This window comes from Tropicibacter sp. S64 (genome assembly GCF_049803835.1).
Lineage (GTDB): Bacteria > Pseudomonadota > Alphaproteobacteria > Rhodobacterales > Rhodobacteraceae > Pacificoceanicola.
The window spans coordinates 579,997-625,868 of the sequence record NZ_JBNAGK010000001.1; the positions used below are offsets into that span (position 1 = coordinate 579,997).

Consider the following 45,872-nt stretch of genomic DNA (forward strand, 5'->3'; position numbering starts at 1 on the left):
TTTTTGTTCTCTTGGGGGGGGTGTTTGGGTGGGCGGGGGCGGGGCCCCCCCCCCCCGGCGCGGTCCTGCGGACCGCGCATCGGGGCTCTGCCCCGGCCCGGCGGGCCTCCCCGGAGTATTTTGCAAAGAGAAGAAACGGGGACCGGCTGCGCGTCAGTCGGCCTTGCGCTCCGCTTCCTTTTTCTTCTTGAGCGCCGCGAGCTTGGCCTTGAGCATGCCCTTGCGCCGGTTCTGGTAGGCGGTCAGGATGGGCAGCGAGATGTAGTACATGACCAGCCCCGCGAGGATGCCGGGCAGGATGCCGCCGATCATGTAGGGGTAGAAGACCTGATCGTAGAAGATCGACAGGTCGACCCAGGACACCGGCTTTCCCTGGAACACGGCCCAGAGGTTGTTCCACAAATCCTGCCCGGCCTTCACGAACTTCTCGACCAGCCCGCTGTGCTGTTCCGGGTTGACATGTTTACCCTCGACCCCGAGCAGCCAATAGCCGGTCTTCAGAGACGCCACGCCGATCGGAACGTAGGTCAGGGGGTTGCCGAAGAAGGTGGACAGCAGGGCCGCGAGGATGTTGCCGCGCAGGATCAGGGCCAGCATGCCCGCGACGACGAAATGCAGGCCGTAGAATGGCGTGAACGTGGTGAACACGCCGGCAAAGATACCCCGGGCGATGCGATGTGGCGGGTCGGGGAGCCGGGTCACCCGGTGGCGGACATACTGCGCCGCGCGCCCCCAGCCGCCGCGCGGCCAGAGCAGTTCCTTGAGGATCTGCAGCACCGGGCGTCTATCGCGTCGCTTGAAGACCAATCCCTTGCCTTTCCAATCACTCCGCCGCGGATGGCATCGCCGGGGCTGCTGCGAGGCTCGGATCGCGCCGCCGGTCGAGCGAGGCCACGTTGCTCTCTGCCTCGAGGGCGGACATGACCGAATGCAGGTGCTCGGCATCGCGCAGATCCACGTCTATCAGCAGCCGATAAAAATCCGGTTTCCGATCAATGAATCGCAAGTCCGAGATATTGGCCCTTTGCTCGCCGATCAATGTGCAAATCCGCCCAAGCACGCCCGCGTCGTTCGTGATGGTGAGTTCGAGTGACACCGCGTAGACCGCCGGATGCGCCCCGTCCGCCCAATGCAGGTCCATCCAGCGGTCCGGCTGGTCCTCGAAATTGACCAGCGCGCCGCAGTCGATGGTATGGACGGACACACCCTTGCCGCGGTGCGTGAGGCCGACGATCCGCTCGCCGGGCAAGGGCTGGCAGCATTTCGCCCGTTCGAAGGCCTGCCCGTGCTCCAGCCCGATCACCGCGCGTTTGAATTCGATGAGCGCGCCGTCCTGGATGGCAAGGTTCGGGTAGACGGATTCGACCACTTCCCGCGCCGTCAGTTCGGCGCTGCCGACCCGCGCCAGCAGCGTCTCCGCATCCTCCAGCCGAAGCGTCTTTGCCGCGGTCTCCAGCACCTTGTCGGTGACCTTCTTCCCGGCATTCTCGAAGGCAGCGCGGACAAGCTCGTGCCCGAGCTTGGCATAACGCTCCTTGTTCGCCTCGCGCAGCGCCCGGCGGATGGCGGTCTTTGCCTTGCCGGTCTGCGCGATCTCCAGCCAGGTCGCCTGCGGCGCCTGCCCCTCCGCGGTGATGATGTCCACCGACTGGCCGTTCTTCAGCCGCGTCCAGAGCGGCACGCGCAGCCCGTCCACCTTCGCCCCCACGCAGGCGGAGCCGATCCTTGTATGGATGGCATAGGCGAAATCGAGCGGCGTCGCCCCCTTCGGCAGCTTCACCACGTCGCCCTTGGGCGTGAAGCAGAATACCTTGTCGGAGTACATCTCCAGCTTCACCGCCTCGAGGAAGGCGTCGTGATCTTCCTCGGCGTCGAATTGCTCGGTCAGCCCGGCAATCCACTTCGCCGGATCGACGGCAAAGGGGTTCTGGGCCCTGACCCCGTCGCGGTAGGACCAATGTGCCGCCACGCCGGTTTCCGCCACTTCGTGCATCTGGCGGGTGCGGATCTGCACCTCCACCCGCTTGCCGTCGCGGCCGGACACCGTGGTGTGAATCGAGCGGTATCCGTTGGATTTCGGCTGGCTGATGTAATCCTTGAATCGCCCCGGAACCGCCCGCCAGCGCTGATGTATCGCGCCAAGGGTCGTGTAGGCGTCCATCTCCGTGCGGGTGATGACCCGGAAGCCGTAGATGTCCGACAGGCGGGAGAAGCCGATCTTCTTCTCCTGCATCTTGCGCCAGATCGAATAGGGCTTCTTGGCGCGGCCAAAGACCTCCGCCTCGATTCCGGCGCGTTCCAGCTCATAGCGCATGTCCGAGGTGATCCGGTGGATCACGTCGCCGGTCTCCTTTTGCAGCGTCACGAACCGCCGGATGATCGACGCGCGGCCTTCCGGGTTCAGCACGCGGAAGGCGAGATCTTCCAGTTCCTCGCGCATCGACTGCATGCCCATCCTTCCCGCCAGCGGGGCAAAGATGTCCATGGTCTCGCGGGCCTTCTGCACCTGCTTCTCCGGGCGCATGGCCTTGATCGTGCGCATGTTGTGCAGGCGGTCGGCGAGCTTCACCAGGATGACCCGCAGATCCTTCGACATCGCCATGAACAGCTTGCGGAAGTTCTCCGCCTGCTTGCTCTCGCTCGACGACAGCTGAAGGTTGGTGAGCTTCGTCACGCCATCGACGAGGTCGGCGATCTCGCGTCCGAACTTCTCCGCCACGTCGGAATAGGAGGCGCGGGTGTCCTCGATCGTGTCGTGCAGCAGGGCGGTGATGATCGTCGCATCGTCCAGCTGCTGCTCGGTCAGGATGGCGGCAACGGCGACGGGATGCGTGAAATAGGGCTCGCCCGATTTGCGGGTCTGGCCCTTGTGCATCTCGCGGCCATACTCGTAGGCCGCGAGGATCAGCTTTTCGTTGGTCTTCGGGTTGTAATTGCGGACGAGGGCAATGAGGTCTTCGGCAGCGATCATCCGCGATCAACCTTTATGGCGTGTCAGCCCTGACCCTGCGCCTCCATGAGCGCGCGCAGGAGCTTCTCTTCGGACAGGTCGTCTTCCTGCGGCTTGTCCTGTTCGGCGCCCATGAGCAGCGCCATGGCGTCGTCCTCGGGCTCGTCGACCTCGATCTGGGTCTGGTTCGACTCGATCAGGCGCTCGCGCAGCTCGTCGGCGGACTGGGTCTCCTCGGCGATCTCGCGCAGGGAGACGACCGGGTTCTTGTCGTTGTCGCGGTCGACGGTGATCGCGGCCCCGGCGGAGATCTCGCGGGCGCGGTGCGCGGCGAGCATAACCAGCTCGAACCGGTTCGGAACCTTGTCGACGCAATCTTCAACTGTAACGCGGGCCATTGGGCGCTCCTATTTCCTGCGGGTGCCGTCAGAAGCCGACGACATACCGTGGAACATATCTATTGACAAGCCGAAAGACATCACAAAGCCACGACATCCCGCGTCAGATCGTCCGGCAGGGCGTCCCGCATCTGGCGCACGGTCCGGCCCAGCACCGGATGGCGCCAGTCCGCCGCGACATCCGCGAGCGGCACGAGGACGAAGGCGCGTTCGTGCAGGCGCGGGTGCGGAACGATCAGCCGGTCCGGCGTGGCCTGCATCTGGGTCTCCAGCGGCAGCGCCTGCCAATGGGCAAAGGTCTCGCGATCCGGCAGGACGGCCTCGCCGAAGGTCAAAAGGTCGAGGTCCAGCGTCCGGCTGCCCCACCGCGCCTTGCGCTCGCGGTCGAAGGCGGCCTCGATCCGGTGCAGGCAGTCGAGCACCGCGCGGGCGTCCTCCTCCGCGCTCAGAACCGCGCAGGCATTCACGTAATCCGGACCGGCCCCGGCCGGAAAACAGGGGGTGGCAAAGAACCGGCTGACGCGGCGCAGGGCCATCCCTTCGGTCGCCAGCGCGTGCAGCGCAGCGGCGAGAGTCTGGGCCGGTCCGCCCGCCGTCGAGCCAAGGTTCGAGCCGAGCGCAATCGCGAATTTCTTACCCATCATGGTGGTCACACTATCCTTATGGGGGTACGAAACCCCTTGAACGTACCCCCGATTACTTTACCTTATTCACAGGGTCTGCCCTCAATTTCACACTCACGATTTCAGGCAGGCCACTTTGTAAGGAAGGACATTTCATGTTTTACAAAGACGAACGGCTGGCGCTGTTCATTGATGGTTCGAACCTTTACGCGGCGGCAAAGGCGCTCGGGTTCGACATCGACTACAAGCTCCTGAGGCAAGAGTTCGCACGGCGCGGCAAGATGGTAAGGGCCTTCTACTACACGGCTTTGTTGGAGAATGACGAGTATTCTCCGATCCGGCCGCTGGTGGATTGGCTGCACTATAACGGCTTCACCATGGTGACGAAACCGGCCAAGGAATACACCGACAGCCAGGGTCGCCGGAAGGTGAAAGGCAACATGGACATCGAACTGACGGTCGATGCCATGGAGCTTGCGCCCCGGGTTGACCACATCGTCCTGTTCTCTGGCGACGGCGATTTCCGGCCGCTGGTCGAATCGCTTCAGCGGCAAGGCGTTCGCGTCTCGGTTGTATCGACCATACGCAGCCAGCCGCCGATGATCGCCGACGAACTGCGCCGCCAGGCCGACAATTTCATCGAACTGGACGAGTTGCGCGACGTCATCGGCCGTCCCCCGCGCGAACAGCCGGTGGAACGCAACTTCGAGGTTGCCTCGGGCAAGTGATGCAAATTCCGGCCCTTTTGGGGAGGGCCGGAGCATGACACTCCTGCCTTTGGACCAGCTCGCCGCGCTCGGCGGGCTGTTTCTGGCGGCCTTCGGCGCCGCCACGATCCTGCCCTTCCAATCTGAGCTGGTTTTTGCCGCCCTGCAATTGCAGGGCGACATCCTGCTCGGCTGGATCATCGCCTTTGCCAGTGTCGGCAACACGCTCGGGGCGGTGGTCAACTACGTGCTCGGACGCGGCATCGAGCGCTACCGGGACCGCCGGTGGTTCCCGGCCTCCGCCACCCAACTCGACCGCGCGCAGGGCTGGTATGCCCGTTACGGCGTCTGGACGCTGCTGCTCAGCTGGGCCCCGCTCGGCGACGCATTCACCGTCATTGCCGGGATCATGCGCACGCCGCTTTGGCTTTTCGTGCTGCTCGTCTCGCTCGCCAAGACCGGGCGCTACATCGCCCTAGCCTGGGCCATCGGCCTTGGCACGGGCTGACGCCTCATTCCTTCAAGACGGCGGCGCGGGCGTTGATCTCGTTGTGGATCTCGATCACCCGTGGCGGCCAAGTCGACTTGATATAGGCCAGCACGTCGAGGATCTCCGCCTCGTTCAGAACCTCGGCAAATCCCATCATCTCGGACTTGTAGGTCCCCCCGACAATCGCCTCAGTCCCCCGCGTGACGATGTCGATCAGCAGCGGGTCGGCGTGGTGCCAGGTGTGCCCGGTCTCGTCATGCGGCGGCGCGGACAGATAGCCGTCCGCCTTCTGCACCTGCCAATCCGGCTGGCCCGCAAGGTCGGCTCCATGGCAGGCGGCGCAATGATCCGCATAGAGCGCCGCCCCGCTTTGCACCCGAGCGGCATCCTCGTAGGGAACGAGGTTTTCCGCCGAAGTGGCAACGGGAATGAGGCAGGCAACAAGGCCGAGGGTGATGTTCCGCACGCGTGAATCCTTTCCATCCGGTTCGTTGGCACACTGTACCGGCCTTCCCCCGCTGGAAGGCAAGTCACGCGGCGGTGAGGCGAGACTGGACGTGCGAAGCCGTTGGCATTACCTGCGGTGGGGCAAGGAGACGTGCCATGACCCAGACGACCCTCAAGCCCCTGACCCTCTACCTCGCCGCCCCGCGCGGGTTCTGCGCCGGGGTCGACCGCGCCATCAAGATCGTCGAGATGGCCCTGCAGAAATGGGGCGCGCCGGTCTACGTCCGCCATGAGATCGTGCACAACAGGTACGTGGTGGACGACCTGCGGGCCAAGGGCGCGGTCTTTGTCGAGGAACTGACCGAGTGTCCGGATGACCGTCCGGTCATCTTCTCTGCGCACGGCGTTCCGAAATCGGTTCCCGCCGCCGCCGCCGCGCGCGAGATGATCTATGTCGATGCCACCTGTCCGCTGGTCTCCAAGGTCCATATCGAGGCTTCCCGGCATTCGGAGAACGGCCTTCAGATGATCATGATCGGCCACGCCGGGCATCCGGAGACCATCGGAACCATGGGACAGCTGCCCGAGGGCGAGGTTCTGCTGGTGGAGACGGTGGACGACGTGGCGCAGGTGCAGGTCCGCGACCCGGAGCGGCTCGCCTTCGTCACCCAGACCACGCTCTCCGTGGACGATACGGCGGACATCGTCGCGGCGTTGCAGGCCCGCTTCCCGGCCATCGTCGGACCGCACAAGGAAGACATCTGCTACGCGACCACCAACCGGCAGGAAGCGGTCAAGGCCATCGCGCCGGATTGCGATGCGCTGCTGGTGGTCGGAGCACCGAATTCCTCCAATTCGAAGCGGCTGGTCGAGGTCGCCCGCAAGGCCGGGTGCGGCTATGCGCAGCTGGTGCAAAGGGCGTCGGAGATCGACTGGCGGGCGCTGGACGGGATTTCCAGCATCGGCATCACCGCCGGAGCCTCCGCTCCGGAAGTGCTGATCGACGAGGTGGTGGACGCCTTCCGCGCCCGCTTCGACACGACGGTGAGGCTGGTCGAGACCGCACAGGAGAGCGTCGAGTTCAAGGTGCCGCGGGTGCTGCGCGAGCCAACCTGACGGGGCACGCTGCCGTTAATAAATTATTAAGTTATTTCATAATCTTACCCATGGGTAAGGTCGAGTCTTGCCTGGAGTGGCATGGCGCTGTCACAAAACGTGACACAGCTGCGATTGGCGCGGCGTCCGGATCGGGTAAGGTGCGGGGGCAACCATCTGGAAAATGCCGCCATGCTCTCTGCCCAGTTCCTCCTGACCGCCTTCGTCGTCGTCCTCGCTCCCGGCACCGGGGTGCTTTACACGCTGGCCATCGGTCTTGGCCGGGGCCGGCGGGCGGCGATCTGGGCGGCGCTGGGGTGCACGGTCGGTATCGTGCCCCACCTCGCCGCCGCGACGTTTGGCCTTGCCGCGCTGCTGCACACCTCCGCCACGCTCTTCACGGTGGTCAAGATCATTGGCGTCGCTTACCTGCTCTGGCTCGCTTGGCAGGCGCTGCGCAGCGGCGGGGCCTTGTCGGTTCATGCCAACGCCAGCCCGGAGCCGGGCCTGCGTATCGCCACCCGGGGCGCCCTGATCAACATCCTGAATCCGAAGCTCTCGATCTTTTTCCTTGCATTGCTGCCGCCGTTTCTCTCGGGCAACCCTGCTACGGCAACGGCGGAAATGACCCTGCTCGGCGCGGTATTCATGGCGCTGACCTTCGCCGTCTTTGTTGCCTATGGTGCCTTCGCGGCGCGGGCGCGGGACTGGCTGCTCGGCAGTGAGCGGATCATGCGCTGGCTCAATCGCAGCTTTGCCGGGCTGTTCACGTTGCTGGCCGGGCGGCTGGCGCTGGAGCGGCTCTGATCGCGGGTGGCCAGCCCGGGCCGCATGCCCTAACTGTTGGGCGGACGAGGCACGATAACCGACTGACCATGACCAAAGACCAGACCATTCCCCGCGCCGCCCTCCTGCTGGGTCTTGCCGGTGTGATCCCCTTCGCCTGGGGTGCCCTGACGGTGCTGTCTGCCCCACTTGCGGAGGTCTCGGCCCGAACCCTCGGCGGTCGCTTCACCGGCCCGTACATCCAGCTGTTCTACGGCGCGATCATCCTTGCCTTCATGTCCGGCGTGCTCTGGGGCTTTGCCAGCAAGACTACAGGCGGGCAGGCGGCGACAGGCTACGCGCTGTCGACGCTTCCGGCGCTCTGGGCGTTCTTCTTCACCGGCGGCGGGCCGGTCTCGGCGGCGGTGTACCTGATCGGAGGATACGCGGGTCTGCTGATGCTCGACTGGCAGTTCTGGCGCTGGGGCCTCGCGCCGCCGTGGTGGATGCGGCTGAGGCTGCTGCTGAGCGGGCTGGTGATCCTGTGCCTTCTGGTGACGGTGCTGACATGACGGACCGGATCACGCTCGACGTCTACGACCTGCGCGCGGCGGAATACGCCGAGGTGACCGCGTCCGAAGGACCGGACGCGACCCTGCAACGCTTCATCGACGCCCTGCCGCCGGGCGCGCGGGTGCTGGACCTCGGCTGCGGGCCGGGGACATCGGCGGCGTATATGGCGCAGTCGGGGCTCAGGCCGGAGGCGTGGGATGCCTCGTCCGGGATGGTGGCGCTGGCAGAGAAACATCCGGGCGTGACGGCGCGGCTCTCCAGTTTCGACGACTTGACGGAGATCGACGCCGCATCGTTCGACGGCGTCTGGGCCAACTTCTCGCTCCTGCATGCCCCGCGCAAGGCGCTGCCCCGGCATCTGCGCGAGATCGCCCGCATCCTGCGGCCCGGCGGGCTGTTCCACATCGCTGTCAAGGAAGGGACAGGCGAGCGTCGGGACCGGATCGGACGGCTCTACAGCTATTATACCGAAGGTGATCTGACCCGGCTTCTGAAGGACGCCGGCCTGTCGCCGGGAGCGTATGAACGCGGACGGGACAGGGGGCTTGACGGCAGCCTGTCGGACTGGATATCCGTCACCGCCCATGCCTGACCTTTTTGCCTATACCGACGGAGCCTGCTCCGGAAATCCCGGCCCCGGTGGCTGGGGGGTGCTGCTGCGTGCAATGGACGGCGATGTGGTCGTGAAGGAGCGCACGCTGAACGGGGGCGACAAGGTCACGACAAACAACCAGATGGAACTGATGGCGGCGATCTCGGCTCTGGAGTCCTTGTCGCGTCCGTCCCGGATCACGGTGGTCACGGATTCGCAATATGTGAAGAACGGTGTGACCGGCTGGATATTCGGCTGGAAGAAGAACGGCTGGAAGACGGCGGCAAAGAAGCCGGTGAAAAACGTCGAGTTGTGGCAAAGGCTGGACGCGGCACAGGCGCGGCACGATGTGACCTGGGAATGGGTCAAGGGGCACGCCGGGCATCCGGAGAACGAGCGGGCGGACGAATTGGCGCGCGAAGGCATGGCGCCGTTCAAATAGCCGTTGATTGCAGTGTTTTCCGGGGTGGAAAAATTTCCGGGGCGAAATTTTTCTTTCGGTGCTCTGCCCCGGACCCCGAGGTATTTATGGACCAAAGAAGACTACAGGGGCGCATGGCATGCCGTCGCGCTGATGGCCTGAGTGTGATTTTTCGGTTCAGATTGCGGGACGCAGGCGGTTACAAGCGGACATGACCCTTCTCACCTTCCTCGATTACACATCCGTGCTGGTCTTTGCCCTGACCGGGGCGTTGGTGGCCAGCCGGGCGCAGCTCGACATCGTCGGGTTTGCCTTCTTTGCCAGCCTGACCGGGCTGGGAGGCGGGACGCTGCGCGACCTGCTGCTGGACCGGACGCCGATCTGGATTGGCGAGCCGGTCTATCTCGCGCTGACCTGTGTGGCGGCGCTTGTGGTTTTTGTTGCCGCGCCGCATCTGGAGAGCCGGTATCGGGTGCTGCTCTGGCTCGATGCGGCGGCGCTGGCGGTGGCGGTTCCGGCGGGTGCGGGGATCGCGGCGGCGTTGGGCCTGCCGTTGCCGATCGTGCTGGTCATGGGGATCACCACCGGCTGCGGCGGCGGGTTGATGCGCGATGTGGTGGCGAACGAGGTGCCGCTGGTGCTCAAGCAGGGCGAGCTTTACGTCACCTGTGCGCTGGCTGGGTCCGGGGCGCTGGCGGCGGCGGTCTCGCTCGGTCTAGGGGCGGACATCGCGGCGCTGTGTGCCGCGATCACCACCTTTGCGCTCAGGGCGGGCTCGATTGCCTTTGGCTGGAAATTGCCGGTCTACAAACCGCGCCCGCCCCGCAATTTCTGACCTTTACTGGAGGTCGCCAAAGGCTTTTTGCAGGCGTTCTCCGGCCTCGATCACCCGTGCCCGCGTGGTGCCGAAGTTGAAGCGCAGGAAGCTCTCGCCGCCGGTGCCGAAGGTCGGGCCGTGGTTGGCGGCGATCTTCGCGTCCTTTTCCACGCGGCGGGTGAACTCGGCGCGATCCATCCCGGTGCCGGAGAAGTCCACCCAGGCGAGGTAGGTCGCCTCCATCGGCATGGATTTCAGGCCAGGAATGGCGTTGACGGCGGCGTCGAAAGCCCGGCGGTTCTCGTCGAGATAAGTCGTCAGATCATCGACCCATTGCGCACCCTCCGGTGAATAGGCGGCGGTGATCATGTGCAGGCCGAAGGAGTTGGGCGAGATGCCGAGCGCCCCCATACGCGCCGCGAACTGCACCCGCAGGTCGGGGTTCGGGATGATGACGTTGCCGGTGTGAGAGCCGGCGATGTTGAAGGTCTTCGTCGCGGCGGTGAGCATGACCAGTCGCTCCTCCACATCGCCGCCGATCAGCGGCATGGTGGTGTGCTTGTGGCCGGGCATCACGAGGTCCTCGTGGATTTCGTCCGAGACGAGGATCAGGTCGTGCCGCTTGGCGAAAGCCGCGACGCCTTTGAGTTCGGCGCGGGTCCAGACGCGACCGCCGGGGTTGTGCGGCGAACAGAGGATGAGCATGCGTTCGGAGCCGGTCATCTGCGCGTCGTAGGCGTCGAAGTCCATTTCGTACCGGCCGTCCCGCTGCACCAGCGGGCATTCGACCACGCTGCGTTCTGCGGCTTTGATGACGCGGGCGAAGGCGTGGTAGACGGGAGTGAAGAGGACGACACCGTCGCCGGGATTGGTGAAGGCGTCGACGCAGAGGCCCACGGCGTTGACGAGGCCGTGGGTGGTGAAGACGCTCTTGGGGTCCACCGTCCAGCCGTGGCGCGCCTGCATCCACCACTGGATCGCGTTCAGGTAGGCGCTGTCGTTGCCGAAGTAGCCGTAGACGCCGTGATCGGCCATCTTCTGCACGGCTTTCTGCACGCACTCGGGCGGGCGGAAGTCCATGTCAGCGACCCACATGGCGAGGCCGCCGTCCGACGGGACGCCATAGATCGGCTCCATCATGTCCCACTTGGAACAATGGCTGCCAAAACGGTCGATCTCTTCGTCGAAACGGCTCATGGATGGTCCTTTCTGCTTTTGCCCTATTGGTTGCCGGAAGTTTGCGGCTCTTCAAGGGTGAAAAGCACGGCTGGAGCGGTATCGCCGTTGTTGCGATTTCCCGCGCTTGGCCCTAAATCAGCGCCATGAAGCGAAACATTCTCATTCACCCCGATCCGAGGCTGAAGAAGCTCTGTGAGCCCGTGGCCGATCTGTCGGACGAGTTGCGGGCGCTGGCCGATGACATGCTGGAGACCATGTACGACGCGCCGGGCATCGGGCTGGCGGCACCGCAGGTTGGCGTGATGCAGCGGTTGATCGTGCTCGATTGCGTGAAGGGCGAGAGCGAGGCCCCGCGTCCGCTCGTGATGTTCAACCCGAGGCTGCTTGCCTCGTCGGACGAGACGAACACCTACGAGGAGGGCTGCCTGTCGATCCCGGATCAGTATGCGGAGGTGACGCGGCCGAAGGTGGTGGATGTCGAGTGGATCGACCGGGACGGCAAGGTGAAGACCGAGACGTTTGACGGGCTCTGGGCGACCTGCGTGCAGCATGAGATCGACCATTTGGATGGCAAGCTGTTCATCGACTACCTGAAGCCTTTGAAGCGGCAGATGATCACCCGCAAGATGGTCAAGCTGAAGAAAGAGCTGGCGCGGGAGAAGGTGTGAGCGTTCTGCCGGTCCTCAAATGGCCCGATCCGAGGCTGGCGCAGGTCTGTGCGCCGGTCGGGGATGTCACGGATTTGCGGGATGTCGTGGCAGATATGTTCGAGACCATGTACGCCGCGCCGGGCCGGGGGCTGGCGGGGCCGCAGGTCGGGGTCATGGCGCGGGTCTTCGTGATGGATGCCGGGTGGAAGGAGGGCGCGAAGACGCCCTTGGCCTGCATCAACCCGGAGATTTTGGTTCGGTCCGAGGAGATGGCGGACGGGCCGGAGGGCTGTCTGTCGGTGCCGGGGGTGACGGCGGAGGTCGCGCGGCATCGGGCGATCACGCTGGCTTACACGGATCTGGATGGCGTCCGGCATGAGGCCCGGATGACCGGGGCGGCTGCGATCATCGCGCAGCATGAGTACGATCATCTGGACGGGGTGATGCATTTCGACCGTCTTGGAGCGGCGGAACGGGCGGCGGTTCTGGCGGAGTATGAGGCGCTGGCATGACGGTGCGTGTGTGCATTCCCTATCCGGACAAGCGGCTCAAGACCGTCGCGGAGCCGGTTTCGGAGATCACCGATGAAGTCCGGGCAGTGTGGCAGGACATGGTGGATACCATGGAGGCCATGCCCGGTGTCGGCATGGGCGCACCGCAGATCGGGGTGATGCTGCGGCTGGCGGTGGTGGATGCCTCCGAGACGCGGGGGCAGGTGGTGCGGATGGCCAATCCGGAGGTCCTGCATGCGAGCGTCAAGCTGCGGGAGCACGAGGAGGCCTCGCCCAACCTGCCGGGCGTCTCGGCGGTGATTTCCCGGCCCCGGGCGGTGACCGTACGGTTCATGGATGAGCACGGGGAGACGGTGGAGCGCGATTTCGCCGGCCTCTGGGCGACGACTGTGCAACACCAGATCGACCATCTGAACGGCAAGCTCTACATCGACCATCTGAGCCGGACCAAGCGGGACATGCTGGTGAAGAAGGCGCGGAAGCTGCGCGGGGGTGCGGGGTAAAACCCCGCCCTACGGGATGGTGTGATCCTGTTCGGCGGAGGTCTGCGCGACAGATCGTAGGGCGGGGCTGTGCCCCGCTTTTTGGGGTATTTGGGCCAAGAAGAAGCAGGGAGCGGTGTCATGCGGCTGGTGTTCATGGGGAGTCCGGAGTTTTCGGTGCCGGTTCTCGAAGCCCTGCATCAAGAGGGACACGAAATCGTCTGCGTCTATTGCCAGCCGCCGCGGCCCGCCGGGCGGGGCAAGAAGGACCGGCCGACGCCGGTGCAGGCGCGGGCGGAGGCCCTGGGCCTGCCGGTGCGGCATCCGGTGTCGTTGAAGGGCGCGGAGGCGCAGGCGGAGTTCGCCGCTCTGGACGCGGATGTGGCCGTTGTCGTGGCCTACGGTCTTATCCTGCCGCAGGCCGTTCTGGACGCGCCCAAACATGGCTGTCTGAACATCCATGCCAGCCTGTTGCCGCGCTGGCGTGGGGCGGCGCCGATTCACCGGGCGATCATGGCCGGAGATGCCGAAACCGGCGTATGCATCATGCAGATGGAAGCGGGGCTGGATACCGGGCCGGTGCTGCTGCGCGAGGTTTTGGAGATCGAAAACGAGGAGACCACGGGCGAATTGCATGACCGGCTGAGTACGCTGGGCGCGCGGTTGATCGGCGAGGCGCTGGCGCGGCTCGGGGCGCTGGTGCCCGAGGTGCAGCCCGAGGACGGCGTGACCTATGCGGCAAAGATCGACAAGGCCGAGGCGGCGGTGGACTGGGCGCAACCGGCGGAGATGGTGAGCCGGCAGATCCGTGGCCTGTCGCCCTTTCCCGGGGCCTGGACGCTGCACGGCGAGGAGCGGATCAAGTTGCTCGGTGCGAGGGTCAGCGCGGCCACGGGTGTGCCCGGGACAGCGCTTGACGACACATTCACCATTGCCTGCGGCACCGGTGCGGTGCAGGTTACCCGCGCACAGCGTGCCGGGAAGGGGGTGCAGGAGGCCGAGGTTTTCCTGCGCGGGCATCCCATCCCCAACGGCACGATCCTCGGAGGCTGACGACAGATGTTCCCCGTTCTCATCGGCACCGTGGTGATCGCCGGGATCGTCGGATACGCGTCGGAGCGGTCCGGTTTCACCCACAACGGCATTCTGCAAAGCATCATCATCTGCATTGGCGGGGCCTTCCTCGCCTATTTCATCCGGCTGATGTTCGGCATCGGCTTCGGCTCTCCGGGGCTGAACGCGATTGCCTCGTCCATTGGCGCATTGATCATCGTGCCGTTCCACTGGCGCAAGTGAGGAGACAGGTCCCATGGGCATCATCTGGCTGATCATCGTCGGCGCGGCGGCGGGGTTTCTCGCCACGCGGTTCATGAACCTGCGGCTGGGTACGCTGGAGACCATCGGCATCGGTATCGGCGGTGCGCTGATCGGCGGGCTGGTGTTGCGGTTCCTGCTGGCCCTGACCGGTATGCTGGCGGGGCTGGTCGGCGCGGTGCTGGGTGCCATGCTGCTGCTCTGGGCGTTCAAGACCTTCTTCGGCAAGTGAATCCTGTGCCTTTGTGCGGACCTGCGCAGCCTCTGCGCGGGTCTTCGTCTTTGTCCGGTGCCCGCATCAGGCTAGGTCCTGTTGCAAAGGCAAAAGGAGGACACCATGGGACATCTGCAGGATGGCGCGTGGAAGACGCAATCGCTGGAGGCGCTCTCGAAGGGCGGCGCGTTCGAGCGCAAGGAATCCAGTTTCCGCAACTGGATCACCGCAGACGGCAGCGCCGGGCCGAGCGGAGACGGCGGGTTCCAGGCGGAGGCCGGGCGCTATCATCTCTATGTCAGCTATGCCTGTCCCTGGGCGCACCGCACGTTGATCTTCCGCGCGCTAAAGGGGTTGGAGGAGATCATCCCTGTCAGTGTCGTGCATCCCGACATGTTGGACGACGGCTGGACCTTCGAGGCGGATGAGGATGGCGCAACGGGCGATCGGCTTTACGGTCTGCGGTTCCTGCGGGACATCTACACGAAGGCCGATCCCAAGGTGACCAGCCGCGTGACGGTTCCGGTGCTCTGGGACAAGGACCGCGAGACCATCGTGTCCAACGAGAGCGCCGAGATCATCCGCATGTTCAATTCCGCTTTCGACGGGATCACCGGCAATACCGCCGATTTCTGGCCGAACGACCTGCGGGCGGCCATCGAGCCGGTCAATGCACGGATTTATGACACCGTGAACAACGGCGTCTACAAGAGCGGTTTTGCGACGACGCAAGCGGCCTATGATGATGCGGTGCACCCGCTGTTCGACACGCTGGACTGGATCGAGGAGCGGCTGGCGGCGCGGCGATACCTGATGGGCGAGCGGATCACCGAGGCGGACTGGCGGCTGTTCACCACGCTGATCCGCTTCGACGCGGTCTATCATGGCCACTTCAAGTGCAACCGGCGCCGGATCGTGGATTATCCGAACCTGTCGGGATACCTGCGCGAACTGTATCAATGGCCGGGGGTGGCGGAGACGGTGAATTTCACCCACATCACCCGGCACTATCACTACAGCCACGAGAGCATCAATCCGCATCGGATCGTGCCGATCGGACCGGAGCTGGACCTGGACGCGCCGCACGGGCGCGGTGCTTTGAAGGCGGCCTAGGCTGTCAGCCGCGGCTGGCCGTAATGGTCGGCCATGGCGGCCAGATCGGCCGGAGCGGTCGCGCTGGTGACAAAGGCACAGGCATTGGCGCAGTGCTGGAAGATCGAGCCGTCGGAGAAGAAGCTGGTGTTGGTGACGAAGATCACCCGCGCGTCCGGTTGGCGGTAGCTGGCGTAGTCGGAGACCGACAGGGCGCTGCCCTGTTCCAGGACCAGATCGAGGATGATCACCTCGAAGGTGACCTCGCGCAGCAACGTGTAGGCGTCTTCATCCGTTTGGGCCACGAGAACACGCCGGCCGAGCCGCTCCAGGTGCCGCTGCCACAGCGCGGCAAGGGTCGCATTGCTTTCGACGATCAGCACCATGGCTGGCGAACTCCGGAACCCCGGCGAAACCGGGTGATGAACACATCTGACATTCTCCGTGTGTAGGGCGGCAAATCTGAAGAAAGTGTTAACGCTTTGGTAAGCCGAGTGAACAAAGCATGAATCGTCGCTGGAAATTGATTGTTCTGGCGCTTGCCCATGCGCAGGGCGCTGTTACTGTGCGCCGCTGAGAATGCGCGGATTCAGGAGGTTTCATGCGGTTTTTCGGCGCGATTGCGGCAACGATCATCGGCTTTGCGGGAGCGGCCAGCGCACAGGAGGTGCCCTGTGGCGGCGGTTTCGCGGCGTTCAAGGACGGGCTGGTGGCGGAGGCTGTCTCGCTCGGCCATGACGAGGCGACGGCCCGGCGGTTCCTGTCCTCCGCCACGCAGGCGCAGAGCGTGCTCAAGGCGGACCAGCGGCAGGGCATCTTTCAGGACCCGTTCATTACCTTCTCTCGCAAGCTGATCTCGCAGAACCGGCTCGACAAGGGCCGGCAGATGTCGGAGCGCTATGACTCCGTCTTCGACCGGATCGAGCAGGAATTCGGCATCTCGCGCGGGGTGCTGCTGGCCTTCTGGGCCTTCGAGACCGATTTCGGCGCTTTCCAGGGTGATTTCAACACGCTGAACGCTTTGGTCACTCTGGCACATGACTGCCGCCGCCCCGAGATTTTCCGCCCGCAGATCTTCGCCGCGCTCTCGCTCTACGAACACGGCGATTTCGACCCTGCGACGACCACCGGCGCCTGGGCGGGCGAGATCGGCATGGTGCAGATGCTGCCGAAGGACATCCTCGAAAACGGCGTGGACGGCGACGGTGACGGGCATGTGATGCTGAAGACCTCCGCGCCGGATGCGCTGATGTCCGGGGCGAAGATGCTCTCGCATCTGGGATGGCGCTACGGCGAGCCATGGTTACAGGAGATCCGCCTGCCGGAGGATTTCGACTGGTCTCTGACGGGTTTGCAGACCGAGATGAGCGTGGCCGACTGGGAACAGCTTGGCGTGCGGGCGCGCGAGGGGCAACTGGACGATGGCCGTCTTATGGCGTCCATCCTGCTGCCGCAGGGCAAGGACGGTCCGCAGTTCCTCGCCTACCCGAATTTCCGCGTCTATTTCGAGTGGAACCAGAGCTTCACCTACGTCCTGACCGCCGCCTATTTCGGCACCCGCCTGATGGGGGCGCCGGTCTATGACGCGGGCAACCCGCAGCCGGGGCTGGACGGGCCGCAGATGAAGGAACTGCAGCGCAAGCTGGCGGCGCACGGGCATGACGTGGGCGAGATCGACGGCATTCTTGGAGCGGGAACGCGGGCGGCTGTGCGGGTCATGCAGCAGGAGGTCGGCCTGCCGGTGGACGGCTGGCCGACCCCGGCGCTGCTGAGCCGGTTGTAACGGTGATGGCGGGCCGGGCGCGGGCGCAGGCCATCAGGCCCCGGGTCAAGCCCGGGGCTGCGCTTCGTCTCGTCGCCCAGTGTCTGCCCCTGCTTGCCCTGTCGGCCTGCCTGACGGCGGAGGCGGTTCCGGAAATCCCGGCGGCCCTGCAAGGCCGTTGGGGTCTGGTGGCCGCCGACTGCGAGCCGGGGCGGGACGACGCCAAGGGGTTGATGACGGTCGGGGAAAGCACGCTGACCTTTTACGAGAGCCGCGCCACGCTGGACCGCCTGTCCGAACGCGGTGAGACGCAGGTGCAGGGCAGCTTTGCCTTCACTGGTGAAGGCATGGCGTGGGAGCGGCTTGTGTCTCTGACGCTGAACGAGGACGGCACGCTGACCCGCAGCGAGATCGGCGATGCGCCGGATGCGGACAGCTATACCTATCTGCCCTGTCCCTGATCGGAGCGGGGCGGCCTGTAGGGCGGGGCTATGCCCCGCACTCTCTCAGGCGATGATCTCGAACTTCATCACGTCGACCATGCCCCGGTCGGTGATCTTCAGCGAGGGAATGACCGGAAGGGCAAGGAAGGCCAGCTGCAGAAACGGCTCTTCCAGCGTCACGCCCAGCGATTTCGCCGCCGCCCGCAGCTGTTCGAGCCTGTCGCGCACCACCTCGAACGGTTCCAGCGACATCAGCCCCGCCACCGGCAGCGCCAGTTCCGCCAGCACCTTGCCGCCCGATGCGACGACAAATCCGCCCTCGATCTCGCCCAGCCGGTTCGCGGCCAGCGCCATGTCGTCGTAATCCACGCCGACGCAGGCGATGTTGTGGTGGTCGTGGCAGACCGTGGAGGCGATCGCCCCGGATTTCAGCCCGAACCCCTTGACGAACCCGCTGGCGATGTTGCCGTTCTTGCCGTGCCGTTCCACAACGGCGATCCGCACCAGATCCCGGGCCAAATCCGGGCGTTTGTCGCCGTCGGTGATCGGGATGTCCTCGTGCAGGTGATCGGTCAGGATCTGCCCCTCGCGGATGCCGATCACGTCGGTTTCGGTCCTGTTGCCACCAGAGCGGAAGCTGGCGCCGGTCACTGTCGGCGCCTTGACCGAACCGCGTCCGACCGGCGGGATTACGGTGCGTGCCGCGAAGGCATCATCTGTGACCTGCACCCCCCCGGCCCAGACCATCGCGGCGTGGCAGCCTTCCAGGCTGTCCACCGCGACGATATCCGCCCGCTTGCCGGGGGCGATCATGCCGCGATCCTTGAGGCCGAAGGCTTCGGCGGCGGAGAGCGTCGCGGCGCGATAGGCGGCGAGGGGCGTCGTGCCGAGCCGGATCATCTCGCGGATCATGTAGTCGAGGTGGCCGTGCTCACCGATGTCGAGCGGGTTGCGGTCATCGGTGCACAGGCACATGTAGGGCGCGGTGCGTTCGGTCAGCAGGGGGCGCAGGGCGTGCATGTCCTTCGACACGGAGCCCTCGCGGATCAGCACGCGCATCCCCTTGCGCAGCTTCTCTAGCGCTTCTTCCGGGGAAGTTGCCTCATGTTCGGTCCGGATGCCTGCCGCGACGTAGGCATTGAGGTCCCGGCCGGAGAGCAGGGGGCAATGGCCGTCCACATGGCCGCCCTCGAAGAGGCGCAGCTTGTCCATGGCCTGCGGATCGCGGTGGATCACGCCGGGGTAATTCATGAATTCCGCCATGCCGAGGCCGCTTGGATCGCCCATCAGTTCGGCAATATCCGCTGCAAGCAACTCCGCCCCGGCGGTCTCCATATGGGTCGAGGGGACGCAGCTCGACAGCTGGACCTTGATGGACAGCAACGTGTGCCGTGCGGCCTGCTGGAAATACCGGACGCCCGGCGCGCCGATGACGTTGGCAATCTCATGCGGGTCGCAGATGGCGGTGGTCACGCCCCGCGGGGTCACGCAGCGGTCGAACTCGTAAGGGGTAACGAGGGAGGACTCGATATGCAGATGGGTGTCGATGAAGCCGGGAACGAGGATCAGCCCGCTGACATCGACCACTTCGCGCCCCTCGTAGCTGTCCAGGGTCCCGACGACGGTATCGCCGCAGAGCGCGACGTCACCCTCCAGCAGCTCCCCGGTGACGAGGTCCAGCATGCGCCCGCCGCGCAGCACGACGTCCGCGATTTCGTCCCCGCGCCCCTGCGCGATGCGGTTTTCCAGCTGTGCCATGCTCTTGCCCCTTGTTGCCCTGAGCATATCCTGACACAGCCCGAAACCGGGCGCGAGGGGTGGCACGGCAAAACCGGGCACGGGTGCGCGCGCTTTGCCGATGCCCCCATGGTCCGCCCCCAAAACATGCGCTACCGTTCCAGGCACGCCGGATTCGCCTTGCGACCTGCCGCTTTTGGATTGCGACTGTTGCAAAACCTCCGGAAAGATGGTCATTGACTCATCAGTCAATAAAAACAGGGAGCCTTACCATGATCCGCACTTCCACTTCGGCGCTCGCGCTGTGCCTCGCCGCCTCCTCGGCGTTCGCCGAGTGCTCGTCTGTCACCTTCTCCGATGTCGGCTGGACCGACATCACCGCGACCACCGCCGCGACGACCTTCGTGCTGGACGCGCTGGGCTACGAAACAGACATCAAGGTGCTGTCGGTGCCGGTGACTTATACGTCCATGGCGAACGGTGACATCGACGTGTTTCTCGGCAACTGGATGCCGACCATGGAAGCCGATATTGCGCCATATCGCGAGGCGGGCACCGTGGACACCGTCCGCGCGAACCTCGAAGGGGCAAAATACACGCTGGCGACCAACGCCGCGGGCGCCGCTCTCGGCATCACCGACTTCTCCAAGATCGCCGAGCATGCGGATGCGCTGGACGAGACCATTTACGGCATCGAGCCCGGCAATGACGGCAACCGGCTGATCATCGACATGATCGACGCGGATGCCTTTGGTCTCAAGGGGTTCGAGGTCAAGGAAAGCTCCGAGCAAGGGATGCTGGCGCAGGTCGGCCGCGCTGACGGCAAGGGTGAGCCGGTGGTCTTCCTCGCCTGGGAGCCGCATCCGATGAATGCGAACTATGACCTGACCTACCTGACCGGCGGTGACGATTACTTCGGTCCGAACCTCGGCGGTGCGACGGTCTACACCAACACCCGCGCCGGATATGTCGCGGAATGTGCCAACGTGGGTGCGCTGCTGAACAACCTCGAATTCAGCCTCGCCATGGAAAACGAGATCATGGGCGCGATCCTCGACGATGGCGCGGACCCGCAGGACGCGGCGAAGGCCTGGCTGAAGGAGAACGCCGGTGTGCTGGATGGCTGGCTGGCCGGTGTGACGACGCTCGACGGCGGAGATGCCAAGGCGGCGGTGATGAGCGCACTGGAGGGCTGATCCTCCGGGCGGACTGACTGACGGGACGGGGCAGGGCCGGTGGCTCTGCCCCTTTCCTGTTCGGGGCCCGTGCCGGGCTCGTGGAGCAGTCCGGGATTATCTGCGAATTTTTCAATAAACATCGTAAAAACAACGCATTAAAGACCACTTCACCAATGTCGGTTACTCCAGCCCCAAATCTCTTTGGTTGGTGGAGAAAAGTGATGAGTCTCAGAGCGGTCATGTTGGTGGCGCTGATTCCCCTTGTATGCCTGGTGGCCTATCTAGGGATCAGCGATCTTCGCGGTTATCTCGCCCAAGCCCGGGTGCAGAACGAAATCGTGGGTATTTCGAGGAATATCGAACGGGTCGGTGACCTCGTGCACGAGTTGCAGAAGGAGCGCGGCTATTCCGCGGGGTTCACGTCCTCCAAGGGCGCGACCTTCGCCTCCGATCTGGTCGGGCAGAGGTCACAGACGGATGGCATGATCGCTGCATTGCAGCCGGTCCTGCCGGAGCTGCAGTCAATGGCTCCGGAGGCGGCGGGAGTCGCGGTGACGCGGCTCGACAGCCTTTCGGAGCAGCGGGCGAAAATCGACGCGCTGGCCAGCACGGTTCCTGAACTGGCCGACTATTATACAGGCATCATCAATGCGCTCATTGCGATTTCGACGCACGTTCGGTCGGAGCAGGCGATCGACGGCATCAGCCCGTTGATGGAGGCGCAGCAATACGTCGCACTGGCCAAGGAGTCCGCGGGACTGGAGCGCGCCATGGGGGCGACCGGCCTCGGCGCGGAGAGCTTCCCGGTGCCGGTGCATCAGAAATATGTGCGCCTTGCCGCTGAGCAGATGGCGTTCCTGGCGCGGACGGAGGCGACGCTCGAGCGACCGGGTTTCGTCCGCGCGTTGCTGGAGACGGAGGCAGCACAGCGCGCGCAGGCCATGCGCGACACCATCCTGTCGCTGCCCTATGGCGGTACTCCGGGGGACCTGACCGCGCCGAAATGGTTTGCGGCATCGACCGCCTGGATCGATTCGCTGCGGGACATCGAGGTCGCTTTGGGTGGAGAAATCCGGATGCTCTCGGGGGCTGTCGGCGATGCTGCCGAAGCGCTGATGTGGCGGGAGGCGGCGATCGTCCTGATCGGCAGTATCGTCGGCTTTGCGCTGGCCGCGCTCTTCGTCGATCGGATCACGCGCAAGCTGCGTACCCTCATTGCCATCATGAACGAATTCATCGACGGAAATTTCGATGCCTGGGTGCCGTTTATTCAACAGAAGGGCGAGCTTGGCACCATGGCGCAGGCCATCTATCGGTTCAAGCAGCTCAGTAAGGAAGCGATCCGCAAGAAGGAGACGGATGAGGCGCAGTTGAACGCGAAGCATCAGCAGGTGGTCGATCTGGTCACGGAAGGGCTGAACGCGCTGTCGCAGGCGGATCTCAGCCTGAACTTCGAAGAACCCCTGGCGCCGGAATACGACGTGATCCGTGCGGACTTCAACGTCACGGTCGCAAACCTGCGCAAGGTGATGGAGGAAATATCCAGCACCGTGAACGACCTGGAGACCCGGGCCGAAACCATGATGCACAGCGCGTCGGACCTGGCGCAGCGCACCACGCAGCAGGTTGCCCAGATCGAGGCCACCGTGGAGGCGACCACGCGGCTCAGCAACGGCGCACAGGATACCAAGCGGGCCATCGGCAGCGCCAAGGCGATGGCGGACGAGGCGAAAGCGAAGGCGCAGAAATCCGGTGACACGGTCGCGGAGGCGGTCGCGGCCATGGACCGCATCTCGCGCTCTTCGGACAGAATCGGCCAGATCACCACGATGATCGAGGATCTTTCGTTTCAGACCAACCTGCTGGCCCTGAATGCCGGGGTCGAGGCCGCGCGAGCCGGTGCATCCGGCAAGGGGTTCGCCGTTGTGGCAACGGAAGTCCGGGCCCTCGCTTCGCGGTCCTCGGATGCCGCGATGGAGATCAAGACCCTGATCGGCGAAAGCGCAACCCAGATCGACAGTGGTGTCCAGCTGGTCGACCAGACTGGCGCGGAGTTGCAAACCATCATCGAGCAGATCCTGAAGATCGACGAATCGCTCTCGGTGGTAACCGGGGCCGCGACAGGTCAGGCCAACGACCTCGGCGCCTTGCAGGACACGATGCAGGAATTGCGCGACCTTACTGCGCGCAATCTGGCGCTGGCTGACCAGAGCCAGAACAACTCTGACGCCCTCGGGAGCGCGGCGCAGACATTGTCCGGCGTTGTGTCGAGCTTCACCTTCGCCAGCGGGGAAGCAGGCGGCAAGTCCGGGAGCCGTCCGACAAGGGCGGCGTGATCCGGCCTCGTCAGTCCGGTGAACCTGCCTGCGCTGCCGCGTCGTCGAGCGCTCTTGCCCGCACGGCGGCAGGGCGACTGAAGATGCGTTCGGCATACTCGGCGAAGATTGGCCGCTTCGGCAGGGTTCCGAACTGCTGTCCCCAGGCGATCTGGGACCCAAGGTAGACGTCGAGCGCGGAGAAGGTCTGTCCGAGAAGGTGGTCGCGGCCATCCGACAGCAGACCTTCAAGCGCCCCGACAACGCGATCGAAGCTGCCCCAGCCGGCGCGGCCCTGTGCCTGGGGATCGTCCGGCACCTCGAAGCCGAAACTTTTCGTCACGACTGCCGATTCGAGCGGTCCGGCAGCGAAGAACATCCAGCGGTAATACGTTCCGCGCGCAGCGCTGCCCGGCGCGGGGGCGAGGCCGGCGTCCGGGAACATATCCGCCAGGTAACAGCAGATGGCGGGGCATTCGGTGATGACGGTGTCTCCATGCACCAGCGTCGGCACTTTTCCCATCGGGTTCAGCGCAAGGTAGTCCGGTGTCTTCATCGTCGGTCCATAATCGAGCAGCACCGTGTCATACGATGCGCCGACCTCTTCGAGCATCCAGCGGATGATTCTCCCGCGTGACATCGGATTGGTATAAAATGTAAGGTCGGTCATGACGGCATCCTCCGGGATCTGTCGGGAAATCGTGCCACGCCATCGGTTGCGCAGTCCATTGCTTTATCGCCCGAACGTTCCGGGTTCACAAACAGGCGTGGTTGAGCTTAGATTGACTGATTGGTCAATCAAACGCGAACAGCCGGAGGGACCCCGTGAACTGGCTCACCGAACACAAGATTCCGGTTGGAGATGCTGCCGAGGCGCTTTTTGACGGGCTTCAGAAGCATGGAGCCGTGATCTTCGACGGCATGGCCGTCGTGATGGAAGCGCTGATCGAGGGTATCCTGTGGTGCCTGCAGACGCCGCCCGCGTTGCTGGTCATCCTGGTTTTCGTCGGCGCGACAGCGCTGCTGCACCGCGACTGGAAAGTGCCCTTGATGGTGCTGCTCGGGTTCTTCTTCATCCTCAATCAGGGCTATTGGGAGGAGACGACGGAAAGCCTGACGCTCGTCCTGTCGGCCTGCGTCGTCTGCATGGGTGTCGGTGTGCCCATCGGCATTGCTGCCGCCCATCGCCCGAAACTCTACGCCTGGATGCGCCCGGTGCTCGACCTGATGCAGACCCTGCCGACCTTCGTCTATCTCATCCCGGCGATCGTGTTCTTCGGCATCGGCATGGTGCCGGGTCTCATCGCAACGGTCATCTTCGTCGTCCCGGCGCCGATCCGGCTGACCCACCTCGGCATTTCCTCGACACCCCAGGCGCTGATCGAGGCGGCGGACGCCTTTGGCGCGACGCCCTCGCAGAAGCTGTGGAAGGTCGAATTGCCTTCCGCCCTGCCGCAGATCATGGCCGGGCTGAACCAGACCATCATGCTGTCCCTGTCGATGGTCGTCATCGCGGCGCTCGTCGGGGCGGACGGCCTCGGTGTGCCGGTGGTGCGGGCGTTGAACCGGGTAGACACCGGGCTCGGGTTCGAAGCGGGCCTGATCATCGTGGTTGTCGCGATCATGCTCGACCGGGCGCTGCGCTGGGGGAACGGCAAATGACGGCGGTTCGGTTCGACAACGTCTCGATCCTGTTTGGAGACAAACCGCAAGATGCCCTGCCGTTGGCGGACAAGGGGCAGAGCCGGGCGGAGATCCAGCAGGCGACCGGGCAGGTGCTCGGGGTGCACGACTGTTCGCTGGACGTGCAGGAGGGCGAGATTCTCGTATTGATGGGGCTATCGGGCTCCGGCAAATCGACGCTCCTGCGGGCGGTGAACGGGCTGAACCCCGTGGTGCGCGGCAAGGTGGAGGTGCACGACGGCCGCGGCATGGTGGATGTCACCCACTGCGACGCAAGGACCCTGCGCCGGATGCGGCAGTCCCGGATTGCCATGGTGTTCCAGCAGTTCGGCCTGCTGCCTTGGCGGACGGTGCGGGAAAACGTACAGTTTCCGCTGGAACTGGGCAAGGGAACCACGCCAGACGGCAAGGATATGGCCCGGGCGTCGGACGCGGCCATCGAGATGGTCGGCCTCAGCGGCTGGGAAAACCGCAAGGTGGGCGAGCTGTCCGGCGGGATGCAGCAACGTGTCGGTCTTGCGCGGGCCTTTGTGACCGAGGCCCCGATCCTGCTCATGGACGAGCCGTTCTCGGCGCTGGACCCGCTGATCCGGACGAAATTGCAGGACGAGTTGCTGGATCTTCAGCACAAGCTGAAACGCACGATCATCTTCGTCAGCCATGACCTCGATGAAGCGTTCAAGCTCGGCAACCGGATCGCGATCATGGAAGGCGGGCGGATCGTGCAGCTTGGCACGCCGCGCGACATCTTCTCTAACCCGGCGTCGGACTATGTGGCGGAGTTCGTGGCGAACATGAACCCGCTGGGCGTGCTGACGGCGCGGGACGTGATGGTGCCGGGGGCCGGTGGGCGCGGGATCGGGCCGGAGACGGCGATCCGGGACCTGCTTCCCATGCTGTCGGATGGCCCCCTGAGCGTCACCGAAGGCGAGGCGGTGCTGGGGCAGGTGACGGCAGAGAGTGTACTGGCCCGGCTGGCGCTCTAACCGTAGACACGATCGCCGAAAATGGCGGAACCAACGCGGACATGGGTGGCGCCGAAGGCGATGGCCTGTTCGAAATCGCTGCTCATGCCCATGGAGAGACCGGCGAGACCGTTGCGGTCTGCGATCTTGCGCAGAAGAGCAAAGTGCAGGGCGGGGGTTTCCTCGACCGGCGGAATGCACATCAGGCCCTTGACCGGCAGATCGAGCGCCCGGCACTCCGCGATGAAGCCATCCGCCTCGGCAGGGCTGACGCCTGCTTTCTGCTCTTCCTCGCCGGTGTTGACCTGGATGAAAAGGTCGGGGCAAGAGCCGGTTTCCTGTGCGATCCGGGCGATGGCCTTGGCGAGCTTGGGCCGGTCGACCGTGTGGATGGCGTCGAACAACTCCATCGCCTGACGCGTCTTGTTGCTCTGCAACGGGCCGATGAGGTGGACCTGAACGCCGTCGAACCGGGCCTTGAAATCCGGCCACTTGCCTGCCGCCTCCTGAACCTTGTTCTCGCCGAACAGCCGGTGGCCTTCGCGCAGAACGTCTTCGACCCGCTCGTTCGGCTGCACCTTGCTTACGGCGATCAACTGCACGTCGGCGCGGGCGCGGCCGGCTGCGTCGCAGGCGTGTTGAATACGGGCTTCGATGTCACTCAGTCCCAAGGCTCGTCTCCCCATGCCGCCAGAAACGGCTCAAGTTCGGTCTCGTATTTGCGCCAGGCCTCGCGGCGCCCGGCGTGGATCGGTTGGCGCACCTGGGCCAGGCTCAAGGTCTGCACCGCGCCGCCCGACTTGTGGAAATCGAGGCATTGCGGCTCCCAATCAAGCCCCGCCGCTGCGATCAGCGCCCGGGCTTGCGGTTCCGGGTCACTGACGAGGGCATCGTAGCGCACCTCGTGCAGCACGCCGGGCAGGCGGTCTTTCCAATGGGCCACGACGCGGCGGAAGCGTTTGATCTCTTGGGCAATCTCGGCGAGATCACTGCCGTAGCGATGCGTGCCGATGGCGAAGAAATTCTTGTAGATCGACAGGGCGATGTCGCGCGGATCGCGGTGGACGACGATGATGCGGGCGCCGGGCATGGCGCGGTGGATCAGGCCGAAGATCAGGTAACTTTGTATCGCCTTGTCGGTGATGACGCCGCCGGTTGCGCCGGAATCGCGCATGGCGAGGCGCTGGTAATGCGCGGCGTAGGCGGCGAGGGCCTCCGGGGACTGTGCCGCCAAAGGCTGCATCTTGTCCGCGACGCCGAAGCGGGCGTAGGCCTGTTTCAGCGCATGGACCATCTCGCCGCCGGCCCGCGCACCGCTGTGTGCCGCGATGATCTGCTCGACCAGCGTGGTGCCGGAACGCGGCATGCCGCAGACGAAGACGGGGCGGGGGTCCAACGGCGCGCCGATAGGCGTCAGATCGCCGGCCTGCGCTTTCAGTACCGCGTCGATCTCGCGGTCCTTGGCCGCCGTGTCGACCGGCGCGAGCTTCAGTTGCGCGGCATTGGCGCGGCGCAGGAAGGGGAAGACCTTGTCCGTCTCGCCGATCTCCTCCATCGCCTTGGCAAGAGCAAAGCCGAGGTGGATGCGGCCGTGATCGTTCAGGCGCGGATCGTTCCAGAGACGGTACATCTGGCGGATCAGCGGATCGCCCTTCTTCAGCTTCGCTCCGCCAAGATAGATGCGGTAAAGCTCGGGTTGTTCGGGATGTTGCTTGATGAGCTTGCGCAGGATCTTGCCCGCCTCATCGAACGCGCCGAGCCCCTGCAGGAAACGCGCCTTGTCCGCCTTTGGGCCAATGGCTTTCGGATCGAGGGCGATGAGGTGGTCGTAGGCGCCTCGCGCCCGCGTGGTATCGCCTATGCGCATGAAGCGTTCGGCGGCGGCTTGCCAGAGCCGTGCCGCCTGCGGTGCGAGGGAGAGCGCGGCCTCGGTGTGTTCGAGGAAAGCCACGGCGTCGCCGTCTTCCCAAGCGATGGTTGATAGGAAGGCATGAGCGGGCGCGTGATCGCGCTGAACGGCGATGATCTGCTGGAAAACCGCACGGGCCTCGGCGGGTTTGCCCGCGGCCTGCAGGGCCTTTCCCTTTTCGAAGAGGGCTGCGATCTGCTGCGGTGTCATGCCGGATGGCTCCCCTGTCGTGCCGGACCAGGCGGTCCGCCCTGACACCCCTTTTGCACAAAAGAAAAGAGCGGGCGCAAGGCCCGCTCTTCCCTATGCCGTGAGGCTGGTGTCCTTAGAAGGACATTGCCAGACCCAGGGAGAAGCTGTCTGCGTCTGCAGAAGCGCCGCCCACTTTGACTTCGGAGTAGCCGTAGCCGAACTGGACTTCGAGACCGCCGCCCAGATCGTAGTCAACTGCCAGGCCGTAGCCTTTGGACTCTGCGCCGCCCTGGAAGTCGTACTTGCCGTAGTTGAAGCCGATGGTCAGGGCGTTCATGGTGTAGCCCAGGCCGATTGCCGAGTGGGTCCAGTCAGCAACGATGTCGGACTGGAAGTCGGAGTAGTTTACGCGTGCCTGGATACCGTTGTTGAAGGTGGTGTCCAGCGAGATACCCCAGATGCTTTCGTCGAAGCCCGAACCGTAATCAACGGTCTGGTAGCCGAGGCCAACGCCGAGGTCGAGGCCGGCCAGCTCAGCAGTGTAACGGAAGCCGATACCCCAAACCGGGTCGAAGGTGCCGGAGTCGTCGATTTCAGCCGACAGGTAAGCGGTGAAGCTGTTGAAGGTGTAGGCGAACTGAGCGATCTGGCCGTCGTAGGTGCCGTCCAGGCCGGAGTTGCCGGAGAAGCCGGTGTGCCAGGTTTCGGAGTCGTCGATGGAACCACCGATGTTGACTTCCTGCATCGCTGCGTCGAACGCACCGTCAACGTCGCCCATGGAGAGCTTGGCGTTGCCGTATGCAACCCAGATGACTTCGCCGCCCTGCAGGGTGTTCACGAAGGCGTTGGAGTTACCGGTTGCTGCGCCGTATGCGGTGACGAAGCACTCTGCGTTGTCGTTGTCGCCGTCGGAGAAGGCGCCGCCTTCGGTCACGCCGCCAACCACGTTGCCGAAGTCAACGGTTTCGCCGTTGATGGTCATGGCTGCGTCGATGTCGTCGTTGTCGGAGATGAAGCAGGTACCCGAACCACCGGCGGAACCCGAACCGTCGGACTCGTCGAGGTCGATGTTGGCACCGAAGGTCAGGCCGTTGTCGGCTTCACCGGACATGGTGAAGGTGACGTCGATGTCGGTCATGAACTGGGTGGTGTCGCCATAGCGGGAGCCGCCAAGGATACCCATTTCGGCCAGACCGGTCAGAGCGATCTCTGCCGATGCTGCACCTGCGGTGGCAACCAGCGCGGTGGTCGCGAACAGAATCTTTTTCATTGTTTCCCTCATGTGTTCAAAGGCACGTACCAATCCGGGTTGCCCGGGTTTGATGGGATGTCTATGCGCCCTGAGCCCGTCTCTTTGCAAGCGCTCGGAAAATGACGGACGCAACAAGCAGATCAGTGATGCGCAATTGTCACAAGCGGTTTTGCCGACCGGGACCGCACCGGCAAAATGTGCAGAATTCCGCCAGTTACAGGGTGCTTCGGGCCATGACGGCAAACTGTCCGCTTGCGTTCCGGAAGCGCGCTTGGCAGCCCCGCGTGCGCGATTCTTCAATATGGGGCCCACGGGTGCGCCTCAACTGCGGTGGCGAGGCATTGACTGCTTGCCGCGTCGCCGTGCCCCGAGTATTCAGGGAAAAACCGGGAATTCGGCAGGAGGCTGCACATGAATAGTAAACGTCTGGCACTGGGTATTGGTCTTGCCTTGGCACTTCTGATCCAATCCGGGTGTAGCGTTTTCGGCAATCGGGGCGGACAGCCGGTTGAAACCCCGAGTGCGCAGGAGATCAACGACGAGATTCTCTACGGCGATCGCGGCCGCCCGCGCGGCACGATCTGGGACATCTTCCGGGCGCGTCCGGACCAGGGCCAACTGGGGTCCGTCAACAAGTACATCTGGAACGCGGCGCTGGAGACACTGGATTTCCTGCCGGTGCAGTCCGTCGATCCCTTTACCGGGGTGATCATCACCGGCTATGGCACGCCTCCGGGCGGCGGTCGGGCTTATCGCGCGACGATCTACGTCAACGACCCGTCGCTGGATGCACGGTCGCTGAACGTGGCACTGATGACCCGCAATGGCCCGGCGGATGCCGCGACGGTACGCGCGATCGAGGATGCCATCCTGACCCGCGCCCGTCAGCTGCGCGGGCAGGACAGCCGGCTGTAAGCGACAGCCGATGCTGCGGGACAGCCTGTAGGGCGGGGGTTTCCCCCGCCTTTTTCATGGCTCAGTCGCGCACCGGCCGCGGATCGAGCGTGGCGAGTCGATCGACCCAGTCCAGGTGTTGCGGCAGGCAGACGGTTTTCAGGTCGTAGCGTTCCCGGGCAAAGCTGCGGGCGTTTGCGCCGAGCCGTTGCCGCGTGGCGGGATCGTCGAGCAGCGCGCAAAGCCGGTCGACCAGCGCCGTCCGGTCGAAGAAATCCACCATCCATCCGGTTTCGTCTTCGGTCAGGACCTCGCGCACGGGGTCTGTTCCGGAGGCCAGGATGGCACATTCCGCGCTCATCGCTTCCAGCAGGGACCAGGACAGCACGAAGGGGTATGTCAGGTAGACGTGCGCCGTGCTGACCTGCAACATGGACAGATACACCTCGTACGGCACCCGTCCGAGAAAATGCACCCGCTCCCAGCTTGGCGTCGGAATGCGGCCGCGCACCTCGTCGATGAAGATCTGTTTCCAGCTTTGCCCCTGCGGCGGTTTCGACCCGTAACTCACCTCATCCCCGCCGATCAGCACCACATGGGCGTTCGGACGGCGTTTGAGGATGTCGGGCAGGGCGCGCATGAAGATGTGATAGCCCCGATACGGCTCCAGGTTCCGGTTGATGAAGGTGATCACCTCGTCGGACCGTGTCAGGGTCAGCCCGTCGCGGACCTGCAGCGCGGCATCGGCCTTCGGCACCACCAGATCGGTATCCACGCCGTCATGCGCCACGGTGATCCGGTCCTGCCACGCCGCCGGAAAGCTCGCCGCCTGGAAGCGGGTGGGCGAAATGCCGGCGTCCATGATTTCCTCGTGCAGCCGGTTGTTGAGATTCTTCATTCTGATCCGCAGAGCATCCGCGCCGGGACTCTTCGACGGAAATTCGGGGTCGAAGTTCATGAAAGGCTTGGTCGTCAGGTGATAGAGTTCGCAGTAAAGCCCGAGCCGCGCCTGTGGCCAGACGTCCTTGAGGAACATCGACTCACCCCAGCCATGGTGCGCGCAGATCACGTCCGGTTCGAATCCCTGTGCCTTCAGCCCCAAGGCGCCCTGGTAGCAGGAGGTGCCGCGCAACAGCTTGGTCTCGAAATCCGACAGCCAGGGGTGGATGCCCTGCGTGCTGCTGCCTTTCACCGCGTAGGGAATGATGCGCACGCCCTTCCAGGTCTGCGGCTCCTTGACCTTGCAGGTCAGCGCCACGACCTCGTGACCCCGCGCCGCCAGCGCCGGGGCGAGATGCTTGTACTGGCCGGGAAAGTTCTGGTGGATCAGAAGGATTTTCATGGCGGCTCGGCCCCGGATGCTTTTTTCCAGTCTTCTTGCCATGCCCTGCGCTTCGGCGCAAATGGCGCGCTGCCCGCTCCGGCACTGGACGATTGCCGCGCGAGACCCTATCACGCCTGCCAAACCTGCCCGTCAGAGGATTGACCCGGATGTCCCGTTACGACCCCGCTTCCATCGAGCCGAAATGGCAAGCCGCCTGGGAAGAGGCGCAGACCTTCAAGGCCGTCCGCTCCGAGGACAAGCCGAAGTATTATGTGCTCGAGATGTTCCCCTATCCCTCGGGCCGCATCCACATCGGCCATGTGCGAAATTACACGATGGGAGACGTGATCGCCCGCTACAAGCTGTCGACCGGGCACAACGTCCTGCACCCGATGGGTTTTGACGCCTTCGGGATGCCGGCGGAAAACGCCGCGATGAAATCCGGCGGACATCCCAAGACCTGGACTTACGAGAACATCGACACGATGGTCGGCCAGATGAAGCCGCTGGGCTTTGGCCTCGACTGGTCGCGCATGTTCGCAACATGCGATCCGGAATATTACGGCCAGCAGCAAGCGCTTTTCATCGACTTCCTCGAAGAGGGCCTGGTCTATCGCAAGAACGCCGTGGTGAACTGGGACCCGGTGGACATGACCGTTCTTGCCAACGAGCAGGTCATTGACGGCTGCGGCTGGCGCTCCGGTGCGCCGGTCGAGCGCAAGGAGCTGACACAATGGTTCTTCAAGATCTCCGACATGAGCGGGGAGCTTCTCGACGCGCTCGAAACGCTTGACGACTGGCCCGCGAAGGTGCGGCTGATGCAGGAGAACTGGATCGGGCGCTCGCGCGGCCTGCAGTTTGCCTTCTCCACCGTCGATGCGCCGGAAGGATTCGACCGCATCGAGGTCTATACCACCCGTCCCGACACGCTCATGGGCGCGTCCTTTGTCGGCATTTCCCCGGACCATCCGCTCGCCAAGCACCTTGAAGCCTCCGATCCCGAGGTGGCAAAGGTCGTGGCAGAGATGCGCAAGGGCGGCACCACCGCAGAGGCCATCGAGAAGGCGGAGAAGCTCGGCTACAACACGGGCCTGACCGTACGCCATCCCTTTGACACCGCCTGGGAGTTGCCGATCTACATCGCGAACTTCATCCTCATGGACTACGGCACCGGCGCGATCTTCGGCTGCCCCGGCCATGACCAGCGCGATCACGACTTCTGCACCAAATACGACCTGCCGATCATCGACACCTTCCTTCCCGTCGATGGCGAGCACGACATCCAGAAAGCCCCCTTCGTCCCGGCGAAGTCCGAGAAGGTCCGATACACCCGTCTCGTCGCTGGTGAAGAGATCCAGACCGGCGAGCAGGGGGTCGAGGCGACCATCGACTTTTGCGAAAAGAATGGCGTCGGTCAGGGCGTGACGAAATACCGCCTGCGCGACTGGGGCCTGTCGCGTCAGCGCTACTGGGGTTGCCCGATACCGGTTGTCCATTGCGAGACCTGCGGCGTGGTGCCGGAGAAGAAGGCGAACCTGCCGGTCCGCCTTCCCGATGACGTGACGTTCGACATTCCGGGCAATCCTCTGGATCGTCACCCGACCTGGCGCGACTGCGCCTGCCCGTCTTGTGGCAAGCCTGCGCAGCGCGAGACGGACACGATGGACACCTTCGTCGATTCCTCCTGGTACTTCACCCGCTTCACCGCGCCGCGTGCGACGACCCCGACGGACATGGCCGAAGCGGACTACTGGATGAACGTCGACCAGTACATCGGCGGCATCGAGCACGCGATCCTGCACCTTCTCTACTCGCGCTTCTTCGCGCGGGGCATGATCAAGACCGGCCACCTGCCGGAGAAATCCGCCGAGCCGTTCAACGCGCTGTTCACGCAGGGTATGGTGACGCACGCGATCTACCAGACGAAGAACGCAGAAGGTCGCCCGGTCTATCATTATCCCGAAGCGGTCGAGTTGCGCGATGGCAAGGCGTTCCTGAAGGACGGCGGCGAGGAGGTGCAGATCATTCCCTCAGCCAAGATGTCGAAGTCGAAGAACAACGTTGTCGACCCGGTAGAGATCATCAGCACCTACGGCGCCGACACCGCCCGCTGGTTCGTCCTTTCCGACAGCCCGCCCGAGCGCGACGTCGAATGGACTGCCGCCGGGGCCGAGGCCGCGAACAAGCACCTTGCCCGCGTCTTCCGCATCGCGTCGGAAATCGCGGCGAGCGACGTGCCGCCGACCAACGAGGACGAGGCGCTTCTCAAGGAGACGCACAAAGTCATTCATGACGTGACCATGGGCGTGGAATCCTTCGGCTTCAACGCGGCGATTGCCAAACTCTACGGCTTCACCAACACCCTCTCGAAGTCCCGCGCCGGGACGGAGGCCAAGGCCTTTGCGGCCAAGACCCTTGCCCAGCTCATGGCCCCGATGACCCCGCACCTCGCCGAGGAAATCTGGCAGATGCTCGGCGGTGAGGGCCTGATCGCGAACGCCACCTGGCCCAAGGCAGACGAGGCCATGCTGGTGGAAGACAGCGTGACCCTGCCAATCCAGGTCAATGGCAAACGGCGGGGCGAGATCACCGTTCCGAAGGACATGGCCAAGGAAGAGGTTGAAAAACTCGTCCTCGCGCACGAAGCTGTGGTGAAGTCCCTCGACGGGGCGGAGCCGAAGAAGCTGATCGTGGTGCCGGGGCGGATCGTCAATGTGGTTGTCTAGAAGGCAGTTTGTCCTGTCGGGGCTGGCGTTTGCCGGCCTGTCGGCCTGCGGCTTCACCCCGGTTTACGGACCGGGGGGGACGGGCAACAGGCTGCTGGGCAAGGTGGCCCTCGACACGCCCGAAACGCCGGGCGACTACCTGTTCAACCGCCGGTTCGAGGAGCGGATGGGACGGGCATCCGGGCCATATCTGCTCAGCGTGAGCAAATCCGTGGACCAGCAGGACCTCGGCAGCACGACCTCCGGCAACACCACGCGCTACCGCCTGCTGGCGCGGGCGCAGTATGCGCTCAAGGATGCCGGCGGGGTGATCCTGCTCTCCGGCAAGACCGACGCGTTTTCCGGGTATTCGACGACCGGCTCCACCGTGGCAACGCTGGCGGCGGAGCGGGATGCGACGGAGCGGCTGATGATCCTGCTTGCCGATCAGGTGATCGACCGGCTGATCCTCGACGCCTACGACCTGCCTGATGAAGCTTAACCCTCGGGACGCCAACGCCTTTTTCGCGAAGCCCGACCCGAAGGTCGCGGCGCTGCTGATCTATGGCGAGGACACCATGCGGGTGGCCATGAAGCGGCAGGAGGTGATCGGCAACATCACCGGGCCGGGGGCAGAGGAGGAGATGCGGCTGACGCGCATTCCCGGCGCGGAGCTGCGCAAGGAACCGGCAATGCTGCTGGACGCAGTGAAGGCGCAGGGGTTCTTTCCCGGGCCGCGGGCGGTGCTGGTGGAGGAGGCGTCGGACGGGTTGGCGCCGGTGGTCAAGATGGCGCTGGAGGACTGGCGCGAGGGCGATGCACAGATCGTCGTGACGGCAGGACAACTGGCCGCGAAATCGGCGTTGCGCAAGTTGTTCGAGACCAGCAGGACCGCATACGCCGCGGGGCTTTACAACGATCCGATGGGGCGTGCCGAGATCGAGGCGGAGCTGGCGCGGGCCGGACTTCAGGAGGTTCCGCGCGACGCGATGGGTGCATTGGAAGGGCTGGCCCGGAGTCTGACACCCGGGGATTTCAGGCAGACGCTGGAAAAGATCGCGCTATACAAGCTGGACGATCCTGCCCCGCTGACCACCGAAGAGGTGGAACTGATGGCACCGGCCTCCGTCGAGGCGGAAATGGACGAGATATTTCATGTGCTTGCGGAAGGGCGCACGGGCGACATCGCACCAGTGATGCAACGGCTCGCGGCGCAGGGCGTCGCCCCGGTCACCCTGCTCATCATGGGGATGCGGCACTTCCGGGTGTTGTTTGCGCTGGCGTCTGCACCCGGTGGTCCGGCGCAGGGGATCGGGCGGCTGCGTCCGCCGCTGTTCGGGCCGCGCCGAGACCGGATGCTGCGGCAGGCACAGGGCTGGCGGGTTGCGCGTCTGGAGGAGGCGCTGGAGCTGATCATGGAGACGGACCTCACGATCCGGTCCGCCGGGCAGAAGGCCCCGGCCATGGCGCTGGTCGAGCGGGCGTTCGTGCGGCTGGCGTATATGGCGACGCGGTAGCCCGGGCGGCCAGGATTGTGGCACCGCACGGTGGGGTTAACGCGGCGCGCGGTGCTCAACCTGTCCAGATGTGGTGTACCGTTCGCGTTTGACCACAAGGCAGGGGCGAGGACCGAAGGGCCCATCGACAGGATTGCCCGGAGTTTGGTGCGATTCGGCGCGAGTTTTGTACATATTCCCGAAAGATGATATCTGAAATCGGAGGATTTGCCCGTAAAGTGGCTCGGCGTGCCGGAAATATGGTTAACGGGCGGATGTGTCGCAAGGGGAGGCGCGGGGCATAGCCCCGCCCTTCGGCGGTGCTTTTTTGCCATCGTCCGACGTGTCCGAACGCACGGGTCGGACCGAGTGTTCTCGAAGAGAAGAAAAGGGGGTGCGGGGCAGATGGGCCGCCCCGCGCCGGAGATCAGGACTTGTCCGTGACGTTCTCCTTGAAGGCCACGTCGAAAGCGGCCTGTTTTTCCGGGCTGGCGGCAGTCTGGTTCTGCCTCTTCCAGTCGTCGTAGGGCATCCCGTAATAAATCTCGCGGGCCTCTTCCTTGCCCATCTCGATGCCGCGCGCGTTGGCGGCCTCCTGATACCAGCGCGACAGGCAGTTGCGGCAGAAGCCGGCGAGGTTCATCAGGTCGATGTTCTGCACGTCGGCGCGGTCTTCCATCAGGTGCTGCCGGAGGCGGCGGAAGGCGGCGGCTTCCAGTTCGGTGCGGGTCAAGTCGTCCATCAGTTCATCTCCCATTCATTCATCTCGTGTAAGTCAGTCGGGCACCCGCGCAAGGGCCTCTCGCAGCATCGGCGCCAGACGCTGCCCCCAGAGCTCCTGCGTGGCTTCGGAACGGATCAGGTCGTTGCGGACCTCGATCAGCGTGTTGTTCCGTCCGTGGTGCAGGGCGTGGCGGTCGATGGCGTCGCCGGGCAGGTGGCCCGGGTAAGGCTGGTTGCGGCCGACGACGAGATCGGGCTCGGCTTCGAGCAGCGCGATGAAGGGATCGGAAAGGCGCCGGTCCCAGGCGTGCAGGATGCCGATGTGCCAGGGACGCGGCGGACGACCGCGCAGCTGGTGGGTGAAACTGTGCACGGCGACGATGACGGTATCGTCCCGCCGCGCCGCGAGACGGGCGTAGGCCTCGTGGTAGGGGCGGTAATACGCGTTGAGGCGGCGCTCCCTTTCCGCGGCATCCGCGTGACGGTTCGCGGGGATGATGGAGCCGTCGTAGAGCTTCATCAGGAGGGTCGGATCATCTTCGCCGCGGTTCGGGTCGATCACGAGGCGGGAGAAGTTGGACAAAAGCACCGGGGCGTTCAGCGCCCTGCCGAGCGCCAGGGATACTCCCGCGGCACCGGGATCGTAGGCGATGTGCCGGGTCATGTCCGCCTCCGGCAGGCCGAGGCTTTCGCCGATGTCCGGCGGGACGGTGTTGGTCGCGTGGTCGCAGGTGATCAGCCAGCGGCTTTCGCGATCCTCGCCGTGGATGTGATAGGGTTGGTATGTCATGGTCACGTTATCTCTTGCATGCAACAGATAGGCCAGATCGGAAGCAAAGGGAATTGCGGGCGGTGGTCCTGCGTGTTAGCGGTAACGCAACGTCCGGGCGGATGCGGCGCGACCTTGCCAAGCCGCCTTTCGTCCTGCCATATGTGACTGCCGCGCCAGGAGAGACACCATGAAAAGAGATCGCAACGTCAAGATCGTCGCGACGCTGGGACCGGCGAGTTCCACCTACGAGATGATCCGAAGCCTGCACGAGGCCGGGGCCGACGTGTTCCGCCTGAACATGAGCCACGGCACCCATGCGGAACTGGCCGAACGGCATCGCATCATCCGGCAGGTCGAGAAGGACCTCGACAGCCCGATCGCCATCCTTGCGGACCTGCAGGGGCCGAAACTGCGCGTCGGCGTGTTCGAGAACGGCGAGGAAGAACTGGAGTGGGGCGAGACCTTCCGGCTGGATCTCGACGAGACACCTGGCACGCACAAGCGCGTGAACCTGCCGCATCCGGAGATCTTCGCCGCGCTTCAGGTCGGGGCGCACCTGCTGGTGAACGACGGCAAGATCCGCCTCCGGGTGGAGGAATGCGGTGAGGACTTCGCCAATTGCACGGTGATCGCGGGCGGCACGATTTCCAACCGCAAGGGCGTGAACGTGCCGGACGTGGTGCTGCCGCTGGCGGCACTGTCGGAGAAGGACCGCAGCGATCTGGAATTCGCCTGTGCACTGGGCGTCGACTGGCTGGCGCTGAGCTTCGTGCAGCGGCCGGCGGACGTCTGGGAGGCGCGTGAGCTGGCCGATGGCCGGGCCGCGATCCTGTCGAAAATCGAGAAGCCGGCGGCGGTGCAGGCGTTCGACGAGATTCTGGCGGTGTCCGACGGGATCATGGTGGCGCGGGGCGATCTAGGGGTCGAACTGCCCGTGCAGAACGTGCCGCCGATCCAGAAGCGGCTGGTGCGCAAATGCCGGGCGGCGGCGAAGCCGGTGATCGTTGCGACTCAGATGCTCGAATCGATGATCGAGTCGCCGATGCCGACCCGGGCCGAGGTGTCGGATGTGGCAACGGCGATCTACGAGGGCACCGATGCCATCATGCTGTCGGCGGAATCGGCGGCGGGGCAATACCCGGTCGAGGCCGTGACGACGATGAACAACGTGGCGATCGAGGTGGAGAGCGATCCGACCTACCGCGAAATCCTCGAGGCCTCGCGCCATGCCAAGCGGGTGTCGGTGGCGGATGGAATCGTGGCCGCCGCGCGGGAGATTGCGGAAACGACGGACATCAAGGCGATCTGCTGCTTCACCTCCTCCGGGACGACCTCGGCGTTGGTCGGGCGCGAGCGGCCGCGGGTGCCGATCATCGCCATGACCTCGCTGCGCGGCACCGCGCGGCGGCTGTCGCTGCACTGGGGCACGATGACGGTGATGACCGGCGAGCTCCAGCGGTTCAAGCAGGCGGTGGTCAACGCGGCGCGGGCGGCGCGCAAGCATGGCTTTGCCGAGGAGCACGATCAGATCGTGGTGACCGCCGGTGTGCCGTTCAACGTGCCGGGGTCCACGAACATCCTGCGCGTTGCGCCCTGTGACGAGCGTTTGATCTACAGCACCGATCCGGAGTAGTCTGTTAACGACAGTTAACAGGAGTCCAGAATGGATCCGGATACGACATTGGTGGTCGGCATGGTTCTGGCCGTGCTGGCCATTCCGGCGATCGTGTCTGCCTTTTCCGAAGGGCGGGCGCCCCGGGTGGCGGCGATCGTCGTGATCGTGGCGGGCGGGCTGATGGTCTACGCCATCCAGAAGAAGGAAGGCGGGTATCGCTTCGGCGATCTGCCGAACGTCGTCTACCACGTCATTGGCGATCTGATCTGAGCGCAGCGCCAAGGCGCGGAAAATCCCTTGCCAAATATGGATCGCGCCTCTATACGGCGCGCTCCAACCGTGCGTCCGGCCGAAGAGGCATGCCGAGTCGTGCGACGTAGAAGGAGACCGAAATGCCCAAGATGAAGACGAAGTCGAGCGCCAAGAAGCGCTTCAAGGTCAGTGCGACCGGGAAGGTGATCGCAGGTCAGGCCGGCAAGCGCCACGGCATGATCAAGCGCCACAAGAAATTCATCCGCGACGCGCGCGGCACGACGGCCCTGTCTGCCCCCGACGCCAAGATCGTCAAGGGCTACATGCCCTACGACCGCTAATCAGGAGAATTCGCTATGTCCCGAGTCAAAGGCGGAACCGTCACGCACGCGCGTCACAAGAAGGTCATCAAGGCTGCGAAAGGCTACTATGGCCGTCGCAAGAGCTCCTTCAAGGTCGCAACCCAGGCCGTCGACAAGGCCAACCAGTACGCAACCCGTGACCGGAAGCAGCGCAAGCGCAACTTCCGGGCACTGTGGATCCAGCGGATCAACGCCGCTGTCCGCGCCCACGACGAAGCGCTGACCTACTCCCGGTTCATCAACGGCCTGAACAAGGCCGGGATCGAAGTGGACCGCAAGGTGCTCGCCGATCTCGCCGTGCACGAGCCGGCGGCCTTCGCCGCCATCGTCGACCAGGCGAAAGGTGCCCTGGCCGCCTGAGGCCACGCGCATCGCAGACATCGCAAACCCCGCCCGGTCCATGCCGTGGCGGGGTTTTTCGTCTCGCGGGGATTCCCTCCCCCTTGGGGAGGGTTGGGGTGGGGGAGCGCAAACCCGGAAATGCGCCTGTGTATATCCAGATTGCGCCCGGTATCGGCCCAGATTACCGTGCCGCCATGGCCATTCCCGTCGAAACCTTCCGCCTTCCCCCGGACATGCAGGGCACGCTGCAGGCGCGCATCCAGCAGATGGTGGCGGAGGGCATCCTGTCGGGTCGGTTCCGGCCCGGGGAAAAGCTGCCGTCCAGCCGGGGTCTTGCCCGGCACCTAGGGGTCAGCCGGATCACCGTGACGCTGGCTTACACCGAGCTTCTCGCCAACGATTACCTGACGTCGCGCGGACGGTCGGGCTATTTCGTCAGCGAGGGCGCTCCGCAGCCGCCGGATTTCGGGCCGCTGGCACCAAGACAGGACAGCGTCGACTGGAACCGCGCCTTTGCTCAGCGGTTCACCGGCGGGCCGAGCCTCAGCATGGACAAGCCCGCGGACTGGGCCAGCTTCCGCTATCCGTTCATCTACGGGCAGGCCGACCCGAAGCTGTTCGATCACGCCAACTGGCGGCTTTGCGCGACACAGGCACTTGGCGTGCGGGATTTCACCGCGCTGACGCAGGACCAGTTCGATCAGGACGATCCGGAGCTGGTGAGCTTCATCGCCCGCCACACGCTGCCGCGCCGGGGTATCCAGGCCGGACCGGAGGAGATTCTCATCACCATGGGGGCGCAGAATGCCCTCTGGCTGGCGGCGCAGGTGTTGGCGGCACGCGGGCGGCGCGTGGCGGTGGAGAACCCCTGTTACCCGGCGCTGCGCGAGATCCTGCGGCAATGCGGAGCGCAGGTGTCCGCCGTCGATGTCGACCAGGAAGGCCTGCCGCCGGAGGCGATCCCGGACGGGACGCAGGTGATCTTCACGACGCCGAGTCACCAGTGCCCGACTTCCGCAACCTTGCCGGTCCGGCGGCGGGAGGCGCTGTTGGCACGGGCCTCTTCGCTGAACGCGCTGATCGTGGAGGACGACTACGAGTTCGAGATGTCCTTCCTCAAGCCGCCAAGTCCCGCGCTCAAGAGCCTCGATCAGGAGGGGCGAGTGGTCTACGTCGGCAGCTTCTCTAAGTCGCTGTTCCCCGGGTTGCGGCTCGGCTATCTGGTCGGCTCCGTATCCTTCATCCGCGAGGTCCGGGCGCTGCGGGCGAGCAGCCTGCGCCATCCGCCCGGGCACATCCAGCGCACCGCCGCCTATTACCTGAGCCTTGGCCATTATGACGCGCAGATCCGCCGCATGGGGCGGGCGCTTGGCGAACGGCGCAAGGTGATGGAACAGGCAATCGCGGCGCATGGGCTGGAGGTGGCCGGGAAAGGGGCACATGGCGGCTCGAGCATCTGGATGGTCGCGCCGGAAGGGGTGGACAGCCGGGGGCTGGCCCTCGACCTGCGCCGCGAGAGTGTGCTGATCGAGCCTGGAACGCCGTTCTTCGCCGGAGAGGCGCCTCCGCGCCACTACTACCGGCTTGGCTATTCCTCGATCCCCTCGGAGCGCATCGAAGCGGGCATCGCGCGCATCGCTGCGGCGCTTGCGCCTGCCCGGCAGGCGGGCTAACCCGGGTGCCATGAGGATTATTCGCGATTATCAGTACGTCCGCCCGGAAGATCGGGGTGCCAGCGTCGCCATCGGCAATTTCGACGGCGTGCACCTTGGTCATCAGGCGGTGATAGAGCTGGCGCACAAGGCCGCGCCGGAGGCCAAGCTTGGCGTGCTGACTTTCGAGCCGCACCCGCGCGAGTATTTCGCCCCCGATGCGCCGCCCTTCCGGCTGATGAGCGCGGAGGCGCGGGCGTCGCGGTTGGAGAAGCTGGGCGTCCAGCGGCTGTATCAGCTGAATTTCAACACGGCCTTGGCGTCTTTGACTCCCCGCGAGTTTGCACAGCGGGTGATCGTGGACGGGCTTGGGCTGTGTCACGTGGTCGTGGGTGCGGACTTCTGTTTCGGCAAGGGGCGGGCCGGATCGGTGGCGGATCTCAAGGCGTTCGGCGCGGAGATGGGCTTTGGCGTGACCGTGGCGGAGCTGCTGGAGGCGGGCGGCGAGGAGATTTCCTCCACCGCCATTCGCACCGCTCTGTCCGAAGGGCGGCCCCGCGACGCGAAGGCGGGTCTTGGCCACTGGCACCGGATCGAAGGCGAGGTGATCGGCGGTGAGCAACGGGGCCGCGTGCTCGGTTATCCGACCGCGAACATGAGCATCGACGGGCTGCACCCGCCCGCCTTCGGCGTTTATGCGGTGCTGGTCGAGGTCATGGACGGGCGGCACAAGGGCAAGTACCACGGCGCGGCGTCAGTTGGCGTGCGGCCGATGTTCGACGGGCAGTTCCCGAACATCGAGACCTTCCTGTTCGATTTTACCGGCGATCTTTATGGCGCAACCTTGTCCGTGGGGCTGGTGGAGTACCTGCGGCCCGAGCTGAAGTTCGACAGCCTCGACGCCCTGATCGCGCAGATGGACGCGGATTGCACGCAGGCGCGCGCCATCCTCTCGGCGCTATGAGCGGCGATCCGATCCGGCGGGACGGGCTCGCGCCCCGCTTCTGGGAGCGCAAGAAACTCACCGACCTCAATCCGCAGGAGTGGGAAGCGCTGTGCGACGGCTGTGGCAAGTGCTGTCTGAACAAGCTGGAGGACGAGGAGACGGGCGAGGTCGCCCTGACCCGCGTGGCTTGCCGCCTGTTCGACGATACCACCTGCCGCTGCGCGCAATACCCGATCCGGCACCAGTTCGTGCCCGAATGCATCGTGATGAAACCGTCGAACATCGACCAGCACGCCTACTGGATGCCGGAGACCTGCGCGTACAAGCGGCTGTACGAGGGCAAATCCTTGCCCGACTGGCACCCGCTGCTGACCGGCACGCCGGAGAGCGTCCACGAGGCAGGCGTCTCCATGCGCCATCGCACCGTCGCCGAGTTCGAGGTGTCGGACGAGGACTGGGAAGACCACATCATCGAGGAACCCTTGGGAGACAGGCCATGAATTTTGCATCCGACAATGGCGGCCCCGTGCATCCGAAGGTACTGGAGGCGCTCGCGGCGGCGAATGACGGCTATGCCATGGGCTATGGCAACGATCCTCTGACGGCTGAGGTGGTGCAGGGCATCCGCGATCTGTTCGAGGCCCCGGAGGCGGCGGTCTACCTCGTGGGTCTCGGGACGGCGGGCAACGTGCTGGCGCTGTCGAGCCTGGTGCAGCCTTATGATACGGCGTTCTGCACGCCGATGGCGCATATCAACGTGGACGAGTGCAATGCGCCGGAGTTCTACACGAGCGGGGCAAAGCTGACGCTGGTGCCGGGGACAGACGTGATGACGCCGGAGGCGCTGCGGGCGGCGATAGCGGCGGAGGGCACGCGGGGCGTACACGGGCCGCAGCGCGGGGCGGTGTCCTTGACCACCGTGACCGAAGAGGGGAACGTCTATGCGCTGGAGCGCTTGCAGGCGCTCTGCGACGTGGCGAAAGGGTTCGGCCTGCCCGTGCATCTCGACGGGGCGCGGTTTGCCAATGCCTGCGTGGCGTTGGGCTGCACGCCTGCGGAGATGTCATGGAAGCGTGGCGTGGACGTCGCGGTCTTCGGCGGCACCAAGAACGGCCTGATGGGGGTCGAGGCGGTGATCCTGTTCGATCCGAAGAAGGCCCGGGAGTTTGAATTGCGCCGAAAGCGCGGGGCGCAGCTCTATTCCAAGCATCGGTATCTGGCGGCGCAGATGAAGGCGTATCTGGACGGCGACCTGTGGAAGGATCTTGCGACACGGGCAAACCGGCAGGGCGCGGCGCTGCGGGCCGGAATCGAGGCGGCGGGGCTGGAGGTTGTGAACGCCACTCAGGCCAACATGGTGTTCTTCCGCGCCACCGGGGCGCAGCACAGGGCATTGAAAGCGGGGGGTGCGGTCTATCACATCTACGGCGCCGAGCCTGCGGGCGATGACGGCATGGCGATCGGGCGGCTGGTTTGCGATTGGTCGATGAGCGACGCCGCTGTCGCGCAGTTCCTGTCCATGCTGCGCGACGTGGCGTAGGGCGGGGCTGCGCCCCGCAGGCAGGACAGGACTGGCGGGGCTGTGCCCTGCGCCCAGGACCAGACGTGGCCGGCCGTGCCCCGCGCTTGCGGTCAGTTCAGCTGGAAGTGCAGCGCGTAGCTGCCGTCCTCGAAGGCGCCGAACAGGTCCGGAATGTCCGGATGGTCCACCGGCTCGCCGGAATAGTCGGCGACGAGGTTCTGCTCGGACACATAGGCCACGTAGAAGCTTTGATCGTTCTCCGCCAGTAGGTGATAGAACGGTTGCTGCTTCTTGGGCCGGGAGTCCTCGGGGATGGCCTGATACCACTCTTCGGTGTTGGCGAACTGCGGATCGACGTCGAACACCACGCCCCGGAACGGGTGCTTGCGGTGCCGGACGACCTGGCCCAGATGATATTTTGCGCGTTCACGGATCATGACATACCTCTCAAGGTCAATTAAAATTCAAAAACGGCGAAGAGTCCAACTTTTGGACACAAAATCGCCGGAAACACATTGTGAAGCGGTTACCAACAGTGCGTATGAGAATAGCGAAATTCTCGCCAGTTCAAGCCCCTGCACGTACGCTCTTCCGGCGCCCCACGCAACGCCCCGCCCAAAGCTCCGGCCTTTCGGAATTGTCATTTCCCCTCGCCCGCCAATCGGCTATTGTGTGTCAAAACACTATAAAAACATGAGGCGAGAGGCAGATGAGCAAGTGGCTTCGCGCGTTGGTGATCGTCCTGCTGGCCGCGTCCTGCGGCGGTGGTGGATCGGGGTCGGCGCCCCGGGATCTCGACAATGCGTGTTCGATTCTCAAGCAGCGGCGCGGCTACATGTCCGCGTTCAAGGCGGCTGAGCGGAAGTGGGGCGTGCCGGTGCACGTCCAGATGGCGACAATTTACCAGGAGAGCAAGTTCATCTCCGACGCGCGGACTCCTCTGCGATTCACCCTCGGGGTGATTCCCGTCGGGCGGCAGAGTTCGGCCTATGGTTATTCGCAAGCGCTGGACGGGACGTGGAAGGAATACCTCGCGTCCACCGGCAACCGCCGCGCCCGGCGTGATGACATTCGGGATGCGACGGATTTCATGGGTTGGTACATGGCACAGTCCCGGGACCAGCTGGGGATCTCGCTGACCGATGCCCGCTCGCATTACCTCGCGTATCACGAGGGGCGGACAGGCTTCCGCAACGGCTCCTACAATTCCAAGGCCTGGTTGCTGCGCGTGTCCTCCGAGGTGGGCGAGCGGTCGCTGGTCTACGAGCAGCAACTGCGCTCCTGCCGGAACCTGCGCTGAGGGTGGTGCGGGCCGCCCTCGCGGCTTGCATTCCGTTTCTTCTGTGGTAACTCCCGGGCGTCCAGTCCGGAGAGATGAGATGCAAGAGCTGCGCGACAAGTATATTTCCGCTATCAGTGAGGCTTCGGACGAGGCCGGGCTGGAGGCGCTGCGCCTCGCCGCCGTGGGCAAGAAAGGCGAGATCAGCCTGAAGATGCGCGAGCTTGGAACCATGTCGCCCGAAGAGCGGCAGGTGGCCGGGCCTGCTCTGAATGCGCTCAAGGACGAGATCAACGCGGCACTGGCGGCGAAGAAGGTGGCGCTGGGCGATCTGGCGCTGAACGAGCGGCTGAAGGCGGAATGGCTGGACGTGACGCTGCCGGTGCGGCCGCAGCGGGTCGGCTCCATTCACCCGGTGAGCCAGGTGACCGAGGAGGTCACCGCGATCTTCGCCGACATGGGATTTGCCGTGGCCGAGGGGCCGCAGGTGGACAGCGACTGGTACAACTTCGATGCGCTTAACATCCCCGGGCACCACCCGGCGCGGGCGGAGATGGACACATTCTACATGCACCGCGCCGCGGGGGATAACCGTCCGCCGCATGTGCTGCGCACCCATACCTCGCCGGTGCAGATCAGGCATATGGAGGCGCACGGCGCGCCCTGCCGGATCATCTGCCCGGGTCGGGTGTACCGCGCCGATTACGACCAGACGCACACGCCGATGTTCCATCAGGTCGAGGGGCTTGCCATCGACCGCGATATTTCGATGGCGAACCTCAAGTGGGTGCTGGAGGAGTTCTTTGCCGCCTTCTTCGAAATCGACGGCATCAAGACCCGCTTCCGCGCCTCGCATTTCCCTTTCACGGAGCCGTCCGCCGAGGTGGATATCCAATGTTCATGGGAAGGCGGTCAGCTGAAGATCGGCGAGGGCGACGGCTGGCTTGAGGTTCTGGGCTCCGGCATGGTGCATCCGAAGGTGCTGTCGGCGGCGGGCGTGGACCCGGCGGAGTGGCAGGGATTTGCATTTGGCATGGGGATCGACCGGATCGCGATGCTGAAATACGGCATCCCGGATCTGCGGGCGTTCTTTGACAGCGACCTGCGCTGGCTGCGGCACTACGGCTTTGCATCGCTGGATGTGCCGACGCTGCATGGTGGTTTGTCGCGCTAGCACTCGAAGAGGAGTTTCGCCGGGGGGGGGGACGGCGAGCCGCGCGGGGCGCGCCGG

At 64.7% G+C, this 45,872-nt stretch carries 51 protein-coding genes; 35 read left to right on the plus strand and 16 right to left on the minus strand.

Annotated elements, in window-relative coordinates; translation table 11 throughout:
- Nucleotides 1–153: 153 nt before the first annotated feature.
- The 4 genes from ACP159_RS02740 to folK form a co-directional block, all read right to left on the minus strand.
- Complete coding sequence (locus ACP159_RS02740; RefSeq protein WP_425098087.1) at nt 154–807, minus strand: DUF2062 domain-containing protein; 654 nt, start codon at nt 805–807, stop codon at nt 154–156.
- Between the two features lie 16 nt (nt 808–823).
- Nucleotides 824–2,971: a RelA/SpoT family protein gene (locus ACP159_RS02745; protein ID WP_425098088.1), complete on the minus strand. Its 2,148-nt coding sequence runs from the start codon at nt 2,969–2,971 to the stop codon at nt 824–826.
- A gap of 23 nt (nt 2,972–2,994) precedes the next feature.
- A complete protein-coding gene (rpoZ, locus tag ACP159_RS02750) occupies nt 2,995–3,348 on the minus strand; it encodes a DNA-directed RNA polymerase subunit omega (protein ID WP_425098089.1) in 354 nt (117 codons plus the stop codon).
- Nucleotides 3,349–3,428: 80 nt separating this feature from the next.
- Entirely contained in the window at nt 3,429–3,989 is a 561-nt protein-coding gene (gene folK, locus ACP159_RS02755; protein ID WP_425098090.1) for a 2-amino-4-hydroxy-6-hydroxymethyldihydropteridine diphosphokinase, read from the minus strand.
- Between the two features lie 137 nt (nt 3,990–4,126).
- On the opposite strand from folK, the gene ACP159_RS02760 reads away from it, so the two are divergent.
- Entirely contained in the window at nt 4,127–4,699 is a 573-nt protein-coding gene (locus ACP159_RS02760; RefSeq protein WP_425098091.1) for an NYN domain-containing protein, read from the plus strand.
- A gap of 34 nt (nt 4,700–4,733) precedes the next feature.
- On the plus strand, nt 4,734–5,186 hold the full coding sequence (locus ACP159_RS02765; protein ID WP_425098092.1) for a YqaA family protein: 453 nt from the start codon (nt 4,734–4,736) through the stop codon (nt 5,184–5,186).
- A gap of 4 nt (nt 5,187–5,190) precedes the next feature.
- Here the strand turns inward: ACP159_RS02765 and ACP159_RS02770 are convergent, their stop codons facing one another.
- Nucleotides 5,191–5,634 carry a c-type cytochrome gene (locus ACP159_RS02770; RefSeq protein ID WP_425098093.1) on the minus strand — a complete coding sequence of 148 codons (444 nt, stop codon included), beginning with the start codon at nt 5,632–5,634 and terminating at the stop codon, nt 5,191–5,193.
- 137 nt (nt 5,635–5,771) lie between these two features.
- Between ACP159_RS02770 and ispH the strand changes: the two genes are divergently transcribed.
- From ispH to ACP159_RS02800, 6 genes are all read left to right on the plus strand, one after another.
- The gene (gene ispH, locus ACP159_RS02775) at nt 5,772–6,731 is read left to right on the plus strand and encodes a 4-hydroxy-3-methylbut-2-enyl diphosphate reductase (RefSeq protein WP_425098094.1); all 960 of its coding nucleotides are present in this window, start codon (nt 5,772–5,774) and stop codon (nt 6,729–6,731) included.
- Nucleotides 6,732–6,902: 171 nt separating this feature from the next.
- Nucleotides 6,903–7,517 carry a LysE family translocator gene (locus tag ACP159_RS02780; protein WP_425098195.1) on the plus strand — a complete coding sequence of 205 codons (615 nt, stop codon included), beginning with the start codon at nt 6,903–6,905 and terminating at the stop codon, nt 7,515–7,517.
- A 68-nt stretch (nt 7,518–7,585) separates the two neighbouring features.
- The gene (locus ACP159_RS02785; RefSeq protein WP_425098095.1) at nt 7,586–8,047 is read left to right on the plus strand and encodes a DUF3429 domain-containing protein; all 462 of its coding nucleotides are present in this window, start codon (nt 7,586–7,588) and stop codon (nt 8,045–8,047) included.
- On the plus strand, nt 8,044–8,640 hold the full coding sequence (locus ACP159_RS02790) for a class I SAM-dependent methyltransferase (RefSeq protein WP_425098096.1): 597 nt from the start codon (nt 8,044–8,046) through the stop codon (nt 8,638–8,640). Before ACP159_RS02785 ends, ACP159_RS02790 begins: the two co-directional genes overlap by 4 nt.
- Entirely contained in the window at nt 8,633–9,082 is a 450-nt protein-coding gene (rnhA, locus tag ACP159_RS02795; RefSeq protein ID WP_425098097.1) for a ribonuclease HI, read from the plus strand. Before ACP159_RS02790 ends, rnhA begins: the two co-directional genes overlap by 8 nt.
- 190 nt (nt 9,083–9,272) lie before the next feature.
- A complete protein-coding gene (locus ACP159_RS02800; RefSeq protein ID WP_425098098.1) occupies nt 9,273–9,896 on the plus strand; it encodes a trimeric intracellular cation channel family protein in 624 nt (207 codons plus the stop codon).
- 3 nt (nt 9,897–9,899) lie between these two features.
- Here ACP159_RS02800 and ACP159_RS02805 read toward each other — a convergent pair whose 3' ends face one another.
- Nucleotides 9,900–11,075 (minus strand): MalY/PatB family protein, encoded by a 1,176-nt coding sequence (locus ACP159_RS02805; RefSeq protein WP_425098099.1) that lies wholly within the window; start codon nt 11,073–11,075, stop codon nt 9,900–9,902.
- 125 nt (nt 11,076–11,200) lie between these two features.
- Here ACP159_RS02805 and def (ACP159_RS02810) point away from each other — a divergent pair, with 125 nt between their 5' ends.
- The 7 genes from def (ACP159_RS02810) to ACP159_RS02840 all read left to right on the plus strand — a co-directional run bounded on the left by def (ACP159_RS02810) (nt 11,201) and on the right by ACP159_RS02840 (nt 15,342).
- Nucleotides 11,201–11,725: a peptide deformylase gene (gene def, locus ACP159_RS02810; protein WP_425098100.1), complete on the plus strand. Its 525-nt coding sequence runs from the start codon at nt 11,201–11,203 to the stop codon at nt 11,723–11,725.
- Entirely contained in the window at nt 11,722–12,219 is a 498-nt protein-coding gene (def, locus tag ACP159_RS02815) for a peptide deformylase (RefSeq protein ID WP_425098101.1), read from the plus strand. Before def (ACP159_RS02810) ends, def (ACP159_RS02815) begins: the two co-directional genes overlap by 4 nt.
- Nucleotides 12,216–12,722 carry a peptide deformylase gene (gene def, locus ACP159_RS02820; RefSeq protein ID WP_425098102.1) on the plus strand — a complete coding sequence of 169 codons (507 nt, stop codon included), beginning with the start codon at nt 12,216–12,218 and terminating at the stop codon, nt 12,720–12,722. The genes def (ACP159_RS02815) and def (ACP159_RS02820) overlap by 4 nt, the downstream gene beginning before the upstream one ends.
- Nucleotides 12,723–12,842: 120 nt before the next feature.
- On the plus strand, nt 12,843–13,754 hold the full coding sequence (fmt, locus tag ACP159_RS02825) for a methionyl-tRNA formyltransferase (RefSeq protein WP_425098103.1): 912 nt from the start codon (nt 12,843–12,845) through the stop codon (nt 13,752–13,754).
- 6 nt (nt 13,755–13,760) lie between these two features.
- On the plus strand, nt 13,761–13,997 hold the full coding sequence (locus ACP159_RS02830; protein ID WP_425098104.1) for a hypothetical protein: 237 nt from the start codon (nt 13,761–13,763) through the stop codon (nt 13,995–13,997).
- 13 nt (nt 13,998–14,010) lie between these two features.
- On the plus strand, nt 14,011–14,247 hold the full coding sequence (locus ACP159_RS02835; RefSeq protein WP_425098105.1) for a GlsB/YeaQ/YmgE family stress response membrane protein: 237 nt from the start codon (nt 14,011–14,013) through the stop codon (nt 14,245–14,247).
- A 105-nt stretch (nt 14,248–14,352) separates the two neighbouring features.
- A complete protein-coding gene (locus tag ACP159_RS02840) occupies nt 14,353–15,342 on the plus strand; it encodes a glutathione S-transferase family protein (RefSeq protein ID WP_425098106.1) in 990 nt (329 codons plus the stop codon).
- Here ACP159_RS02840 and ACP159_RS02845 read toward each other — a convergent pair.
- Nucleotides 15,339–15,707, minus strand: coding sequence for a response regulator transcription factor (locus ACP159_RS02845; protein WP_425098107.1), 369 nt, complete (start codon nt 15,705–15,707; stop codon nt 15,339–15,341). The genes ACP159_RS02840 and ACP159_RS02845 overlap by 4 nt on opposite strands.
- Before the next feature lie 215 nt (nt 15,708–15,922).
- Here ACP159_RS02845 and ACP159_RS02850 point away from each other — a divergent pair, with 215 nt between their 5' ends.
- Both ACP159_RS02850 and ACP159_RS02855 read left to right on the plus strand, forming a co-directional pair.
- Complete coding sequence (locus ACP159_RS02850) at nt 15,923–17,104, plus strand: lytic murein transglycosylase (protein ID WP_425098108.1); 1,182 nt, start codon at nt 15,923–15,925, stop codon at nt 17,102–17,104.
- A 5-nt stretch (nt 17,105–17,109) separates the two neighbouring features.
- Nucleotides 17,110–17,544: a hypothetical protein gene (locus tag ACP159_RS02855; protein WP_425098109.1), complete on the plus strand. Its 435-nt coding sequence runs from the start codon at nt 17,110–17,112 to the stop codon at nt 17,542–17,544.
- Between the two features lie 45 nt (nt 17,545–17,589).
- On the opposite strand, the gene ade is transcribed toward ACP159_RS02855, so the two are convergent.
- Complete coding sequence (gene ade / locus ACP159_RS02860) at nt 17,590–19,284, minus strand: adenine deaminase (protein ID WP_425098110.1); 1,695 nt, start codon at nt 19,282–19,284, stop codon at nt 17,590–17,592.
- A 251-nt stretch (nt 19,285–19,535) separates the two neighbouring features.
- Here ade and choX point away from each other — a divergent pair, with 251 nt between their 5' ends.
- Both choX and ACP159_RS02870 read left to right on the plus strand, forming a co-directional pair.
- Nucleotides 19,536–20,459 (plus strand): choline ABC transporter substrate-binding protein, encoded by a 924-nt coding sequence (gene choX, locus ACP159_RS02865; RefSeq protein ID WP_425098111.1) that lies wholly within the window; start codon nt 19,536–19,538, stop codon nt 20,457–20,459.
- Nucleotides 20,460–20,662: 203 nt separating this feature from the next.
- Nucleotides 20,663–22,777, plus strand: coding sequence for a methyl-accepting chemotaxis protein (locus ACP159_RS02870; RefSeq protein ID WP_425098112.1), 2,115 nt, complete (start codon nt 20,663–20,665; stop codon nt 22,775–22,777).
- A 10-nt stretch (nt 22,778–22,787) separates the two neighbouring features.
- Here the strand turns inward: ACP159_RS02870 and ACP159_RS02875 are convergent, their stop codons facing one another.
- Nucleotides 22,788–23,426: a glutathione S-transferase family protein gene (locus ACP159_RS02875; protein WP_425098113.1), complete on the minus strand. Its 639-nt coding sequence runs from the start codon at nt 23,424–23,426 to the stop codon at nt 22,788–22,790.
- 155 nt (nt 23,427–23,581) lie between these two features.
- Here ACP159_RS02875 and choW point away from each other — a divergent pair, with 155 nt between their 5' ends.
- A complete protein-coding gene (gene choW / locus ACP159_RS02880; RefSeq protein WP_425098114.1) occupies nt 23,582–24,418 on the plus strand; it encodes a choline ABC transporter permease subunit in 837 nt (278 codons plus the stop codon).
- Complete coding sequence (gene choV / locus ACP159_RS02885) at nt 24,415–25,425, plus strand: choline ABC transporter ATP-binding protein (protein WP_425098115.1); 1,011 nt, start codon at nt 24,415–24,417, stop codon at nt 25,423–25,425. Before choW ends, choV begins: the two co-directional genes overlap by 4 nt.
- On the opposite strand, the gene ACP159_RS02890 is transcribed toward choV, so the two are convergent.
- The 3 genes from ACP159_RS02890 to ACP159_RS02900 all read right to left on the minus strand — a co-directional run bounded on the left by ACP159_RS02890 (nt 25,422) and on the right by ACP159_RS02900 (nt 28,775).
- Nucleotides 25,422–26,075 carry a YggS family pyridoxal phosphate-dependent enzyme gene (locus tag ACP159_RS02890; protein WP_425098116.1) on the minus strand — a complete coding sequence of 218 codons (654 nt, stop codon included), beginning with the start codon at nt 26,073–26,075 and terminating at the stop codon, nt 25,422–25,424. The two genes, choV and ACP159_RS02890, sit on opposite strands and share 4 nt — an antisense overlap.
- Nucleotides 26,066–27,523: a tetratricopeptide repeat-containing sulfotransferase family protein gene (locus ACP159_RS02895; RefSeq protein WP_425098117.1), complete on the minus strand. Its 1,458-nt coding sequence runs from the start codon at nt 27,521–27,523 to the stop codon at nt 26,066–26,068. The genes ACP159_RS02890 and ACP159_RS02895 overlap by 10 nt, the downstream gene beginning before the upstream one ends.
- Before the next feature lie 115 nt (nt 27,524–27,638).
- Nucleotides 27,639–28,775 carry a porin gene (locus ACP159_RS02900; protein ID WP_425098118.1) on the minus strand — a complete coding sequence of 379 codons (1,137 nt, stop codon included), beginning with the start codon at nt 28,773–28,775 and terminating at the stop codon, nt 27,639–27,641.
- Nucleotides 28,776–29,168: 393 nt separating this feature from the next.
- Here ACP159_RS02900 and ACP159_RS02905 point away from each other — a divergent pair, with 393 nt between their 5' ends.
- Nucleotides 29,169–29,672, plus strand: coding sequence for a DUF3576 domain-containing protein (locus tag ACP159_RS02905; protein WP_425098119.1), 504 nt, complete (start codon nt 29,169–29,171; stop codon nt 29,670–29,672).
- A gap of 61 nt (nt 29,673–29,733) precedes the next feature.
- On the opposite strand, the gene ACP159_RS02910 is transcribed toward ACP159_RS02905, so the two are convergent.
- Nucleotides 29,734–30,993 (minus strand): glycosyltransferase, encoded by a 1,260-nt coding sequence (locus ACP159_RS02910; protein ID WP_425098120.1) that lies wholly within the window; start codon nt 30,991–30,993, stop codon nt 29,734–29,736.
- Nucleotides 30,994–31,142: 149 nt separating this feature from the next.
- Between ACP159_RS02910 and leuS the strand changes: the two genes are divergently transcribed.
- Genes leuS through holA form a run of 3 tightly spaced genes read left to right on the plus strand, consistent with a single transcriptional unit; the run spans nt 31,143 to nt 35,197 of the window.
- Complete coding sequence (leuS, locus tag ACP159_RS02915; protein WP_425098121.1) at nt 31,143–33,701, plus strand: leucine--tRNA ligase; 2,559 nt, start codon at nt 31,143–31,145, stop codon at nt 33,699–33,701.
- Nucleotides 33,688–34,182: an LPS assembly lipoprotein LptE gene (lptE, locus tag ACP159_RS02920; protein ID WP_425098122.1), complete on the plus strand. Its 495-nt coding sequence runs from the start codon at nt 33,688–33,690 to the stop codon at nt 34,180–34,182. Before leuS ends, lptE begins: the two co-directional genes overlap by 14 nt.
- Nucleotides 34,172–35,197: a DNA polymerase III subunit delta gene (gene holA, locus ACP159_RS02925; RefSeq protein WP_425098123.1), complete on the plus strand. Its 1,026-nt coding sequence runs from the start codon at nt 34,172–34,174 to the stop codon at nt 35,195–35,197. Before lptE ends, holA begins: the two co-directional genes overlap by 11 nt.
- A 406-nt stretch (nt 35,198–35,603) precedes the next feature.
- Here the strand turns inward: holA and ACP159_RS02930 are convergent, their stop codons facing one another.
- A complete protein-coding gene (locus ACP159_RS02930; protein WP_425098124.1) occupies nt 35,604–35,918 on the minus strand; it encodes a DUF1244 domain-containing protein in 315 nt (104 codons plus the stop codon).
- Nucleotides 35,919–35,951: 33 nt separating this feature from the next.
- On the minus strand, nt 35,952–36,689 hold the full coding sequence (locus tag ACP159_RS02935) for an N-formylglutamate amidohydrolase (protein ID WP_425098125.1): 738 nt from the start codon (nt 36,687–36,689) through the stop codon (nt 35,952–35,954).
- Nucleotides 36,690–36,858: 169 nt separating this feature from the next.
- Here ACP159_RS02935 and pyk point away from each other — a divergent pair, with 169 nt between their 5' ends.
- The 8 genes from pyk (at nt 36,859) to ACP159_RS02975 (ending at nt 43,380) form a co-directional block, all read left to right on the plus strand.
- Entirely contained in the window at nt 36,859–38,304 is a 1,446-nt protein-coding gene (gene pyk / locus ACP159_RS02940; RefSeq protein WP_425098126.1) for a pyruvate kinase, read from the plus strand.
- 30 nt (nt 38,305–38,334) lie between these two features.
- Nucleotides 38,335–38,556, plus strand: coding sequence for a hypothetical protein (locus tag ACP159_RS02945; RefSeq protein ID WP_425098127.1), 222 nt, complete (start codon nt 38,335–38,337; stop codon nt 38,554–38,556).
- 122 nt (nt 38,557–38,678) lie between these two features.
- The gene (rpmI, locus tag ACP159_RS02950; RefSeq protein WP_282301622.1) at nt 38,679–38,879 is read left to right on the plus strand and encodes a 50S ribosomal protein L35; all 201 of its coding nucleotides are present in this window, start codon (nt 38,679–38,681) and stop codon (nt 38,877–38,879) included.
- 15 nt (nt 38,880–38,894) lie between these two features.
- The gene (rplT, locus tag ACP159_RS02955; protein WP_425098128.1) at nt 38,895–39,260 is read left to right on the plus strand and encodes a 50S ribosomal protein L20; all 366 of its coding nucleotides are present in this window, start codon (nt 38,895–38,897) and stop codon (nt 39,258–39,260) included.
- A 176-nt stretch (nt 39,261–39,436) separates the two neighbouring features.
- Complete coding sequence (locus ACP159_RS02960) at nt 39,437–40,915, plus strand: PLP-dependent aminotransferase family protein (RefSeq protein WP_425098129.1); 1,479 nt, start codon at nt 39,437–39,439, stop codon at nt 40,913–40,915.
- A 10-nt stretch (nt 40,916–40,925) separates the two neighbouring features.
- Complete coding sequence (locus ACP159_RS02965) at nt 40,926–41,858, plus strand: bifunctional riboflavin kinase/FAD synthetase (protein ID WP_425098130.1); 933 nt, start codon at nt 40,926–40,928, stop codon at nt 41,856–41,858.
- On the plus strand, nt 41,855–42,340 hold the full coding sequence (locus ACP159_RS02970) for a YcgN family cysteine cluster protein (RefSeq protein ID WP_425098131.1): 486 nt from the start codon (nt 41,855–41,857) through the stop codon (nt 42,338–42,340). The genes ACP159_RS02965 and ACP159_RS02970 overlap by 4 nt, the downstream gene beginning before the upstream one ends.
- Nucleotides 42,337–43,380, plus strand: coding sequence for a threonine aldolase family protein (locus ACP159_RS02975; protein ID WP_425098132.1), 1,044 nt, complete (start codon nt 42,337–42,339; stop codon nt 43,378–43,380). Before ACP159_RS02970 ends, ACP159_RS02975 begins: the two co-directional genes overlap by 4 nt.
- A gap of 92 nt (nt 43,381–43,472) precedes the next feature.
- On the opposite strand, the gene hspQ is transcribed toward ACP159_RS02975, so the two are convergent.
- The gene (gene hspQ / locus ACP159_RS02980) at nt 43,473–43,799 is read right to left on the minus strand and encodes a heat shock protein HspQ (protein WP_136439995.1); all 327 of its coding nucleotides are present in this window, start codon (nt 43,797–43,799) and stop codon (nt 43,473–43,475) included.
- Nucleotides 43,800–44,071: 272 nt separating this feature from the next.
- Here hspQ and ACP159_RS02985 point away from each other — a divergent pair, with 272 nt between their 5' ends.
- The gene (locus ACP159_RS02985) at nt 44,072–44,662 is read left to right on the plus strand and encodes a lytic transglycosylase (RefSeq protein WP_425098133.1); all 591 of its coding nucleotides are present in this window, start codon (nt 44,072–44,074) and stop codon (nt 44,660–44,662) included.
- Between the two features lie 79 nt (nt 44,663–44,741).
- On the plus strand, nt 44,742–45,815 hold the full coding sequence (gene pheS, locus ACP159_RS02990; RefSeq protein WP_425098134.1) for a phenylalanine--tRNA ligase subunit alpha: 1,074 nt from the start codon (nt 44,742–44,744) through the stop codon (nt 45,813–45,815).
- Nucleotides 45,816–45,872 lie beyond the last annotated feature (57 nt).

Excerpts from the sequence above, each read along its gene's own strand:
- ACP159_RS02745 (WP_425098088.1), bottom strand. The coding sequence starts at position 2,971 with ATGATCGCTGCCGAAGACCTCATTGCCCTCGTCCGCAATTACAACCCG.
- rpoZ (WP_425098089.1), bottom strand. The coding sequence starts at position 3,348 with ATGGCCCGCGTTACAGTTGAAGATTGCGTCGACAAGGTTCCGAACCGG.
- folK (WP_425098090.1), bottom strand. The coding sequence starts at position 3,989 with ATGGGTAAGAAATTCGCGATTGCGCTCGGCTCGAACCTTGGCTCGACG.
- ACP159_RS02760 (WP_425098091.1), top strand. The coding sequence starts at position 4,127 with ATGTTTTACAAAGACGAACGGCTGGCGCTGTTCATTGATGGTTCGAAC.
- ACP159_RS02765 (WP_425098092.1), top strand. The coding sequence starts at position 4,734 with ATGACACTCCTGCCTTTGGACCAGCTCGCCGCGCTCGGCGGGCTGTTT.
- ispH (WP_425098094.1), top strand. The coding sequence starts at position 5,772 with ATGACCCAGACGACCCTCAAGCCCCTGACCCTCTACCTCGCCGCCCCG.
- ACP159_RS02780 (WP_425098195.1), top strand. The coding sequence starts at position 6,903 with ATGCTCTCTGCCCAGTTCCTCCTGACCGCCTTCGTCGTCGTCCTCGCT.
- ACP159_RS02785 (WP_425098095.1), top strand. The coding sequence starts at position 7,586 with ATGACCAAAGACCAGACCATTCCCCGCGCCGCCCTCCTGCTGGGTCTT.
- ACP159_RS02790 (WP_425098096.1), top strand. The coding sequence starts at position 8,044 with ATGACGGACCGGATCACGCTCGACGTCTACGACCTGCGCGCGGCGGAA.
- rnhA (WP_425098097.1), top strand. The coding sequence starts at position 8,633 with ATGCCTGACCTTTTTGCCTATACCGACGGAGCCTGCTCCGGAAATCCC.
- ACP159_RS02800 (WP_425098098.1), top strand. The coding sequence starts at position 9,273 with ATGACCCTTCTCACCTTCCTCGATTACACATCCGTGCTGGTCTTTGCC.
- ACP159_RS02805 (WP_425098099.1), bottom strand. The coding sequence starts at position 11,075 with ATGAGCCGTTTCGACGAAGAGATCGACCGTTTTGGCAGCCATTGTTCC.
- def (WP_425098100.1), top strand. The coding sequence starts at position 11,201 with ATGAAGCGAAACATTCTCATTCACCCCGATCCGAGGCTGAAGAAGCTC.
- def (WP_425098102.1), top strand. The coding sequence starts at position 12,216 with ATGACGGTGCGTGTGTGCATTCCCTATCCGGACAAGCGGCTCAAGACC.
- fmt (WP_425098103.1), top strand. The coding sequence starts at position 12,843 with ATGCGGCTGGTGTTCATGGGGAGTCCGGAGTTTTCGGTGCCGGTTCTC.
- ACP159_RS02830 (WP_425098104.1), top strand. The coding sequence starts at position 13,761 with ATGTTCCCCGTTCTCATCGGCACCGTGGTGATCGCCGGGATCGTCGGA.
- ACP159_RS02835 (WP_425098105.1), top strand. The coding sequence starts at position 14,011 with ATGGGCATCATCTGGCTGATCATCGTCGGCGCGGCGGCGGGGTTTCTC.
- ACP159_RS02840 (WP_425098106.1), top strand. The coding sequence starts at position 14,353 with ATGGGACATCTGCAGGATGGCGCGTGGAAGACGCAATCGCTGGAGGCG.
- ACP159_RS02845 (WP_425098107.1), bottom strand. The coding sequence starts at position 15,707 with ATGGTGCTGATCGTCGAAAGCAATGCGACCCTTGCCGCGCTGTGGCAG.
- ACP159_RS02850 (WP_425098108.1), top strand. The coding sequence starts at position 15,923 with ATGCGGTTTTTCGGCGCGATTGCGGCAACGATCATCGGCTTTGCGGGA.
- ACP159_RS02855 (WP_425098109.1), top strand. The coding sequence starts at position 17,110 with ATGGCGGGCCGGGCGCGGGCGCAGGCCATCAGGCCCCGGGTCAAGCCC.
- ade (WP_425098110.1), bottom strand. The coding sequence starts at position 19,284 with ATGGCACAGCTGGAAAACCGCATCGCGCAGGGGCGCGGGGACGAAATC.
- choX (WP_425098111.1), top strand. The coding sequence starts at position 19,536 with ATGATCCGCACTTCCACTTCGGCGCTCGCGCTGTGCCTCGCCGCCTCC.
- ACP159_RS02870 (WP_425098112.1), top strand. The coding sequence starts at position 20,663 with ATGAGTCTCAGAGCGGTCATGTTGGTGGCGCTGATTCCCCTTGTATGC.
- ACP159_RS02875 (WP_425098113.1), bottom strand. The coding sequence starts at position 23,426 with ATGACCGACCTTACATTTTATACCAATCCGATGTCACGCGGGAGAATC.
- choV (WP_425098115.1), top strand. The coding sequence starts at position 24,415 with ATGACGGCGGTTCGGTTCGACAACGTCTCGATCCTGTTTGGAGACAAA.
- ACP159_RS02895 (WP_425098117.1), bottom strand. The coding sequence starts at position 27,523 with ATGACACCGCAGCAGATCGCAGCCCTCTTCGAAAAGGGAAAGGCCCTG.
- ACP159_RS02900 (WP_425098118.1), bottom strand. The coding sequence starts at position 28,775 with ATGAAAAAGATTCTGTTCGCGACCACCGCGCTGGTTGCCACCGCAGGT.
- ACP159_RS02905 (WP_425098119.1), top strand. The coding sequence starts at position 29,169 with ATGAATAGTAAACGTCTGGCACTGGGTATTGGTCTTGCCTTGGCACTT.
- ACP159_RS02910 (WP_425098120.1), bottom strand. The coding sequence starts at position 30,993 with ATGAAAATCCTTCTGATCCACCAGAACTTTCCCGGCCAGTACAAGCAT.
- leuS (WP_425098121.1), top strand. The coding sequence starts at position 31,143 with ATGTCCCGTTACGACCCCGCTTCCATCGAGCCGAAATGGCAAGCCGCC.
- lptE (WP_425098122.1), top strand. The coding sequence starts at position 33,688 with ATGTGGTTGTCTAGAAGGCAGTTTGTCCTGTCGGGGCTGGCGTTTGCC.
- holA (WP_425098123.1), top strand. The coding sequence starts at position 34,172 with ATGAAGCTTAACCCTCGGGACGCCAACGCCTTTTTCGCGAAGCCCGAC.
- ACP159_RS02930 (WP_425098124.1), bottom strand. The coding sequence starts at position 35,918 with ATGGACGACTTGACCCGCACCGAACTGGAAGCCGCCGCCTTCCGCCGC.
- ACP159_RS02935 (WP_425098125.1), bottom strand. The coding sequence starts at position 36,689 with ATGACATACCAACCCTATCACATCCACGGCGAGGATCGCGAAAGCCGC.
- pyk (WP_425098126.1), top strand. The coding sequence starts at position 36,859 with ATGAAAAGAGATCGCAACGTCAAGATCGTCGCGACGCTGGGACCGGCG.
- ACP159_RS02945 (WP_425098127.1), top strand. The coding sequence starts at position 38,335 with ATGGATCCGGATACGACATTGGTGGTCGGCATGGTTCTGGCCGTGCTG.
- rpmI (WP_282301622.1), top strand. The coding sequence starts at position 38,679 with ATGCCCAAGATGAAGACGAAGTCGAGCGCCAAGAAGCGCTTCAAGGTC.
- rplT (WP_425098128.1), top strand. The coding sequence starts at position 38,895 with ATGTCCCGAGTCAAAGGCGGAACCGTCACGCACGCGCGTCACAAGAAG.
- ACP159_RS02960 (WP_425098129.1), top strand. The coding sequence starts at position 39,437 with ATGGCCATTCCCGTCGAAACCTTCCGCCTTCCCCCGGACATGCAGGGC.
- ACP159_RS02965 (WP_425098130.1), top strand. The coding sequence starts at position 40,926 with ATGAGGATTATTCGCGATTATCAGTACGTCCGCCCGGAAGATCGGGGT.
- ACP159_RS02970 (WP_425098131.1), top strand. The coding sequence starts at position 41,855 with ATGAGCGGCGATCCGATCCGGCGGGACGGGCTCGCGCCCCGCTTCTGG.
- ACP159_RS02975 (WP_425098132.1), top strand. The coding sequence starts at position 42,337 with ATGAATTTTGCATCCGACAATGGCGGCCCCGTGCATCCGAAGGTACTG.
- hspQ (WP_136439995.1), bottom strand. The coding sequence starts at position 43,799 with ATGATCCGTGAACGCGCAAAATATCATCTGGGCCAGGTCGTCCGGCAC.
- ACP159_RS02985 (WP_425098133.1), top strand. The coding sequence starts at position 44,072 with ATGAGCAAGTGGCTTCGCGCGTTGGTGATCGTCCTGCTGGCCGCGTCC.
- pheS (WP_425098134.1), top strand. The coding sequence starts at position 44,742 with ATGCAAGAGCTGCGCGACAAGTATATTTCCGCTATCAGTGAGGCTTCG.